The following is a 41,419-nucleotide window of genomic DNA, read 5'->3' on the forward strand; positions in this document are numbered from 1 at the left end:
CCGGACGGTAGCCGCACTCCGGCAGCCAGCAGCCCTGTGCCAGGGTCCCGAAATGGTGTTCGGAACAGGCCACGCCAAGCGCAATCTGGGCCTGGACAGCGGCATCCGTGCCGAGCAGGGGCAGATAGGCGTGGCTGGCGGCCGAGGTCAGCATTTCGACCCCAGCGGTCGTTTGCAGCTGGCGAAAACCGCCGATGATATCGGCCGCCAGCTCGTGCTGAAAAAATCGCCCGGTATGTTGGTAATAGCTCGCCCACAGGCCGGCCACGCGGGCCAACTCAGCCTCGTTACGGGCGGTGAACGTCCGCTGGTCGTCCCACGCGGCCCAGGTTTTGCGCTCCAGGTAGGACACAAAGCGCGGGGCGAAGCGCGGGTCGGCCAGCTGTTCCAGCAGAACCGGGGTCAGCCCCAGGGTGACCTGAGGCGCGATGTTCTGGGCAATCAGCCCGCGAAAGCCCTGCAGCAGGGGCAGATAGGACTCGGCTACGGCTTCAAACAACCATTCCTCTTCGAGTTGGTCGTGGCCGAGGACATAGGGAATATGGGAGTGCAGGACGATCGCAACCGCCCCGTAAGGTCCGGGCATTGGGTCCTATTCTTCAAGCATCTTGCGAACTTCTTCGGCGTCCTCTTCGGCGCTGGCCAGCGCGCCTTCCAGAAACACGCGCAGGGCAGTGTTGTCGCTCGCCGTGGCCAACCGGATGCACTCCTGATACTCCTCGACCGCCGCCTCTTCCAGGGCCAGACTCTCGCTCAGGATGACCTCGGACTTGGTCGAATGGGTGATCTCGGGCACCTCGGTGGTCGGGATGCCGCCCAGGGAGACAATCTTGTCGGCCAGCTTGAAGGCGTCCTGCATTTCCTTCTGGACCATGCCGCGCAACCAGCCGACCATTGCCGGCCGGCGCATGCCCTTGACCATATACGAGTTCTGCACGTACTGAAAAATCGTGCGGTATTCACTCTGCAAGGTCTTGTTCAGCTGTGCCAGCAATTGTTCGTCAGCCATCGCCGCCCTCCTTGTTGTGGCTGCCGTATGACAGCCGTCCCGCTCTCGGCCGAGCGCAAAAGAACACCCGCCCGCACTATAGGCCAAGAGCCCCGCTGCTGACAAGTTCTCATTATATCACCCAGATACGACTTGCACGACTTGACTGTTGACCGGAACTTGGGCTAGTAAAAGCACTCCGAATCTCGCCCCAGCCTGAGTGAACGGCCGATTGGGCAGCCTCTTTTTCTATGAATTTTTCTATGAACAAGGAGACGCGAGACATGGCAGCAGATGACCCGACAATGCGATATGCGAGCGAGGGCCTGGAAGAGGAAGAACATATCATTGAGGAGCGGACGGCGCCGGCCCGGCGCCCGCTGGATGAGGACGCGCTGCACGAACCGATCAGCACCCTGCCCTATGTCCCTCCTCTGAATGTCACGCCCCAGACGAGTGTGGCCGAGGCCGTCCGCCTCATGCAGGAACAGCGTGTCGGCTGCGTGCTGGTCCAAGAGGCCGAGCGCCTGGTGGGGATTTTTACGGAGCGCGACCTGCTCAACAAAGTGCTGGGCAATGACCAGGATTTGAGCCAGCTTCAAATCGAGACGGTCATGACCGCCGACCCGGAAGCCCTGCCGACCGATGCCCCGCTGGCCTTTGCCCTGAACCTCATGGGCGAGGGCGGCTTTCGGCGGCTGCCACTCGTCGACGAGGCGCACCGTCCGGTCGGCATGCTGTCGGTCAAGCACATCATTTCCTACCTGGCCGAATTCTTTCCCGAGGCCGTCCTCAACCTGCCCCCCCGGGCCGAGCTGCTGCACCCCGGTGAGGTTGACGGCGGCTGAGGCTGAGGCTGGGGCGGCCGTGCCCGACCGAGCGCCGCTCAGCCGATCCGGGCGCTCTGGCCACCGTCGACTGGCAGGATCACCCCGGTAATAAAGCGCGCCTCGTCCGAGGCCAGAAACAGCGAGGCGTGGGCAATATCCCAGCCCGTGCCCATTTTTCTGCCTAAGGGCACCTGGGCGTCGCGTTCCTGGCGCAGGGCGTCTTTGCCGATATTGCGCGCGGCCGAAATGCCCTCGATGGCCATCGGGGTATCCATCAAACCGGGCATGATGGCGTTGACCCGAATGCCGTACTTGGCATTGCCGAGCGCCATCTGATGGGTCATGGCGTTGATGCCGGCCTTGGAGGTCTTATAGGCCAACATGCCGACCGAGCACACCGCCGCGATCGAGGAGATGCTGATGATGCTGCCGCTGCCCTGCTGGCGCATCACCGGCAGGCTGTGCTTGCAGGGCAAGAAGACGCTCTTCATGTTGACCTCCATGATCCGGTCCCAGGTCTCCTCTTCCAGGTGGGTCGGCCCCGAGTCACGGTCGCCAATGCCGACATTGTTGTGCAGAATATCCAGCCGGCCAAAGTGTTGGACACACTGCTCGACCATGCGCCGACAGTCGTCCGAGTTGGTCGCATCAGCCCCAAAGGCCACGGCCTGGCCGCCGTCTTTGGCGATCATTTCGCAGGTGTCCTGGGCCGACTCCAGCCGTCGGTCAACCACCAGCACCCGCGCGCCCTCGCGGGCATACACGATTGCGGTCGCCCGGCCGTTGCCGATCGTCTCGCCCGGTGTCTGGCCTGCCCCAACAACAATCGCTGCCTTGCCTGTGAGTCGGTCTGCCATACGTCCTCCTTTACGCCAGGGCCATGCGCCCTGCGGTGTTTCACCGGACGCTAGCACCGTGCCCGGCCAGGGACAAGAAAGGCGATGCCGACCGAATTAGGTGAGCTTATCCTTATCGTCTTCACATTTCATGAAAGTTTCATAAAAAGCGGCTTGACTGAATGAACGTTCATGTCATATTTGTAGCCCTTGGCAAACCACAGGAAGGGACCACGGGCGATACCGTTGGGATGGCAGAGCCACCCGGATCGTACCCAGGAGGCACAATGAGGCACCGAGCTGTCCGGCTCGTCGCACTTTCCGTCTTGGCGGCTCTGCTCGCCGCAGACCGACCGGTCGCGGCTCAGGAAACCGCCCGGCGCAGCTGGAAAACCCTGGACGAACTGTCCGCCCAGGAACTCCAGGTCATTGACCGGGCGACCGCCACCCCGCGCCACCCCGAGGTGCCCTACCTGCCGGCCGAACCCTACCCGTTCACCCCGCCCTACACCGCGGAAGAGATGGGCTATCGGCTGATGGAGTACAACCCCCGTCCGCGCTGGTCGGGAGTCGTGGCTAACAGCTGGGCCTCAATCGGCGACACCGGCGTACTGCTGAATCCCGGCAAGTCGATTACCTTTGTCTATTATTCACCGAGCGATCGCGGGATCACCGGGGTGCAGGCCGAGTTTCGTCTCAAGCCCGGCGAGGAAGTCTACCGCTCGCTGAGTCAGGGCGTTGCCCCGCCTGCGGCCGAGGGCTCGCAGTGGATTGCCATCCATTATCGGACCGACAAGAGTTTTCACAAGAAAGAAGAACGTTTTCGCTACTCGTCGTCCATTCGACGCGTGCGCCATCAGGTGCCCCGACGGCGCCAGAGCCGTTTCCCCAACATGGCGCTGACCCCCGACGACTCCTACGGCCGCGACGCCTGGGAATTCCGCTGGCGGATTCTGGGTACCGACGTGGTGCATGAAACCATACGTTTTCCTCACACGCGGCCGACTATCACGCTGCGTGACCTCGACACCAACGAATTTCGCCAGTATCAGACCAAGGCGCTCAAGCCGCTGGGCGAATCCTATCCCCACTACCGGGCCGACGGCGGGGTCGAGGCCTACGTTGTCGAGGCTGTTGCCCGCGAAGACTGGCTACCCAACTATTATGTGCCGCGTCTGATTTTCTGGCTGGACAAACACACGTTTTTTCCCCTGCGGGTCGAGCAGTACGGTCCGGACGGGAAGCTGATCCATATTGAGGTCCGGATGGCCGAGCTGTTCAACCCGGCCCTGGGCGAACACGGCTACGGCACCCGTTTCATCGTCCATTGGCATATTCCGGGCGATATCATGTCCTACATGTGTAACGACAGCCATAAGGTGATCGATTGGGACGAACGGGAAGCCGCAATCTACTTCAACCCCGACTTCATGCGCCGCCAGTGGTATCTGGACACCTCCATCAAAAGCCAGGCCGAGGTGAGGTGCCGCACATCTGGCCGGGCCGGTTTCCCGACCAGCGGCCCATACACCTGTCGGCCGCCATGCAGGCCAAGCTGCACGCCCAGAATACGGCCAACCGGCTGGTTTTTCAGGGAGACAGCGCGCCTGTCCAGGTAGCGGCCGAGCAGACACCCGCCAGCCCAGACCAGACCGGCACCAACGAACACGACACGGCGGCCCGCTACGTCCAGAGTCCGGCCGACCGTCCCTGACCCGTTCCCTCCTGCGGGCGGGAGGCTCTGTGCCCTCCGGAGTCTCCCGCCCGCGCCCTCCAGACCGCCAGCCCTCCCCTGCCCTTGTCCCCCACCGCCGGGCGACCTATGCTCTGGCCTATCCTCTTCCGCCCAGAAAGGACTCAGCATGGAGTTCCGTTACCTTATCGTCGAGCAGGCAGACGGCATCGGTCGTATCACCCTCAACCGCCCCGAGCGGCTCAACGCCATCAACGTCCGCGTCGGTCTCGAACTCCTGGAAGCCTTTGAGGACTGCGAGCGGGACGCCGACGTGCGGGTCGTGATTCTGACCGGCGCGGGCCGGGCGTTCTGCGCCGGCGACGATCTCAAGGGTATGGCCGAGCCGGGTGAGCCCTACCGGGTGTACGACGATCCGGTCAAGCAGTACGTCCAGGGCGAGGGCCGCTGGCCCCTGGTCCTGGCCAAGATGCGAGCCCTGTCCAAGCCGGTCATCGGCATGATTAACGGCCACGCCCACGGCGCCGGCTTCAATCTGGCCCTGGGCTGCGATCTGCGGGTGATGGCCGATACGGCCACCCTGTGCATCCCGTTCGTCAAGCGCGGGATCGCCACCGGCACCAGCCTCCTCCAGCAGTTTGTGGGGATTGGCAAGGCCATGGAGTGGGCCTTACTGGCGCCTCAGCTGTCGGCCCAGGAGGCCGAGCGCTGGGGGCTGGTCAATCGGGTCGTTCCCCTCGACCAGCTCGAAGACGCGACCCTGGAGTGGGCACGCGAGTTTGCCCAGGGGCCGACCCTGACCTACGGCTATACCAAGTCGGCCATCCTGCACGGCTGGGAAACGACAACGCCGGACAAGGCCTACGAATATCAGGGCCAGGCCCTGTATTACGCCCGCCAGACCGAGGACTTTGAGGAAGGCCGACGGGCGTTTCTGGAAAAACGTTCGCCCCGCTTCACGGGCAAATAAGGCGCCTCACAAGTCCCCGACCCGGCGTGAGGTCACGGCCTCCCCGGTGCTGCCCCGGTTGACATGGCTGTTGCGCGCCTGCGCCTCCTGCTTAAGCGAAAAGCGCCGCCACATATCCGGGCCGATGGCGGTCAGCCCACCGTCGACGACCAGGGCTTCGCCGGTCACGAAGGCGGCGTCCTGGCTGGCCAAAAACAGGGCCGCGCCGGCGATGTCCGCCCCTTTGCCGTGTTCCGGCCAGGGTTGAAAGCCGTCCATCGCCTGGGCCGTCTGCTGGGGGTCGCCCTGGTCGGTCAGCCCGGTCAGAATCGCGCCCGGGCAGATGGCGTTGACCCGAATCCGGTCCGGCGCCAGCTGAACGGCGGACGATTTTGTCAGATTGATCACCGCCGCCTTGGCCGCCGAATAGACCAGCGGGCCGGACCCGCCGCTCAGCCCGGCGGTTGAGGCGGTATTGATAATCGCCCCGCCGTGGCCCTGTTTTTTCATGACCCGGGCGGCGTGCTTGATGCCCAGGAACACGCCCTTGGTGAGCACGTCAAACGTATAGTCCCACTCCTCGACCGCAATATCCCAGACCGGTCCGACCACCCCGCCCACCCCGGCATTATTGAAAATAATGTCGAGCCGGCCGAACTCCGACACCGCCAGCTCGACCATGGCCACAATATCGGCCTCTTTGGCCACATCGGTGCGGATAAACCGCGCCGTGTCGGTATGTCCGGCTCCGCGGGCCAGGCCGAGCGTTTTCTCGCCGTTGTCGGCGTTGTAATCGGCAATCACGACGCGCGCCCCTTCGTCAAGAAAACGCAGGACCGTCGCCTGGCCCATTCCGCTCGCCCCGCCGGTAATCACTGCCACTTTGCCTTCGAGTCTCATGGCGGCTGCCTCCTTGTGTGTTGCGTAGAAAGTCCGGCCACTGTAGCGCACTTTGGCTCGGCCGACACCACCGTCCGCCGTCCGCCACGTCTCTTGCATTTCCGTGGCCAGGGGTTGATAAGGCAGAAAGCTCTTGAGAGGATTTTTCTCTATGCAGTGTGGTATTTTTTATCAGCTCCCGTGCGCGCCCCAGCAGTCAATGCAGACCCGCTATCGCCAGACCCTGGAGCAGATCGTGTACGCCGATGCGCTCGGCTTTGACTCGGTCTGGCTGGCCGAGGCGCACTTCAACCCCAGCTTCTCGGTCATGCCCCGGCCGCTGACCGTGGCCGCCGCCTTGGCCGCGCAGACCACACGCATCCGGCTCGGCATTGGCGTCAGTCAGCTACCGCTCCACCACCCCCTGCACATTGCCGAAGAGGCCGCCACGGTTGATATGCTGAGCGATGGCCGCCTGGAGTTCGGGGCCGGCCGCGGGACCTGGAACCAGAATTTTGAGACCTTTGGCGTGCCCTGGGAGGAGCGCAGCCAGCGCCTTGAAGAAGCGTTGGATATCATTGAGCGGGCCTGGACCAGCCCGCGTTTCTCCTACCACGGCGACTACTACGACTTTGACGCGGTCGAGGTCGTGCCCAAACCTGTCCAGCAGCCCTGCCCTCCGATTCATATAGCCGCCAACAGCCCGAGCACGGCCGTCTTCACCGGCCGCCGTGGCTATCGGGTACTCATGGCCGCCCCCATCCATCCCTGGCCCGACGATTTTCTGGGCCACCTGAAGCTCTACCGTGATACCTGTCAGGAGGTTCACGGCTCGCCGACAGCTGGGGGAGTGTCGGCTCTGTTTTTCGTTTATCCCGGCAACGATAGGGCTGATGTACGCGCCCAGGTGGCCGAAAGCCTGGCCCACCATCCTATCGGCGCCGGTCTCGACTATGCGGTGGCCGAGGAACGCATGGCGATCTACGGTCACCCAGACGAGTGCATTGCCAAGATTCGGAGCATCCAGGACAAGATTCAGTGCGACCAGCTGCTGTGCGCCCTGAATCCGGGCGGCCTGATTCCGCACGACACCATGCTCGTCGCCCTGCGCCGCCTTGCCGAAGAAGTCCTGCCGGCCATCCGCGACCTGTAGGGGCGGGTTTAAAGCCCGTCCCTACCGCCTCTTGCGTCATCCCTCAGACGCGAGGATGAATCTCCAGGCTATCGACCTGTCTCAGCTGGGGAAAGATTTTTGCCCACAGGCTGACGATGCCAATCGTGCCCAGACCACCCAGCACAACCGCTGGCACCACCCCAAACCAGGCTGCGGTCACCCCGGACTCAAACTCTCCCAACTCGTTCGAGGCGCCGATAAAGACCGCCTCAACCGCGCTGACCCGCCCCCGCATGTCGTCGGGCGTGGCGACCAGGACCAAGACGCGCCGAATCACCACGCTGACCATGTCGGCCGCGCCCATCAGAAACAGCATCGGGAGCGACAGCCACAGCGTTTCAGACACGCCAAACACAATCGTGGCCGCCCCGAACACCCCGACAGTGACGAGCAAAATGCGGCCGGCGTGCTGCCGAATGGGGCGGCGGGCGACAATCATGGCGGTCAGCAGTGCCCCGGCGGCCGGCGCGCTGCGCAGGATGCCCAGGCCGGTCGGTCCCACAAACAGGATATCCCGGGCGTACACCGGCAGCAGCGCGGTGGCCCCGCCCAGCAGCACGGCAAACAGGTCGAGCGAGATTGCGCCCAGCACGATCGGCTGGGTGCGAATGAAGTGGATACCGGCCACAACCGTCGCCCAACTCGCGGCTTTTTTCTGGCTCACCACCCGCTGAATCCGAATCGACACCACCAGCAGCGAAGAGCCGAGCAGCAGCAGGCCGGACACCCCATACACGACCGCCGGCCCCAAGACGTAAAGCATGCCACCCACCGCCGGGCCGGCAATGGTAGCCGTCTGCCAGGCCGAAGAACTCCAGGCCGCAGCATTCACATAGTGGTGCTGGGGCACCAGGTTTGGCATCAGGGCGATGCCGGCCGGAAACACAAACGCCCGGGCAATCCCGAACAGCACCAGCACGCCGAAAATCAACACGACATTGGTATTGCCGCTCAGGATCAGGGCCAACAGCAGGACCGAGCAGACGGCCTCCAGCCCGGTACACAGACCCAGGATCGCGCGTCGGTCGTAGCGGTCAACCACATAGCCGGCGATCAGAGCCAAGCCCAGGCCGGGTAAAAACTGGGCCAGGCCGACAAAGCCCAGGTCCAGGGGCCGGTGGGTCATGTCATACACCTGCCAGCCAATTGCGACCGACTGCATCTGGGTGGCCAGGGTGGAGAGCAGCCGAGAGGCCCAATAGCGCCGAAAGGCGGGGTAGGAAAACGCGGATGTCGCAGAGTCAGCAGGTGTTTGTGCCAATTGAGAAAATGGTCTCCCGGGATGGTATTCGGTACAGGAAGAGCGGGTAGCTTAGCAGACAAACGGGAGGCCGTCACACCGCCGGCGTCCCTCACGGCAGCTGTACCTATCCATCTCCTTGCTGGAAGCGGTTGATTCTTACGCGAAGCCTGGCAAGGTCTGTAGCAGTCGGACTGCAAAGCTCTTGTTGCTTTGAGACGAAAGGCGATAAAAAATCGGTATGAACGGCACGGATGGCGAATACTTGCAGATCGTGCTTGATGCGATCCGAGTTTGTGCGCATTACAAGCCGAAATTCGGACAAGGAACGAAGGGCGGCGGGTTGACGCTGGAGCAGTTCCAAGAACTCTATCAGAGAGACGCGTTTTACGGCTGGTTCGGATTGGATAACCCGATGATGTACGCGGCACACAAGGCTGCTGGAGGCATGACGAGTGTGTACCGACAGATCGGAATCGGGTGCGAAAAGTTGTTTCGTAGAGTGGTGAAAGATTCTTTCGATCTGTCAGAAGAAGATGTGACTTGGTCGTATCAGGTAAGATTGGCAAGTGGGCGGAAGCGGACACTGTATCTGGACGGGCGGGTTCCGCTTGAGAAGATCAGCGATAAGGCCAAACGGGACCGTTTCCATAGGTGGATGAACGATTCTGCAAAGATGTTGGATATTGACCAGAAGGTGTTCGAGAGCTTGACAGGCACGATTTTTGAGATTCGGCAGGGTTACAAGAGCAAGGACTCGAAGCGGCAGAATGCCGATATCGCCAATGCTGCCGCGGCGTATACAAAAGGATATTTCCCATGCGCAGTCATCCTATCGGGACAGATCGACAACGACGTGCTTGTCCGTTATCGCGCCGAGAAATGGTCGGTTGTGACGGGAATCGTCGGCCCGCCGGACCCGTTGATATCAACCTATGACTTCATGCGGGATGTCGTTGGATATGACTTGGCAGCATTTTTTGAGCGGAATAGTGCCAGGCTTCGCGAGGAAATCGACACTGTTCTCGCAGTCCTTTTAGCCCCGGAGACGCCATGAGGGCAGTTGCCAGAGAAGAACTCCGCCAAAGAGCGGACTATACGCATAAGTTTAATGTAAAAACGGGGCGACATGGCTGGTTACGGCTGACCCCGGCGTATTCGGTGAAAATTGTTGAAGAGATCATGGACCGGAACAAAGAGCCGCTGCGCGTGCTAGACCCTTTTTGCGGAACGGCTACAACAGCGCTCAGCGCGGCATATCACGGGCATGAAGGCGTGACGACGGATATCAATCCGTTCTTAGTCTGGCTTGGCCAAGCGAAGACGGCGCAATACTCTGGCGCCGAGATAGCCGCGACGCAGCAGGCATGCGTACGAGTGGTTGAGTCGATGGAGCGGGAAGCGGTCGAGCCTGTGAAAGCGCCCCCTATTCATAACATTGAGAGGTGGTGGTCGCCGGAAGTTCTGGAGTTTCTATGTGCGTTAAGGGCCAGTATCGAAGCAGAGAGTGAGGACGCTTCGCCAGAAAGGGCGCTTCTGCTGGTAGCGTTTTGTAGAACATTGATTGGCCTTTCGAATGCGGCTTTCAATCACCAATCCATGTCTTTTAAGAATGATGGGCAATTGCATCTCCCGTTTGACATCAACATGAGTCACGGATTCAGCCGAGAGGTACAGTTCGTGTTGGAGGGTGCGAAGGAGAATCCGGAAGGGACGGGACATGTGGTTTTTGGCGATTCAAGGAACTTGGCGGGAGTGGTAGAAGGCCCCTTCGATCTGGTGATTACGTCTCCGCCATATGCAAACCGGATGTCGTACATCCGCGAGTTGCGGCCATACATGTACTGGCTCGGATTTCTGGATAGCGGCCGGGACGCCGGAGAGCTAGATTGGATGGCGATCGGCGGCACCTGGGGCGTAGCAACCAGCAGACTGCTTGATAGAGAACGTCCAGCTAAGCCGTTCGAACACCAGTTGCTTGATGAGGCATTGGATAGGATAGCACATCGCGACAATAAGAGCGGGGAAATATTGGCGCATTACGTAGCGAAGTATTTCGACGATATATGGGAGCACTTTAACTCTCTGATTTCCGTGCTGAGCAAGGGCAGCCAGGTTCACTACATTGTGGGGAACTCCGCGTTCTATAACGTACTCCTGTCGGTCGAGAAGCTCTACGCCTCTATGCTTGAGCGCTTGGGATTCGAAGGGGTTGAATGCCGCGCGATACGTAAGCGGAATTCCAAGAAAGAGTTGTTTGAGTTCGATGTTTCGGCACGATGGATGAGAGGATAAACAATGAATCGGTAAGGACTATTGTTTCGCGAGTGTTTCTCGCGCTATTTGCTCGAAGTACGACTTCTTGGACGGAAAGTCTGGATCAGAAATCCACTCTCCGACTTCCAGTTCTCGAATCAACTGCCGCTCTTCTTCGTCCAGTGGCTCTTCTTGAGGACGGATATTTTCGTGGGGCATGGCTCCTCCTCGCTCAGGGCATTCCATCAACTCTGCGGTACACGCGCAACAGGCGGCTATCGGTCCAGCTTGGACGTGAACCTGCCTTTTTTGGCGAGCGCATCAGCCGAAGGCTCTCACCGCTCGCCCGCCTTTCTGCTAGGCTTAGGCCAAGTCTGGAAAGGAGTACGCCAATGCCTGAGCCAACCGACAGCCCGAACACACGTCCCATTGATACCGGAACACAGCAGCTCTTGTGCCATATTGAAGGCGGCGTCGGGGTAGTGACCTTTAACCGCCCGGAAGCCCGTAACGCGCTGTCCGATATCCTGACCCCGGCCCTGCGCCGCATCATGCCTGAGCTGGCGGCCATGCCCGAGGTCGGCTGCATCCTGCTGACCGGTGCCGGCCAGGCATTCTGTGCCGGTGGCGATGTCAAAAGCATGAACGCCGGCCCACCAGTCGAACAGACCACCGAACAGAAAATCGCGACCCTGCGTCACAAACAGGCCACCCTGACGGCCATGATCTACGAGTTGGAAAAGCCCGTCATCGCCGCCCTGCCCGGCCCGGCCGCCGGCGCCGGCCTGTCGATCGCCCTGGCCTGCGATATTCGGATTGCCGCCGAGCGGGCGTTTATCACCACCGCCTTTCGGAATATCGGTCTGTCGGGCGACTACGGCGGCAGCTGGTTTCTGACCCAGCTGGTAGGCACCGCCAAAGCCCGAGAGCTGTACTACACCGCCGACCGGGTCAGCGCGCGCGAGTGCGAGCGGCTCGGCATCGTCAACCGGGTGGTGGCCGACGACGAGTTGCACGCCGAAGCCCTGGCCCTGGCCAAACGGATTGCCGCCGGACCGCCCATCGCCATCGGCTATATGAAAGAAAATCTGAACCGGGCGGTAAGCCAGGATCTGCGCACCTGTCTCGACATGGAGGCCGACCGCATCATCCGCGTCCAGCAGACCGAGGACTTTCGGGAGGCGGTCAGGGCTTTTGTTGACAAGCGGCCGCCCACTTTCCGGGGCCGTTAGCGCGTGGGAGAGACGCTCTCAATAAAGATTCTTGTTGGCGGGAATGTTCGGCAATTGCTCATGCATCACGCCTCAGCACCCCGCACCTCCGCACCCGTCGTCAGCTTCCCATAGGCAACACTGACGAGCAGGGACAGGAGGCCGAAGACAAAGACAATCGTGACCACCGCGGTGCCGGGAAAATTGGTCCCGGCGATGAGCAGAGCCAGCGCGACATTGCGAATCGCCGTGGACACGGCCAGCGACCGGCGCAGGGCAGCCGCCTCGCCTCGCATCATCACATTCCCGATCAGGAGACACACCAGAACGGACAGCAGGGCGGCCAGAGGCGGCACAACCCCCAGGCCAACAATCTGCCGGGCTTGCAGGGCAGCGATCAGGCTCAGAGTCAGCACAACACCGATCAGGGCGAGCTTGGGCAGGAACTGCAGCAGTTTCTCCGCCCACCCCGGCCTGACATGCTGGATGACCATACCGACACTCAGTGGGATCAGCTGAGCGGTCAGGAGGATCCGGATGACTCTCCAGGGGTCGATTTCCAAGCCGGCCTCGCTCGGCGGCAGGCACACGGCGAGGATGAGCGGCGTGAGCGGGACGCACAGGAAAGCCACAATGAGCATCAGCCCCACCGCGTAGGGCAGGTCGCCCTTGGCCAGTCCGACAAAGGGAGGGGCGGCCGAGGCGACCGGGACGGCGGCCATGACCAGCAGGCCGATGACGATGTCGGGGCCCAGCGGCAAGCCTTGCAGCGCGAGGACGAACACGACAGGAACGATGAGGAAATTCGCCACCAGGCCGCGTAACACGAGACGATACTGCCGGGCGACGGCGAACACCGCTGCAAAGGGGGTGCGCAAGCCGACACCCAGCAACAGGCACATGAGCGAAATCAACATCAGCGTATTGACAACGTCGACCATCGGCGAACCGACCTCCTCCTCTGAGAGCCGCACCTGGGGCGCGGCCGGCGCCCCCTCCTCATCACCGCCAGCAGTCGGCTCCCCGTACCGCTCCACACGGGCCGAACACCCGCCGGGCAGCGTGGGTGTGCCGTGGGCCGACTAGGAAAATTTCGGCACAAACTCAGCATAGCGGTCCAGCTGCGGCAGGACCTTGTCTGCGGTTTGCGGACGGGCGCCAAACACCACCCGCTCCACGCCCAGGTCTTCATACTGGCGCAGCAGCTCTTCCTTGCCCGGCGCGCTGAAGATGGTCACCGACAACTCGTGGGGATCGCGGCCGGCCTGCCGGGCGCGGTCGCGCAGGTCGCTGAGGCTGGCGGCCAAGTCCTTCATCACCAGACCGATCGGAATCCAGCCGTCGCAGTAGCGCACCACCCGGTTCATGCCGCTTGAGGTATGCGTGCCCAGAACAATCGGCGGATACGGCTTCTGGACCGGCTTGGGATGACACCAAATCGGGTCGAAGTTCACGAACTCGCCGTGATACTCGGCCTCTTCTTCGGTCCAGATGACTTTCATTGCCTCGATCTTCTCGCGCAGCACCTTCCAGCGTCGGTCAAACGGCGTGCCGTGGTTTTCCATCTCCTCCGCGTTCCAGCCGCCGCCGATACCCAGGATCAGCCGGCCCTGGGACAGCCGGTCAACCGAGGCGACCTGTTTGGCCAGCTTGATCGGGTCGTGCTCGATGACCAGGCAGATGCCGCTGCCGAGCTTGACGCGGGTGGTGACCGCAGCCGCCGCCATCAGCGCCACAAACAGATCATGGGCGTGCCAGTACTCCTTGGGCAGCTCGCCGCCGATCGGCCACGGGCTCTTACGGCTGGCCGGGATGTGGGTGTGTTCGGGGAACCAGACCGACTCAAAGCCGCGCTCCTCGACGGCGCGGGCAAAGTCGTCGGGCCGCATCGAATAGTCGGTAGAAAACATCATCATGCCGAGTTTCATGGCACACTCCGGGGCGGGCGCGGCAGCAGACGGCCAGGCAGGCCATTACGCAAGCTGCTAGGCGAACTTGGGGACTGAGGCGGCGTAGCGGTCGAGCAGCGGCAGGACCTTATCGGCGCCCTCGGACGGCGTGCCAAACACCACCCGCTCGACGCCCAGCTCCTGGAACTGACCGAGCTGGGCCTCATCATCGCTGGCCATGAACATGGTGATCGACAGCTCGTCCGGTGAGCGGCCGGCCTGTTCCGCCCGGCCGCGCAGATCGGCCGTCATTTCCTTGACATCCTTGAGCCCGCCGCCGACCGGGATCCAGCCGTCACAGTAATTGACCACCCGGTTGAGGCCGCTCGAAGTGTGGGTGCCCAGCAGGATCGGCGGATGGGGTTTCTGGACCGGCTTGGGATGACACCAGATCGGGTCGAAGTCCACAAACTCGCCGTGATACTCGGCGTTTTCCTCGGTCCAGATGACCTTCATCGCCTCAATCTTCTCGCGCAGTACTCTCCAGCGGCGGTTGAACGGCGTGCCGTGGTTTTCCATCTCTTCGGCGTTCCAGCCGCCGCCGATACCGAACAGCAGGCGTCCGTTCGACAGCATGTCAACCGAGGCGACCTCCTTGGCCAGCTTGATCGGATCGTGCTCGATGACCAGACAGATGCCGCTGCCGACCTTGATCGTCTTGGTCACCGCAGCCGCCGCCATGAGCGCCACGAACAGATCGTGGGTATGCCAGTAATCGCGCGGCAACTCGCCGCCCAAGGGCCAGGGGCTCTTGCGGCTGGCCGGAATGTGGGTGTGTTCGGGATACCACACCGACTCAAAGCCACGCTCTTCGCACTCCTTGGCGAACTGGTCCGGCGGTACGGCATAATCCGTGGCAAACATTGCAACTCCCATTTTCATAGCTGCCTCCTTGTGGGTCCTGATCTCACCGCCCTTCATGCCAAGTTGGGGCAGACAGGTCAAGCACAAGCCGGTCTCTCGGTCCGGTGGAACTTGCAGCCCCCGGCCAGACGGGGTATGCGAGGAGGACACCCAGGAGGCTGTCCATGCTCAGCATCTACTACCATCCGCTGTCAACCTTTGCCCGCCGGGTCCGTATTGTGCTGATTGAAAAGGGCCTGGAGACGAACGTCGAGCTGGTCGAAGTCGATATGACGGCCGGCGCCCACAAACAGCAGCCCTACGTGTTGCTCAACCCCTACGGCCGGGTGCCGAGCCTGCAAGAAGACGACGGTTTTGTCCTGTACGAGTCAAGCGCCATTCTGGAATACCTCGAAGCCCTCCACCCCACGCCGCCCCTCGTACCGGCCGACGCGCGTGGCCGCGCCCGCGTTGTCCAGCACATGAAACTGTGCGACCTCCAGCTCACCCGACAGACTGGGACGATCATCTTCCCCAAGCGTTTCCTGCCCCAGGAGCGCTGGAACACAGACGCCATGGCCCGGGCCAAACGGGAGATTGAGAGTCACCTGGACATTCTCGACACGCAGCTGCACGACACCGACTATGTGGTCGGCAACAGCTACAGCCTGGTCGAGGTGTGTTACACCCCGTTTGTCGAATTCCTGCCCCTGATGGAGATCACGCCGCCGCCCCACGTCGCGGCCTGGACCGCCCGGATACTCGCCCGGCCCAGCGCCCAGGCGACCAAACCGGCCCGCTAGGCCCCATCCCGCACGGAGCAGACGATGACAGACGCGAGCATGCTGCACGAACTCTTTGAGCGCGACCGGATTCGAGACATCGTCCACCGCTACTGCTGGGCGGTCGATAGAGGCACGCTGGAAGAAGTCATGGCCCTGTTCGATGACGAGTGTGACCTGTTGCTCATCCCGGGCAGCAGACGCGCCGGCCGTGAAGCCGTCGAGCGCTGGTACGGCCGCTATATGAGTCACCGGCTGGAGTGCCTGCGCCACCTGATCCACAACCAGGTCATTACGCTCGACAAGGACCGGGCGACGTCCAAGAGCTATTTTGATGCGGTCGGCGATCTGCGGGGCGAATCCATTGTGGTCGGCGGTTTTTATGAGGATACGCTGCGTAAGGTCGACGACCGGTGGAAGTTCAGCGAAAAAATTATCCGGGTCGATTTCATGGGCCCCCTGAGCCAGGGCTGGGGCGGCGAAAAGATCAAAACCAAACCGTGGTGGTACGACTGAGCCCAGGGTCGGCTTATCTCCCCGTCTCACTCGTCAGCAGCCGCTTGCCACGCCAACCACCGGCCGTGGGCGTGGCAGTCAGCCCGGTGTCGCCGGCCGATCCGGCCGTCCACAAAATCCGTCAGATACAGACGCCCCCAGCCCTCTCGTACCCCCTCCATGGTCAGCAAGGCGACCGGACGATCCTGTGAGCAGGCGCTGAGCAAATCTCGCAGCGCCTGACGCCCGTCGGCCGAGAACTGGTTCAGCACCATGGTCGCGTACACACACAGCTGGCTGGCCGGTGGCACTTCTTCGAGCAGGGCCGGCAGCCGCTCAAGCGCGTCGCCCTTGAGAACCGGAACCGGATGGGCTCGGGCCACCCGGGCCGCAGCCTCAAGCGTTTGGTGTCGCTCGATATGCTCGGGAAAAATCAGGGCGCGTATCCAGCGCATGGCGGCAACGTCGTTCACGTCAATCGGATTGAGGTCGATGCCCCGACGCCACGCCACCCGCATGGCCGGGGGCATGGCGGGCAGAGGAGTATCACCCCGGACCTGGGTCGTCAGGTGGACCGGCGAGCCGACATCTCCCCAGCTGTGGGACACGCCCGAGGGGAGAGCGTAGCGGTGATAATAGCGGTCCCAGTGCAGATTCAGGCCGGCGCTGGTGCCGATTTCAATCAGGGCCAGCGGCAGGTCGGCGGCACGCCGGGCCACCTCGGCGAACAGCGGCAGCAGACAGGTCGTCCGCCGCACGACATTGGTCTGGACCAAGCGTGTTTCAAGCACCGACCGGATGTGCTCCTGCCGGCTCCAGACAAAATCCTGGAACAGCGCGTAGGTCTCGGGGCCGGGCGTACGCGCCGGATTTTCGTCGGCCAGCACATCGGGGTAATAGGCGCGCAGCGGATGCTGCACCCCGCTCAGCAGCAGCTCGTGGACTGCGGCAAACAACAGGTTGGCCGAGAGTTGGGACGGCGGGCAGGAGGCGGCAAAGCGCAGCATGTCCGGGTCGTTCAGCACGCCGCGCGACAGAACCTGATACAGGGGCGAGCCGTTTTCCGGCGCCTGGTACTCGGCGAAGTTGTGGAAGTAGCGCCGCACCCGGTCGATATCACTGCGTGGAGGAGCCATATATTCCTCACTGGGCCAGAGCGGTGTTGGTCCCCGTACTCGGCATATGCGCCGTTTTGTCCCAAACCAGCGTCTGATACAAGAGTGCCATGAACACTACAGATCCCCAGACCTTTCTTGAGGCCGTTCGTGGTCTCGCCCCCCAGATTCAGGCCCGGATCGCCCAGATGGAGGCCGACCGCTGCCTGCCGGTCGAGCTTGCCCAGATCATGGCTGAACTCGGCATCTTTCGCCTGATGATTCCCAGGAGTCTGGGCGGGCTGGAAATGGACCTCCTGCCGGCCCTGCACGTGTTTGAAGAAATTTCCCAGATAGACGGCTCGACCGGCTGGTGCGCGATGATCGGCGCCACCGGCGGCACGACGAGTGCCTTTCTGAGCGAAGAGGTGGCACGGGAGATCTACGCCAGCGACCCCAAGGTCATCACCGCCGGCGCCATTGCCCCCTACGGCCAGGCCCAGCCCACGAACGGCGGCTACCGGGTGACCGGCCGCTGGCCGTTCAACAGCGGCTGCCAGCACAGCCAGTGGCTGATGGGCACTAGCGTGATTGTTGACAACGGCCAGCCGCGTAAGGCGCCAAACGGCTACCCGGAAACGCGGATGATGATTTTTCCGGCGGCCGAGGTCGAGATTCTCGACACCTGGTCGGTGTCTGGTCTGCGCGGCAGCGGCAGCCACGACATTGCGGTCCAGGACGTGTTCGTGCCCGATGAGCGGGCCGTGGCGTATGGGGTTGGCACCCGCCACCAATCCGGCCCGCTGTACACCTTTCCCATTTTTGGCCTGCTGGCCGTCAGCGTGGCCAGCGTGGCTACCGGGATGGCCCGCGGCGCCATCACAAACTTTGTCGAACTGGCAAAAACCAAGCATCTGACCGGCAGCAGCCGTCTGCTGAGCCAGCGCGCCGTGATCCAGACCCAGGTCGCCCAGGCCGAGGCAACCCTGCGGGCCGGCCGGGCATTCATGTTCCAGACGGTCCAGGACGTGTGGGACAGGGTGGTGGCCGGCCACAAGATCGGTCAGCGCGACAGAGCCCTGCTACGCCTGTCAGCCTGCCACGCCACCAGCGCCTCGGCCCAGGCTATCGACCTGATGTACCAGGCGGCCGGGACCGCAGCCATCTGGGACACCAGCCCGCTGCAGCGCCACTTCCGCGACGTGCACGTCCTCAGCCAGCACGCCGTTATTGCCCCACCGATTTCAGAGGTAGCGGGAAAAATCCTGCTGGGGGTCGAAACGACATTTCCGATGTTGTAAACAAGCGAGCATCAGCCGTTGGGCACGCCGTCCGAGCGTGCTAAGACGACAGGCAGGAGGATATCGGCATGGCACGAAAAGTTGAAAAAACAGACGCAGAGTGGAAAGAGATTTTGAATCCAGCCCAGTTTGCGGTGTGTCGGGGCAAAGGCACCGAACCGGCCTTCAGCGGCAAATACGCCCACTCCAAGGACCCCGGCGTCTACCAGTGTTCGTGCTGCGGGGCAGACCTGTTCGACTCTGAGACCAAGTACGAGTCGGGCACGGGCTGGCCGAGCTTCTGGCAGCCGCTCGAGGCCGAAAATGTGGAAACCGAGGAAGATCGGAGCTGGGGCATGGTCCGCACCGAAGTCACGTGCAGTTCCTGCGGCGCCCATCTGGGCCACGTCTTTGAAGACGGCCCGGAGCCGACCGGTCTGCGCTACTGCATGAATTCGGTGTCGCTGAATCTGGTGCCTAAGGACGGCAAAGACTAGCCCGGGCTGGGTCTACACCGGCAGGCCGGTTGTCTCGGCCACGCCGAGCATCAGATTCAAGTTCTGAATGGCTACGCCGCACGCCCCTTTGCCCAGATTATCCAGGGTTGCCACCAGCAGGATATGGCCCGAGGGATGCGGCAACACGTGGAGTTCCAGCCGGTTGGTGTCATTACACGCCTGGGGGTTGAGGCTGCGCTCCTCAAGGATTCCCCCCGGGGGTACGAGCCTGACGAAGGGTTCATGTTGGTAGCGCTGCTGAAAGACCTCCCACACCGCCTCACCCGTCGTGCCGGGCGGCAGGAGCGAGGCGTGGAGCGGCACCTCAACCCGCATACCACAGCGAAAGGGACCGACGGCCGGCACGAACTGCGGGTCGTGGTCCAGTCCGGCGTAACACACCATCTCGGGGATATGCTTGTGGCGGCTGGTCAGCGCATACGGGGCCTCGTAGGGCAGCCCGCCCAGCCCCAACTGCGGGTCCTCCCACTTGTCGATCAGCGCCCGGCCGCCGCCCGAATAGCCGGACAGGGCATGGATGGACAGCCCGGCCTGGGATGTCAGCACGCCGGCGTCAATCAGCGGCCGGACCAGTAGCACGAAGGCCGAGGCGTAACAGCCGGGGTTGGCGACCCGCTTGGCGGTCCGGATGGCGTCCCGCTGTTCCGGTTGCAGCTCGGGCAAGCCGTAGACCCAGCCGTCTGCCACCCGGTGCGCGGTGCTGGCGTCAATCAGACGGGTCGGGCTGTCTTTGACCCAGTCGGCCGCCTGTTGAGACGCCTCGTTGGGCAGACACAGCACCGCGATGTCCGCAGCCAGCAGACACTCCCGACGCGCAGCCTCGCTCTTGCGGCGGTCCTCGGCCGGGCTGATGATTTCGAGGTCGCAGCGGTTCGCCAGCCACTCCCTGATACGCAGGCCGGTCGTGCCGACATGCCCGTCAATGTAGACCTTTGGACGCATACCCCGGAGATCCTTTCGTCCGCTCAGGCTATCCCTGTCGTCACTGGGCGGCTAGGCCGCCGACCTGGCCTCCAGACTCTCGAACCAGGGCAGCACCACGGTTTCGTTGATGCTGTAGGGATAGGCGTGGCCCCAGTCCGGAATCTCGCGAAAGGTTATCGGATAGCCGAGCCCGCTGAGCAGTTGCTGGGTCTGGCGGGCAAAGTCGATGGGAAAGATCGGGTCCTTTTCGCCGTGGACGAGCAGGATGGGCAGGTCCAGACCCCGCCCCCGTCGCAGCAGTTGATCAGCCGCAGTGTGGAGCTGGGAGGAAATCGGCGCAATCCCGGCAAACAGCTGGGGAAAGCTCAGGCCCAGGATATGGGTGAAAATCCCCCCGTCGGAAAAGCCCGAGGCGTACACCCGGCTGCGGTCAACCGCGTAGGTCTGCCACACCTCGTCGAGCATCAGACGGACGGAGCGCAGATCGATGACCGGGTTGGGCGGTGTGCCCGGTGTGCGAATGGCCGACCAGGTCTCGCGAGACGATTTGGGCGACAGCAGCAAGTAGCCCTTGCTCTTGGCCAGGCGCAGCCAGGTCAGAATGTAATCGTCGTCCCGACTATAACCGCCGTGCAGACACACAATGAGCGGCCACGTTTTGTGCGGCGTGTAGTTCTCGGGCACGTATAGCGAGTAGGCATAGCGCTGCTCGGTCTGTTCTTTCCGGATCAGACCGACCGGCACGTCGAGGTCCGGGCTCCGGGTTTCCAGGCGGGTCAGCTCGGGCAGGACCTCGGGCAGCACCCAGTACTGCTGGAGCAACGGCAGGTCGGCCCGGATGCGATACAACACCTGTTTGCCCAGACACAGCAGAAAGCGACCCTTCAGAAAACGGATGGCAAAGTCGCGTCCGACGGCGCTTGCAAACGCTCCATAGGCGTCAGCGCAGTGCTCAATCGCCTTGCCAAAACTGGTGTGAAAATCGCTCAGCTGCTGGGGGGGAGCGAGGTCGGCCAACTCGATCTTGAGGTCGTGAAACAGCTCACCGACCGTGGCTTCCAGGGCATCCCGCTGCTCGGCCAGGCGCGACATATGCAGCTGTTCCTGATAGGTCTCCATCGTCCGCAAAAAGGGCAGCAGTTTTTCTTCAAGCTGGTGAATGCCGACGGTGTAGCGTTCCGTTGCAGCGTCCATGGCCCCTCCCCTTTGTGGCTCAGTCTGGTGGTCTCTGCCCGGCCAGACTGTCACAAGCACGACCGAAAAGGCAAGCCAACCGCCCGGACGGGCTCTGTCCAGGTGCGAGTATTCTTGCTACACACACGGGTATGCCCGAACACCACCAGCGCCGGCTGAGTTCCCTGGAAGCCTCCTTCCTGTACCGCGAGCAGCCCTGTCAGCCCATGCACATCGGCGGCTGCGGGGTCTACGAGGGCGAGGTCTCGCGCCAGACCCTGGTTCGTCTGCTCGAGGAGCGCCTCCATCTGCTGCCCCGCTACCGACAAAAAGTGGTGGCCGCTCCGTTCGGTATTGCCCACCCGAGCTGGCAGGACGACCCGCAGTTCGACCTGTCCCACCACATTGAGGAGCGAACGCTGCCCGAGCCCGGCGATGACCGGGTGTTATCCGTTGTTGGCGGCCGGATTTTCGCCGAACCCCTCGACCGGACCCATCCGCTGTGGAAGCTCAGCCTGATCCGCGGCCGCCGCGACGGCAACACCGCGATTCTGGCCAAGGTCCACTACGCCATGGTCGAAGGCGTGACCGGTACGGCGCTGACCACCGTCCTGCACGACCTGCGGCCCGACGCGCCCCCGCCCTCGCCCCCGTCCGGCGCCTGGACGGCCGAGCCCGGGCCGGACTTTTTGGGCCAGCTGCAAAACGCTCTGCGCGACGCCATCGCCACCACGGCCACGCTCACCGTCGATCAGGCCCAGCGTGTATGGTCTAGCTGGCAGGCTTCCTCAGACTCTCAGCCTCAATTCAGCACGGCTACCGAGGTACTGTCTCCCCTGCTGCGACCGGTTTCCCAGCTGCCGTTTAACGGCTGCCTGTCCGGCGCGCGCCAGTTTGCCTGGACCGAACTCGCCTTTCCCGAAATCCGGGCGATTCGGTCGGCCTTGGGGGGCAGCGTCAACGATGTCGTGCTGACGATTATCTCCGGCGGTCTGGGCAGCTATCTGCGGACCAAGGGATACGCGCTGGACAGCCTCGAACTCCGCCTCGCCTACCCAGTGACGTTGCGGCGTCATGCCGGCGGAAACGGTGCTGCGGATGAGACACAGGCGCCGCTTGTTTCGACTATGATCGTGCCGCTGTACCCGGGCATTGCCGACCCGGTCCGACGTTTTACGGCCGAGCACCGTGCCCTGGAAGCACTCAAGACCCAGCGCCAGGCCCAGACCCTGGCCGAGTTCCAGAGCCTGGGTCGCCTCCTACCGCCGGCCCTCCAGGCTCTCAGCCAGCAGCTCGGACTGCCCGTGGCCAATACGGTCTCGCTCAACGTTCCCGGCCCCCAGATTCCGCTCTATCTGGCCGGCCATAAGCGCCTCGCCCTCTACCCGATCGGTCCGCTCAACGCCAACATCGGCCTGTTCCACATCACCTCCAGCTACCACCACAGGCTGACCATCGGTGTCACCGTCGATCCCCAGCTGATGCCGGATGTGTGGCACTACACGGACTGCCTGCGTGGGGCGTTTCAGGAACTGCGCGACGCGGCCGACCGCAGTCCATCCGACAAGACGACCCGGCACGTCGCCTGAGCCCGGTCTGGACCGGTCGTCCGCTAGACCGTCGGCTCGGTCAAGCCCGTCACGTCATAGGCCATGATCATCAGATCGTGGGTCTGGCCATCCCGATCAATCACAAAATCGGACAGCAGGGCTTCGGGCTGAAAGCCCAAGTGCTCAAAGGTCGCAATTGCCCCTTTTTGCTCGGGCATCATCTGGGCCACGATGCGGCTCAGCCCCATGTCACGGGCCAGGACGAAGATCTCGCGGGCCAGTTGACGGCCCAGCCCCTGGCCGCGATAGGCGGGGCCGATCAAAATCCGGATTTCTCCCAGATGGCGCTGCCAGGTGACTTGATGGTGGTGCAGAATCGCATAGCCGGCAATCTGGCCGTCGGCCTCGGCGATGATGGTGGCGGTGGTATTCTCTTCGAGCTGGCGCACCCATTGTCTGACCACCTCGGGCTTGGTGATGTCCATCCGCAGGTGGAGCAGGTCGGAGGCTGGCAGACTGTTGGCAAAACTGACCAGTCGATTGGCGTCGAACGCACTCATCGGTCGCAGGGTGACGGCCAAGCCGTTGCGCAGGGTGATAAGCAGAGGAGAGGTGCGCTGTGTGTGTTCCATGCCGGGACTCCAGTCTCAGGTCTTGCTCCAGGTCGCGTCTTCTTATCCCAGTCTGCCATGGGCTGGCAAGAGCGGCGCCCGCAGCCGACCCGGGTCAATGCTTGCAAAATTTCCCATCCCTTGCTAGCAATGGCGAGCATGAACTGGCACTCCGCTCCGGCCTATCCCGACTATGTGTGGCAGCTGTCTCACCTTCTGCCCTCCCCCATATACCGGGCTCCTCCCCTCTCCCCCGGCACGGGTGAACCTATCCTGTTGATTCCGGGTTTCCTGGCCGGCGACTGGACGCTGCGGGTGATGGCCGGCTGGCTGAACCGTCTCGGCTATCAGTCCTACCTGTCGGGCATTGACTGGAATGTTGACTGTCCGAACCGGACCGGTGAACTCCTGGGCTGGCGGGTTGACCACATTCTTCAGGAAACCGGTCAGCCGCTGACCGTCATCGGACACAGTCTGGGCGGCATGCTGGCCCGTTTTCTGGGCGCGACCTATCCGACAAAAATCAGCAGCGTCATTGCCATCGGCTCACCGCTCAGCCCGCCCGTCAAGGTCAACCCCATCGTCCTGGTTGCCTCGCACGTCTTATACCCGATCAGACGGGTGCGCGGCCGCGTTCCCGCCGAGTGCGGAAGCCTGGAGTGTAGCTGCCAGTTTCAACAGACCGCGTTCGGCCCCTTTCCCCCGCGCGTCGGCTTCGCCTCCATCTTCTCCAAAGACGACGAAATCGTCGCCTGGCACTCCAGCGTTGACCCCGAGGGCCAAAACCTCGAGGTGCCGGGCAGACACCTGGGACTGATTGTGAATCGCTATGTCTATCAGGCCCTGCTCCAGGTCCTGTCAGGGGAGGAAGACGAATCCGTTGGCACCGAGGCATCGCTTGGCGCCAACGGACAGGCGGGAGAAGACGACAACGCGGACTGAGGGCGACGGCTTGGCCGTCCGTCCGCTCAACGGCTATACGGTTCCTTGTATACTTCGTCCGGCTCATCCATCGGCGTTTCAAACGACTTGGCAGCGTCGTTTCTTGCGATGACATCCTTGGTATAGATATTCACGTCCCACAGGGCCTCGCCGGCGCCGTCTCCATTCGTAAAGGTGAAGCGGACCCAGTAGTTGCCGGCGCGAAACTGATCGAAGACGTTGAAATACTGACTCAGGGTCTCGACAAAGCGGTCCTTCTGAGAAGGCATGCCGGCTGTCCATGGCCCCAACTCCCAGGGCTGGCCGGCTCGGGCACTGTCCCGCGAGCGTTTCTCGATATTCGAGATCACGCTGAACAGCCCCTCTGCGGTATGCGATTTGACCATCTGAATGGCCTGCTTTTCCTTAGCCCCCATCTCGGTCGGTTCACTGCATCCAGCGACCAGGGCCAGCCCAAGCACGGCCAGTAGCGGTGCCCTCAGCGCGTTCTTGATGTACTGCAATGTGGATTGCATCCCCTCGCCCTCCAAATGAGCAGAATTCGGCCGGAGCGAACTGCTTGCGGCGCTCACGCTATCCGATCCCGACCGTTGCTCGGGGATTGTACAACGAAAGAGGCCCTCGGTCCATCAGCATAGCCGGCTTCGGATCGGTCTCTGACCGGAAAAGACGGAAACACAGCGGACCGCGTCTTGCTTTTGTGTCACCTAGGTGACACATAGAGAGACGACAATTACCGAGCCAGCCCCGCATGTTCCAGACACCCAAGCGAGACGAGGCAGAATGACACGCCAACCCGTTCTGAATATCATGAGCCTACGTCGGATGAGGACGTTTGCCAGAGCTTCCGACCGCCAACTCAAGACCATTTTGTCCGAGATCACCCTGGAGCGCTTCGAGCGCCGGACCACCCTCTTCCGCCAGGGCGACCCGTCCGACTCCCTGTACGTCCTGGTCTCCGGGGTGATCAAGCTATCGCTGCGCACCCCAGAGGGCGAGGATATTCTGGTCAGCCTGATTTCGCCGGGCGAACTGTTCGGCATCACCTCTCTGCTGCCCGGCATGCAGCGGCCGTTTCGGAGTGAGGCGTTCAGTGACTGCTGGGTCGGCCGCCTGTCGGCCGATACTCTGGTCAGCACCCTGCTGGGTGTTCCGTTTGCCGACTTCAGCGCGCTGATGGACGGGACGGTCAGCCGCTGGTTCGGCCTCCTGCACCGTTACGCCCACTTTCAGGGTCTCGACCTCCAGCATCGTCTGGCCTTTGCCCTGCTGGAGCTGGCGCAAAAATTCGGGGCTCAGGACTCGCGGGGCACGCTCCTGATTCTCCAACTCACCCACGAGGATTTGGCCGATTTGGTCGGCGCCTCGCGTCAAAAGGTCACCGAACACATGCGAACCCTGGAGCGCAAGGCTCTGCTCCAGCGGGAGGGACGCCGACTCATTGTGTCAACCCAGGGCCTGCGCGAACTGGTCCAGATTGAGCACTAAAAAAGGGGCTGCACGCAGCCCCTGTGGATACGACACACGCCAAGATGCCAAAGGACTAGAGGCCGACCTTGTCTTCGGTCGACTTGTCCAGCTGCCACAGTTGGCGCGCCAGGCTTGTTGAGGAACCAACGAGCTGCTTGGCCAGCGAAAGCTGGGCCTCAACCATCGGTGCCATCGGGGTTTCCTTGGCCCAGGCGGTGGTTTTTTCGCTCATCTCCAGGGCTTGACTCGCCCATTTCTCGCTGTTGTCAATATACTGCGCGGCCATCTCTCGCATCGGCGCCAGCATCGGCAGATTGGGCAGGTTCAGTTCGCCACACATCTTGCTGAAAGGATTATTGGTCCACATATTCTCGGCCATGGTATTGTCCTCCTCTGATCGCGTTCACCTGTCCGGTGCTTGCTTGCTTTCCGATAGATGCTAGCTCAATCCGCTAACTTTTGCAAGCAAAACAGCCACCAAAAGCGTCACCTGGGTGACACATTAGACCGATTCTTCGCTTTCGTTGACCTTACGGAATGAGCGGTACATGTCGATCAGCATTTCCCGCTGCCGAGCCGACAGCTGGGGATCGTGCATGACCGCTTTGACCACATCGCTGTCTTCGGTTTCCTGGGGGTCCAGAATACCGGCCTGGGTATACAGGGTTTCGGCCGAAATTTTGAGTCCCTTGGCCAGAGACTGGAGGATCATGCTGCTCGGCATGCGCAGGCCGCGCTCAATCTGGCTCAAATAGGGGTTGGAAATGCCGCACAAATCGGCCAGCTGGCGGATGGACAGCTGGGACAGCTCGCGCTGACGGCGCAGAAACTCGCCCAGGCTCGCATACGGATCGGGTTTTTTTGCAGACATGCGCTCAGTGCTAGCGCACTTTGCTTGCGGATGCAAGCAGTCGTGGCCGCCGGCAGGTCACTCGAGCGGCATTCCGGCCGCCTTGGCCCGCTCCAACACGATGCGTTCGATGTCGGCAATCGGACCGTCAATCATCCGCCCCTGGAAGGCCACCGCCCCCTTGCCCTCGGCCACCGCCTGCTCGAAAGCCGCAACTAGGTCTCGGGCATAGGCGACCTCTTCGGCGGTCGGGGTATAAACCGCATTCACCGGCTCGACCTGGCTGGGATGGATACACGCCTTACCCTCATAGCCGAGCTGTTTGCCCTGACGGGTTTCGGCCTCCAAGCCCTCCGCATCGCGAATATCCAGATACACATTATCGATCGGCACGATGCCGGCCGCTTTGGCCGCGGTCACCACCTGGCAGCGGGCGTGCAGGACAATCCCGTCGATCGACGGGGCGGCCGCAATGCCCATCGCCAGCGAAAAATCCCCATGCCCGAAGGCCATGCCGGCCAATCGCGGGCTGGCCTGGGCCAGGCTGAAGGCGTTGCCAATCGCCTGTGGCTGTTCGATCAGCGGCAGCAGCACGACCGAGCCCGGCTCGCGCCCGGCCCGTTCCTCGGCCAGAGAGACCAGCTTATCGACAAACCGGATACCCTCGACCGTATTGGTCTTGGGCACGACCAGCCCGTCCGCCCCGGCCTCGACCATGGCCAGCACGTCATCCAGAAAGTACGGCGTATCGAGGTCGTTGATGCGCACCGTCCGCTCGAAGCGCGCAAAGCCGCTATCGCTCAACACGTCTGTGAGCGTCTCACGGGCAACGGCTTTGCGTTCCGGGGCGACGGCGTCTTCGAGGTCGAAGATCAGGCTATCGGCCTGGGAACTCTGGGCTTTGACAAAAAACCGCTCGCTACTGGCCGGGACAAACAACAGACTACGGCGGAGACGTGACATGGAACACCTCTTCCCCTAGACGGAGCGCTCAAATCACTCCCGACTCTTTCAGCTCGGCCAGACGCTCGGGCGTCAGGCCCAATTTGCCACAGTAGATCTCTTCGTTGTGGGTTCCCATGTGGGTCGGACCGGTCCAGCGGATCGCGCCCGGCGTCCGGCTCAGGGTCGGCACCACATTTTGCATTTTGAGCGGGCCCAGCTCCGGGTCTGTGACCGTGGTCACCGTTTCCCGGGCCTGGAAGTGGGGATCGGCCAGGATAGCCTCAATATCGTACACCGCCACGGCCGCGCAGTCGTACTGGTCAAACTGTCTGAGCGCCGCTTCAAGCGTCTGCTGGGCAATCCAGCCGCCCACAATCGCATCGACCTGGTCAATATTTTCGATCCGCGCCCGGTTATCCTTGAAACGTGGATCGTGGATCAGGTCGGGCTGGCCTATGGCGGCAAACACCCGTCCGGCCAGGGCGTGGGCGTTGGCCGACAGGGCCAGCCACTTGCCGTCTTCGGTCTTATAGATATTGCGCGGCGCGCCAATGGACGGCACGCGGTTGCCGGTCCGCTGCTGGATGATGCCCAGCTGGTCATAGCTCAGCGCCTGATCTCCGGTCAGGGTGAAAATCGGTTCCATCACGCTCAGATCAATCATCTGGCCGGTGCCGCTGTGATGATCGCGTTCATACAGGGCAAACATCACCGACCAGGTCCCGAACTGGCCGGCCACGGCATCCGCCAGCCCAAAGCCCGGCAGGGTCGGCGGCCCGTCCGGCTGGCCGGTGATATGGGCAAAACCGCTCATCGCCTCGGCCAGGGTCCCGAAGCCGGGTTTGTCCTTATACGGGCCGGTCTGGCCAAAGCCCGACACCCGGACCACTATCAGCCGGGGGTTCAGGGCGTGCAAGACCTCCCAGCCCAGCCCCCAGCGTTCGAGCGTGCCGGGCCGGAAATTTTCGGTCAGCACGTCGGCATCGGCGACCAGCTGTTTGAGGATGTCCTGGCCCTCGGGTTTGCCCAGGTCCAGGGTCACGCACTTTTTATTGCGGTTGGTGATCTTCCACCACAGCGGAATCCCATCCTTGGCCGCCCCCAGCGAGCGCAGGCTGTCGCCCAGCCGGGGGTGCTCAACCTTGATGACCTCGGCGCCGAAATCGCCCATGTTCTGGGAAATCGTCGGCGAGGCAAACAGGACGGAAATATCAACAACCTTGAGTCCTTCGAGCGGGAGTCGTGGCATGACTGGCCATTCCTTCTGTGGCGATCGGGTGCGGGGCTGGCAGGCGTCACTCCCGCTCTAACCACACATCCGGCGCGGTCTCAACCCCGCGTCGGGCAAAGATGGCGCTGATCTCCGCCATATCCACCTCTGAAATCTCCCAGCCCAGGGCGCCGGTATTGTCCTCGACCTCGGCCTTGTTGCGGCAGCCGACCAGGGCGGTGCTGACCACCGGGTTGGACGTTGTCCAGCGCAGGGCAAACTGCGGCAGGCTTTTGCCATAGCCGGCGGCCATGCCTTTGAGTTCTTCAACCGCAGCGATATTGCGGGGGAAGTAGTCGGGCCCGAACAGGGTCTGGAACAGATTGATGCCACCCATCCGGCCCTGGCGGGAACGCCAGTCGTCCGACTCAAAGTTCATATCCGCGCTGAAGGTCCCGGTCAGCAGCCCGTAGGCCAGGGAGCCGTAGGCCATGACCCCGATCTGCTGCTCATGACAGTAGGGAAAGATCTCTTTGTGCATGCGCTGGTCAAACATATTCCAGCAGTACTGGGCCACATCGACCCGGCGGGTCTGCATGCAGGTCTCGATCTGCTGGCGCCGGAAGTTGGAGATGCCGACAAAGCGGACCTTGCCCTGCTGGACCACATCGTCGAGCGCGCGCATGGTCTCCTCAAACGGGGTGTTCACGTCCGGCCAGTGGACCAAATAGACGTCAACGTAGTCGGTGTCGAGGTTGGTCAGGCTTTTTTCGATAGAATCCATCACCCGCTGGTGGCTGCTGTCGCGGAAGTTCGGCGCCTCCTGATAGCCGACCCCGAATTTGGTGACTACGATGGCGTCTTTGCGCCGTGTGCCGAGCGCCTTGGCCAGCGATTTTTCCGAGGCGCCAAAGCCGTAGGCTTCGGCCGTGTCAAAGCAATTGATGCCGAGGTCGAGGCCGCGCTGGACCGCTTCGATGAACTGACTCTCCTCGATACTGCCGTAGCCGCCGCCAATCTCCCAGCACCCGATGCCAATGGCCGAGACCTGTAGACCCGTGTTTCCAAACGCCCGATATTCCATACATTTCTCCTTGTTACGGCTGCCTCAGCGGGCAATAAACCCGCCGTCGATAACCAGCTCTGTTCCGGTCACGAACGACGCCTCGGGTGAGGCCAGATACAGCACGCCATAGGCGATTTCATCCGCCTCGGCGATGCGCTTCATCGGGTGAGCATCGACCGCACGCTGTTTCCACTTTTCGCCGAACGGATTCAGGATCTCGGTATCCACCCCGCCCGGATGCACCGAGTTGACCCGAATATTTTCTTCGGCGTACTGCACCGCCGCAGTCTTGGTCAGCAGGCGCACCCCGCCCTTGCTGGCGTGGTAGGCCGGCAGGCCGCCGCCGCCAACCATGCCGGCGATGGACGAGATATTGATGATTGAGCCGTGGCCGGCCGTGCGCATGGCCGGCACGACATACTTCATGCCCAGGAAGACCCCGGTCAGATTAACCGCCAGCGTCCGGTGCCAGGCGTCCAGGGGGGTCTGTTCAATACCCCGGTCCTCACGCAGCCCGATCCCGGCATTGTTGACCAGGATCGTCACCCGGCCAAAGGTGTTGACGCCGGTTTCGACAACCCGTTTCCATTCGTCCTCTTGGGAGACGTCATGCTTGAGGAACAGGGCGGCCGGTCCGATCTCTCCGGCGACCTGCTGGCCCAACTCGTCCAGGATATCGGTCAGGACCACTTTCGCTCCTTCTTGGGCGAACAGACGCGCCTCAGCCTCACCCTGCCCGCGGGCCGCTCCGGTGATAATCGCCACCTCACCCTCAAGTCGTCCGGCCATGGGGAATGCCTCCTTTATCTCTCAGTGTCTTTCGATCTGTCAGCAGTTCTCCCCAGGCTATATCTGGCCGGACGCAGCCGGACAAGGGTTGCGGCAGACAGGCCGCTCACTCTCTACGGCCTGTCCACAAATAGCTGGGTGAGGTAGATGAACCCGCCCTCCCCGCGTGCGCTACCAACGCCGGTCAGGTCGAATTCACCCTCAATCGTCTTCCGATGGTTCTCGCTGCCCAGCCAGCCGTTGAGAGCGCGCCGGGGGGCGCGGTGGACCGGAGCATTGTTGAAGGCGATGTTTTCCGCAAATGTCTTGAGTCGGATGATATCCTGCGCGGCTCGCATGCGGATCGGCGCACCGGCATGGCTGAAGCTGCTCCGCCCGGTCGCCATGGCCCGGCTGTGCTGACGCGCAATCGCCGCCAGCGCTTCACTGTACTCCAGCGCTGGAAGCCCAATCGAAACCCGATAGTCGTTGACCAAGTCGTACGTACGCCGCTCAATATCTTGCCCGGCCAGGATACCCGGACGGTCCGGGACGCCGGCGCTCGGACTGTCTGCCTGCCCGGGAGGCAACTCGGCGCGATGAGGTTGGTCTCCTGACCGCTCCCCAGTGACGAGGCGCCTGGCCGGCTCCCAGCGGCCGAGCGCAGCAATGCCCACGGCACCGAGGCTCACGATGGTCAGCAGCACAACCACACCTTCGACGTTCCAGCCTTGCCGACGAGAAGAGGTGACGGGACCGGAAGATCTTGGCAAGCGCGCCCTGCAAGATGCACAGAAGCGGGCTTGGTCTGTGTTGTGTCGGCCGCATGACTGACAACGCTTCATCCTCCTCCTCCTGTTGCTCCGCTTTTCGGCTAGAGTTCGTGGTCTGGACGCTCACAGGTATCAGCGCGCATCGAAATCTCCCGATTCAACATATTGCAGGTATACCTCATGGCGAGAACAGAGACCACGACCGCGAGTAGACACCTACAGGACAGCGGATCCTCAGTGAAAGCCGTAGCACGCTTCCCCCTCTGAGCCTATATATAGCGATACGCTTGATTATTAGTAAAGCATTTCGCTATATATACACGGAAGAACGGGGCTGCCATGTACCGGCTGACGATCAGGCACCACGCCATCAAAGCCCTGCAAAGAATGCCGGCCCGGGAGGCGCGCCGCGTGCGGGGTGCATTGGACAAACTGGCCCAAGACCCGGACCGGCGCGATATTGATGTAGCACGCTTACAGGGCCGCCCAGGCTTTCGGCTGCGGGCTGGCGGCTGGCGCGTCATCTTCGAGCGAATTGAAAGGACGCGTGAGATCAATGTGCTCCGCATCGGCCCGCGTGGCGATGTCTACAAGTCCTAGGAGAATGATATGACAAAACCGCAGATCATCCGCGACGCGAGCGGCAAGCCGGCCTTCGCCGTCCTGCCGTGGCGGGAATACGAACGCTTGACAACAGCCAGCGCCGAGGCGGGACTACGTGATGAAGCGCTGTACGACCGCGCCAAGACCGAGGACGAGGAGTCCTTTCCCATCGCTGTGGCGGACCGTTTGTTGGCGGGCGAGAACGCCGTGCGGGTCTACCGCAGCCATCGTGGTATGACCCAGCAGCAGCTGGCTGCAGCCGCCGGTATCAACGCCCTGTATCTTTCACAGATCGAACGGGGCCGTCGCACCGGTTCGGCTCGGACCCTGGCCGCTCTGGCTACGGCTTTGCGTATCGACGTGGACGCTTTGCTCTGAAAGCTTCGCCTACGCCCCAGGCTCTCCCCGCTCAAAAACCGACACCAGGGGGGTGTCGAGCAATGTCCGGCACGACTGGCCCAGCCGCTGTTCCAACACGCCGGCCGAGCCGCGACTGAAAACAAAGCCGCTCGGGACCAACACCCGCAGCAGCTCGTGCAGCGCCCGCTCAAAGGTGTCGGCGCTCATCGGAATCTCCCGATTAAACATATTGGCGGTGTACACCACCCGTATCGACCGGTCGGTCAGGGCGCTGAGATCGCTGACCGTGGCGTGGTGTAAGCGAATCTTGTCCGCCAGCCGGGCGTCTTCTCTCAGGTGCAGAAACCGGGCAGCCTCGATTACCTGGGCGCCAATCCACTCATAGCCATGCACCCGGTCCAACCCAAAAACCGTCAGTACATCGTAGGGTTCGAGCGCATTCGCGCCAAAGCCCAGACACAGCCCATGGGCTGGCCGGTTCGCCCGCAGCCTGTCCAGCACATCCACCTGCGTCATGGCCTTGACCAGTCCAATGGCCTGTTGCAGCGCGGGCGCCACATGGCCACCAATACTGTCGCGCAGGCCCGGATAGTCCAGGATTATCGCGTAGGCAGGGTCATCCCGCCACGGCGCTTGCGCGTCAGGATACACCTCCCCCTCAATAAACGCCCGCCAGGCCTGATCTTCAGCCGCCATAGGTCTCGCTCGGCTCTTGCAATCTCGCAGTAATTAGGCCATGTCCTGCCATACGACAGGAGGCAACACAATGGGTGTCATGGACAGACTGCGCCTGGACGGCAAGACGATCATCATGACCGGGGCCGGCCGCGGCCTGGGCCGGGCCATGGCCCTTGACCTGGCCGAGGCTGGGGCCGATTTGGTGGCGGCCGCGCGGACCACAGCCCAGATTGAGGAAACGGCCGAGATGATCCGGGCCACAGGCCGACGCTGTCTGGCCGTGCCGGTGAATATCACCGATTCCAGCGCGGTGCAGGCCATGGTTGAGGCCAGCCTGGCCGAGTTCGGCCGGATTGACGTGCTGGTCAACAACGCCGGCGGGGCGAGCCGGGGCTGGAACAAGCCGCTCGAAGACATCACCGACGAGGAGTGGCGCAAAGGCATTGACACCAATCTGACCGGGGCGGTCTTCTGCTGTCGGGCGGTGCTGCCCCACATGCTCAAACACGGCGGCGGCAAAATCATCAACATCACCTCCGGCCTCGGGGTGCGGGCCAGCCGCTACAACTTCATGTACTCTGCGGCCAAGGCCGGGCTTAACAACTTCACCCGCTGTATGGCCATGAACTACGCCGATAAAAATATCCAGACCAACCTCATCATGCCGGGCATTTTTCCGCACGACGATCCGGCACTGGTCAGATTCTGGCAGGGCGGCAAATTCATCCCGGTCGGCCGGGTGGGCAAAGACGACGAGTTGGGCCACCTGTGCGTATTCCTGGCCTCAGACGCGTCCAACTACATGAACGGCGAAATGCTGTGTACCGAGGGCGGGGGCTTGGCCGGCGGACAGGTCCCGACCGGCTTTGCCCCGCTGGTGGCGCTCGAAGGAGAGCCGCAATGAGCGCCTTCTCCCTGACCGGCAAGTCGGCCCTGATCGTCGGCGCCTCCACCCCGATCGGCAGTGCTCTGGCCCTGGCCCTGGCCGAGGCCGGGGCCAATACAGCCCTGTCTACCGTGCTGCCCTCGCCCCGCGAGGTGGCCGCCATCCAGGTCTGCGGGAGTACGATTCGCGCTATGGGCCGAGACGGCTTTGCCCAGACGATTGACATCACCAGCGAACGCGATGTACAGGCCCTGGTCGAGCGCACGGTGTCCGAACTGGGCGGCCTCGACATCCTGATCAACGCCCCGGACCTGGCCTTTGCCAAGCCCGTCCAGGACAGTTCGCTGGCCGAGTGGAACCGGGTGCTGGCCGTAAACCTGAGCGGCGTGTACCTGAGCTGTCGGGCGGCCGCCGGCCCAATGCTGTCCCAGCAGCGCGGCCGGATCATCAACCTCGTTTCCGTACTCGGCCAACGCGGCATGGCCAACGGCAGCGCCTACTGTGCGGCCCAGGCCGGCGTGCTCAACCTGACCCGGGCCCTGTCCCAGGAATGGGCCCGCCAGGGCATCACGGTCAACGCCATCGGGGCCGGCTGGACCGAGGGCATGGCCATGATTCAGGACGACGCGACCAAGAAACAGCTCAGCCGCTACATTCCCCACAAACGGCTGGCCCAGCCCCAGGAGGTTGCCGACGCGGTGCTGAGCTTTTCCTCGGACCGTTCCGGTTTTATTACCGGCCAGGTGCTGTGGCTGGAGGGCGGGGTGTTGAGCCGCCTGTAAAAGAGCCAAAACCGTATTGTCCTTGGCCGGTGTTCAGGTTAAAGGAACACCATGGCACAGGCTCTCAAACACAACGGATTGAGCGACGACTGGATCTGGCAGACGGTGCGGGAAGAGGCGGCGCGGGAAGAGGAACGTGAGCTGGTTCTGGCCAGCTTTCTGCACTCGATCATCCTCAACCACTCCTCGCTGGAGGAAGCGCTGAGCTTTCATCTGGCCGGCAAGCTGACCAACCTGAACCTGCCGTCCATGTCGCTACGCGACATCATTATCGAGGCGATGCTGTCGGATGCCACCATCGGCGCGGCGGTTCGAGCCGATATACGTGGCGCGCGGGAGCGCGACCCGGCCTGCTCGTCCTACCTCGTCCCCCTGCTGTACTACAAGGGCCTGCACGCCCTGGAAGCCTACCGGGTTGCCCACTGGCTGTGGACCCAGGACCGCAAAACCCTGGCCTTTTGTTTTCAGAACCGTATCTCCGAGGTCTTCGGGGTCGATATCCACCCGGCGGCTCGTATCGGCTCGGGTGTGTTTATCGACCACGCCACGAGTCTGGTTATTGGCGAGACCGCGGTGGTGGAAGATGACGTGTCCATGCTCCAGGAGGTGACCCTGGGCGGCACCGGCAAGGAGAGCGGCGACCGCCACCCCAAGATTCGGACCGGGGTGCTGATCAGCGCCGGAGCCAAAATCCTGGGCAATGTCGAAGTCGGGGCCGACGCCAAGGTCGGGGCTGGCAGCGTGGTCCTGACCGATGTGCCGGCCGGCTGCACGGTGGCCGGTGTGCCGGCCAAAGTCGTGGGGCGGTGCGCCAAAACCACCAGTCACCCGGCCCTGGAGATGGACCATCAGCTGCCGACCGGCATCCCCGACTACGAGCCGCTCGAAGAGCACTAAAGCCGAACGGGCATCAGTAGCGGGCGATCACCTGCTGGGCAAAATCACGAAACACGTTGCGGCTCTCGGCCATTGACGGCAGCAGGACAACCGTATTCAGCCCGGCTTTCTCGGCCTGGCGGATTTGCTCTACCACCTCGTCCGGTTTGCCGACCAGGCAGGTGCCGCGAATCGCTTCCGGGGTGATGAAACGGCGCTCTTCCGGCACATAAAACGTGCAGTGGCCGTTGTGGATCTGGAGGTAGCGCTTGTCTTTGGGCGTCTGCATATGTTCGACGTGGGCACAGTACTCCTCCCAGAAGCCCCGATACGCTTCCGGCACGACCTCCTCCTGGCCGGTCTGCTGATAAATCTCGTATACAAAATGAATAATCGCCGTCACATACGAGCCACACTCTTCAATGACCCGGTCGGAGCGCAAGTCCTCGCCCGGCTTGAGCACTACCGCACAGGTAAAGGTGGCCGTCGGCAGGGGCTCGGGCAGCGTCCGGCCGGCCTTTTCCGCACCAAGCCGGACTATGGCCAGATGCTCCTGTAGCACCTCGGGCCGGTCGTTAAACACCGACACGAGGCCGTCGCCATACTCCCCGGCCGTCCTCAGCGCCCGTGGGCCGTTGGCCGCAACGTAGATTGGAATCGGATCGTGAATATTGATGAAATGCTGGTCCAGGTGCAGGAACCTGATGGTGCGCGCCCGGCCATCGAGGGTATATTCGACCTCTTTGCCGTGCAGCAGCTCGCGCACCACGCCGAGATATTCGCGGAAGGCGGCAATCTTCATCGGCTCCATACCCATCACCCGCATGGCGGTATGGCCGGTGCCGATGCCTAAAAAGACCCGTCCCGGAGCGAGCTGGTTAATCGACGCAATCGAATGGGCGGTGACCGGAGCAATCCGGGTACCGGGAATCGCCACGCCCGTTCCCAACCGCATCCGCGAGGTGTTGTGGGCGGCCAGGGCCAAGGTGGCATAACAGTCGGACCAGATCATCTGCGAGTCGGGCACCCAACCCATGTCAAAACCCAGCTCTTCTGCGTATGTGATCAGCTGCCAATCGTCGATCTTGGTCGAAACCGAAACGCCAAATTCCATGTCTCTTCCTCCTGTGGTCAGCCCGTAGTGCGAACGATAGTGGCAGATGCGGGGCGCGATGCAAGCCGGGCAGTTGAATCCCGCCCCCACAAGCCTCTATGATGCAGCCATTACGCTTGCTAAAGAGTGATGCCGGAATTTTTCCCCAAGGAGGGTGCGTCTTGGATACCGTGTCTGTGACCAACGAGCAGATCGCCCAGCGAATCACCGCATTGTGCCACCATCTCCAGGAAGCCCAGGTCGACGCTTACCTGGTCCCGTCCTCGGATTCCCACCTCAACGAGTATGTATCTGCCTACCAACAACGTCGGGCCGCCATCAGCAATTTCAGCGGCTCGGCCGGAGACGCCCTGATCAGCCCCCACGGCAGCCATGTGTTCGTAGACTCACGCTACTACCTGCAGGCCGAACAGGAGGTCGATCCGGCCCTGTTCCAGATTCACAAACTGGGCATGGAGGGCGAGAAAACCCTCACCGAGTGGCTATGCGAAATGGAAAAAGAGCGTGGCAGCCTGCGGGTCGGCTACGATCCGTTTGTGGTGGCCATGGACATGCACGCCGCCTACGGCCAGGCGCTCAAATCCGAGGATTCGGCCCTGGTGCCGATTTCCGGCAATCTGGTTGACGCGGTCTGGCAGGATCGCCCGCCGGCTCCGTCCCACCCCATCTATCTGTTGTCAGAGGACGACACCGGCCAGTCGGTGGCCGATAAGCTGGCCGCAGTGCGGGAAAAAATGGCCGAGGAAGAGGTCGCGGCCCTGGTCTTGACCAAACTCGACGAGATCGCCTGGCTGACCAATCTGCGCGGCAGCGATGTGTCCTACAATCCCGTCTTTGAGTCCTACTGCGTGATCGAGTCTGAGCGGGCGACCTGTTTTACCCGCCTCACCCCCACCCCCGAAATTCAGGCCGGCCTAGCCCCAGCCCTGAGCTTTGCCCCGTATGCCGCCTACACCGAGACCCTGCGACGCATTGGCAGCCAGGCAAACGAAAAAATCTGGCTCGACCCAAGCGGCACGACCATGGGCACCCGCCTGCTGCTGCCCGAAGCCCAGCCCGTGTACGAGGCGCGCAACCCGGTCGTGCTGATGAAGGCGCTCAAGAATAAGGTTGAGCTGGCGCGCAGCCGCGAAGCCCACGAACGCGCGGCCGCAGCCAAGATTCGCAGCCTGGCGCGCATGGAACAGATGCGGGCGGGCGGCCAGACGCTCAGCGAAAAAGCCTACGCCCAGCTTTTGCGCGACGAGTACGCCCGCGAAGACGGCTTTCGCGACCTGAGCTTTGCTACCATTTCGGCGGTCGGTGCTAACGGGGCGATTGTCCACTATGGCGGCGCCAACGACGAGGTCGCCCTGCGGGACGGCGAGCTGTTGCTGGTCGACTCCGGCACCCAGATGGGCGCCGGCACGACCGATGACACGCGGACGATTTGCATTGGCACGCCGACCGAGCGTCAGCGCCAGCTGTATACCCTGGTCCTGCGCTGTCACATCCAGCTGGCCCGCCAAAAGTTTCCCGAAGGCACGGGCGGGGTCGCGCTCGACGCCCTGACCCGTGGCCAGATGTGGAACGCCGGCCTCGACTACGGCCACGGCACCGGGCACGGGGTCGGCGCCCTGCTCAACGTCCACGAAGGCCCCCAGCGGGTCGCCACCCGTGGCAGCGACGAACCCCTGCAGCCGGGCATGATTATCTCCAACGAGCCCGGCTATTACGAGGCTGGCTGGGGCGGTATCCGGCTCGAGAACCTGTATGTCGTCACGACCGACGACACGCTGCCGGACCATCCCAGCGGCAAGAAGTGGCTCCAGCTGAAAACACTGACCCTGATTCCATTTGACCACCGTCTGATTGACTGGGACCAGCTCAGCCAGACCGACCGGGCTTGGCTGGCCGACTACCACAGGCAGGTGTTCGACACCATCGCTCCCCGGCTCAACGGCGACGACCGGGCCTGGCTCCAGGCCGCGTGTGAGCCCTTCGACTGGAATGCGTCAGGGCGGCAGGCCGTTTGATCATCCGCGTCGCAAACGGCAGGAAGGGAAACCCGGCCAGCCTTGCTTGAACCGGCTCCCCGGATACCACCCGATCACCCGAACTCGGACCCGTCGGTAACAGCCGGGCGGCGCTCGAGCCGCAGACGGGCGTACAACCGCAGCCCTCAGAAGGCGTCAAGCCCCCACCGCAACCGGTTCTTCCCAGCCGTCGGTCGCCTCTCTCCGCGCCTCTGCTCGGATCAAAGTCCGTACAGAGGCAGTATCAGGTCTCTCGCCGACCACAGCGACCATTTCCTCGTGTGGGGCTGCCCTCCGGAGTCGTAGGCCGGTTTTTTGTAGATATCCCCGTAATCTTACGAAAATACTCATAATTTTTTGACATATCCCCGTATTTTTAGGAGGGTAATGCTGGGCTCGATAGCATATAGGGGAAAGCAAAATGCGTTTATGGATGAAATGAGGAAGCGGCGTCATGAGCGACCAAGACGCGTTCGAACGCATCCTGGCATCGTTATACGACGCCATGCTTGATGAGGCCCTGTGGCCGGCCACCTCGGCCATGCTTGATGAGGCCTGCGGCATGCAAGGCAATGCCCTGTTGGTCGCCGAAGGCCCCAAGGACGATGTCCGGGCTCTTTTCCTCGGGCTCTACTACCGGGGGGAGCGCCGCGCAGACTGGGAACGCGAGTACCTCGACATCTATCATCCCATAGACGAGAGCGTGCCGCGCTTCCGGCAACTGCCCGACAGCCACCTGGTTCACACCCATGACCTGTACACCGCCGAGGAGTTGAAAACCTCGCCCGCCTACCAAGAGGGGCTACGTCGGTTCAGCGGCCAGGATGGCTTAAGGGCACGCCTGGACGGGCCGGACAGCTGCCACTACGCCTGGGTCACCGCGGACCCCGTTACCCCGGGCGCCTGGGAAGCCCCGCAGGTCGCGCTGCTCAGAGGTCTGCTGCCCCATCTTCGGCAGTTTGTCCGCGTCCGTCAGGCGTTAGTCCACACCAAGGCGCTGGGCGCGTCCGTGACCGGCCTGCTCGACAACACGCGGGTCGGCGTCATCCACCTGAACCGACACGGGCGGATCGTCGTCGCCAATGACCGCGCCCGCGACATCCTGCGCCGCGGCGATGGGCTGTCGGACCGAGACGGGGTGCTGCGCGCCCGCGCACCGGCTGACCAGGCCCAGCTTGAGCGGCTGGTGGCGGACGCGCTGCCGGCCGCCGGCGCCGTCAGTGGGTCGATGCTGCTTCGCCGCACGTCGGTGTTGCCGCGGTTCGTGGTCCACGTCAAACCCGTAGGTCTGCGCCAGCCGGACTTCGGAGCCCAACGCACTGCCGTGCTGGTGTTGCTTGTCGAGCCGGGCAATCGTCCCCGGATTGACCCCAACCTGGTCGCCACGACCCTGGGGCTGACGCCGGCTGAGAGCCGGATCGCGGTCTGGTTGACCGAAGGCCGCACGGTGCGCGAGATTGCCGCCACTACGGGACGGCGGGAAAGTTCCATCCATTGGCACCTGCGGCAGATTTACACCAAGCAGGCCATCTCGCGGCAGGTGGACCTGGTACGGCTGGTGCTGTCGGTCGCCAAGTTCGCCTGATCATACGCGGAGCCCCTTCCCATCAGGGCGCGGCCGGTCCAGCCAGTGGGTTAAGCGATTTCGACCAACTCGATATCGAAGGTCAAATTTTTGCCGGCCAGCTCGTGGTTGGCGTCAAGCGTGACTTTTGTTTCGGACAGGGCGGTGACCTTCACCACTAGCGCCTGCCCTCCTTTTTGGCGCATCTGGAGACGTTGGCCGACTTTGACCTCGAGTTTGTCCGAGAGCTGGCTGCGGTCGAGTTCAGCCACCATTTCCGGGCGACGTGGACCGTAGGCTTCCGCGGCCGGAATGTCCACCTTGACCGACTCGCCGGGACGCATCCCGGCGACCGCTTTTTCAAAACCGGGAATCAGCTGTCCTTTGCCAATCGTGAACTCAAGCATGGCCTTGCCCGCAGAGGAATCAAAGATCCTGCCGTCATCGAGTTTCCCGGTGTAATGAACGCGTACCGTATCGCCCTGTTTTGCGTGTGCCATACTCTCCCCCTCAGAGGGCATGAAAAGGCTCCTGGAAGCGTGAGCAGGATTCCGGGAGCCCCATCTTTTGTGAACCAAGCCGACTGTGCTCAGCGAATGTGGGCCTCAGCTTACGAGGTTCCCGGTCTGAATACAAGCCGAACCTCCGGGCGGCCGCTCAGCAGGCTCGTCATCGTCCCAGTCAGCCAACAACACGCGCCGCTCTCAGGTCCCGAATCTCGTCCGTACTGTAGCCCAACTGGCGAAGAATCTCGTCGGTGTGCTGGCCTAGGTCGGGCGGCGGACTGTGCACCGCAGCTGGGGTGTCTGAGAAACCCCACACCGGCCCAATCGTCTCAAACGGCTCGGCGTTCGGACGCCTGATCTGGCGCACGACGTCCAGCTCCTCGACCTGGGGATGCTGAAACACGGTGGTGTAGGTGGTGAACGGCACCGCGTCGCCCTGAAACTCGTGGATCAGCCGGACGATCTCGGCGTTGCTGCGCTGGGCAAAGGCGCGCTCCCAGATCGGCTTGACCTCGGCCACATAGCGACCCACCCCGGTCGCTTCGCGCCCAAAGTCGTCAAAGCGGGGGTCAGCCAGGCAGTCCTCCATGCCGAGCGAAATCAGGAGTCGGTCCCAGTCTTCGCTGCTGCCCCGCCGCAGGCTGAAAAAGACGTGACCGTCTTGGGTCTTATAGCCCTCATCGGGCGGCTTGGTGTAGTTGTTGAGGTGGAAGCCGTACCAGTCGTCCGGGGCGGT

Annotated in this window: 46 protein-coding genes; 21 read left to right on the top strand and 25 right to left on the bottom strand. The window is 62.6% G+C overall.

Annotated features, from left to right (window positions below; all coding sequences use genetic code 11):
* The coding region (locus tag J4F42_05890) for a hypothetical protein (protein MCE2485024.1) at positions 1-586 on the bottom strand (586 nt) is incomplete at its 3' end.
* 6 nt (positions 587-592) lie between these two features.
* On the bottom strand, positions 593-1,009 hold the full coding sequence (locus tag J4F42_05895) for a ferritin-like domain-containing protein (GenBank protein ID MCE2485025.1): 417 nt from the start codon (positions 1,007-1,009) through the stop codon (positions 593-595).
* Between the two features lie 263 nt (positions 1,010-1,272).
* Between J4F42_05895 and J4F42_05900 the strand changes: the two genes are divergently transcribed.
* Complete coding sequence (locus tag J4F42_05900; GenBank protein ID MCE2485026.1) at positions 1,273-1,836, top strand: CBS domain-containing protein; 564 nt, start codon at positions 1,273-1,275, stop codon at positions 1,834-1,836.
* 38 nt (positions 1,837-1,874) lie between these two features.
* Here J4F42_05900 and J4F42_05905 read toward each other — a convergent pair whose 3' ends face one another.
* On the bottom strand, positions 1,875-2,675 hold the full coding sequence (locus J4F42_05905) for an SDR family oxidoreductase (GenBank protein ID MCE2485027.1): 801 nt from the start codon (positions 2,673-2,675) through the stop codon (positions 1,875-1,877).
* Between the two features lie 266 nt (positions 2,676-2,941).
* Here J4F42_05905 and J4F42_05910 point away from each other — a divergent pair, with 266 nt between their 5' ends.
* Entirely contained in the window at positions 2,942-4,273 is a 1,332-nt protein-coding gene (locus J4F42_05910) for a hypothetical protein (protein ID MCE2485028.1), read from the top strand.
* A gap of 243 nt (positions 4,274-4,516) precedes the next feature.
* Positions 4,517-5,317, top strand: coding sequence for an enoyl-CoA hydratase/isomerase family protein (locus tag J4F42_05915; GenBank protein ID MCE2485029.1), 801 nt, complete (start codon positions 4,517-4,519; stop codon positions 5,315-5,317).
* 6 nt (positions 5,318-5,323) lie between these two features.
* On the opposite strand, the gene J4F42_05920 is transcribed toward J4F42_05915, so the two are convergent.
* On the bottom strand, positions 5,324-6,196 hold the full coding sequence (locus J4F42_05920) for an SDR family oxidoreductase (protein MCE2485030.1): 873 nt from the start codon (positions 6,194-6,196) through the stop codon (positions 5,324-5,326).
* Between the two features lie 151 nt (positions 6,197-6,347).
* Here J4F42_05920 and J4F42_05925 point away from each other — a divergent pair, with 151 nt between their 5' ends.
* The gene (locus tag J4F42_05925) at positions 6,348-7,328 is read left to right on the top strand and encodes an LLM class flavin-dependent oxidoreductase (GenBank protein ID MCE2485031.1); all 981 of its coding nucleotides are present in this window, start codon (positions 6,348-6,350) and stop codon (positions 7,326-7,328) included.
* 43 nt (positions 7,329-7,371) lie between these two features.
* On the opposite strand, the gene J4F42_05930 is transcribed toward J4F42_05925, so the two are convergent.
* Positions 7,372-8,610: an MFS transporter gene (locus tag J4F42_05930; protein MCE2485032.1), complete on the bottom strand. Its 1,239-nt coding sequence runs from the start codon at positions 8,608-8,610 to the stop codon at positions 7,372-7,374.
* Positions 8,611-8,830: 220 nt separating this feature from the next.
* On the opposite strand from J4F42_05930, the gene J4F42_05935 reads away from it, so the two are divergent.
* Positions 8,831-9,646, top strand: a complete 816-nt coding sequence (locus tag J4F42_05935) for a hypothetical protein (protein ID MCE2485033.1) — start codon at positions 8,831-8,833, stop codon at positions 9,644-9,646.
* Positions 9,643-10,884, top strand: a complete 1,242-nt coding sequence (locus tag J4F42_05940) for a hypothetical protein (GenBank protein ID MCE2485034.1) — start codon at positions 9,643-9,645, stop codon at positions 10,882-10,884. Before J4F42_05935 ends, J4F42_05940 begins: the two co-directional genes overlap by 4 nt.
* Positions 10,885-10,902: 18 nt before the next feature.
* On the opposite strand, the gene J4F42_05945 is transcribed toward J4F42_05940, so the two are convergent.
* Positions 10,903-11,064, bottom strand: coding sequence for a hypothetical protein (locus J4F42_05945; GenBank protein MCE2485035.1), 162 nt, complete (start codon positions 11,062-11,064; stop codon positions 10,903-10,905).
* A 173-nt stretch (positions 11,065-11,237) separates the two neighbouring features.
* Here J4F42_05945 and J4F42_05950 point away from each other — a divergent pair, with 173 nt between their 5' ends.
* A complete protein-coding gene (locus J4F42_05950) occupies positions 11,238-12,077 on the top strand; it encodes an enoyl-CoA hydratase (GenBank protein ID MCE2485036.1) in 840 nt (279 codons plus the stop codon).
* A 65-nt stretch (positions 12,078-12,142) separates the two neighbouring features.
* Here J4F42_05950 and J4F42_05955 read toward each other — a convergent pair whose 3' ends face one another.
* The 3 genes from J4F42_05955 to J4F42_05965 form a co-directional block, all read right to left on the bottom strand.
* Positions 12,143-12,997: a hypothetical protein gene (locus tag J4F42_05955; GenBank protein ID MCE2485037.1), complete on the bottom strand. Its 855-nt coding sequence runs from the start codon at positions 12,995-12,997 to the stop codon at positions 12,143-12,145.
* A gap of 141 nt (positions 12,998-13,138) precedes the next feature.
* Complete coding sequence (locus J4F42_05960) at positions 13,139-13,984, bottom strand: LLM class F420-dependent oxidoreductase (protein ID MCE2485038.1); 846 nt, start codon at positions 13,982-13,984, stop codon at positions 13,139-13,141.
* A 57-nt stretch (positions 13,985-14,041) separates the two neighbouring features.
* Positions 14,042-14,887 carry an LLM class F420-dependent oxidoreductase gene (locus J4F42_05965; protein MCE2485039.1) on the bottom strand — a complete coding sequence of 282 codons (846 nt, stop codon included), beginning with the start codon at positions 14,885-14,887 and terminating at the stop codon, positions 14,042-14,044.
* Positions 14,888-15,033: 146 nt separating this feature from the next.
* Here J4F42_05965 and J4F42_05970 point away from each other — a divergent pair, with 146 nt between their 5' ends.
* Positions 15,034-15,651, top strand: a complete 618-nt coding sequence (locus J4F42_05970) for a glutathione S-transferase family protein (GenBank protein ID MCE2485040.1) — start codon at positions 15,034-15,036, stop codon at positions 15,649-15,651.
* A gap of 24 nt (positions 15,652-15,675) precedes the next feature.
* On the top strand, positions 15,676-16,146 hold the full coding sequence (locus J4F42_05975) for a nuclear transport factor 2 family protein (protein ID MCE2485041.1): 471 nt from the start codon (positions 15,676-15,678) through the stop codon (positions 16,144-16,146).
* Positions 16,147-16,172: 26 nt separating this feature from the next.
* Here the strand turns inward: J4F42_05975 and J4F42_05980 are convergent, their stop codons facing one another.
* The gene (locus tag J4F42_05980; GenBank protein MCE2485042.1) at positions 16,173-17,261 is read right to left on the bottom strand and encodes a DUF2332 domain-containing protein; all 1,089 of its coding nucleotides are present in this window, start codon (positions 17,259-17,261) and stop codon (positions 16,173-16,175) included.
* An 89-nt stretch (positions 17,262-17,350) separates the two neighbouring features.
* Between J4F42_05980 and J4F42_05985 the strand changes: the two genes are divergently transcribed.
* Positions 17,351-18,520, top strand: a complete 1,170-nt coding sequence (locus J4F42_05985) for an acyl-CoA dehydrogenase family protein (protein ID MCE2485043.1) — start codon at positions 17,351-17,353, stop codon at positions 18,518-18,520.
* A gap of 68 nt (positions 18,521-18,588) precedes the next feature.
* On the top strand, positions 18,589-18,996 hold the full coding sequence (msrB, locus tag J4F42_05990; GenBank protein ID MCE2485044.1) for a peptide-methionine (R)-S-oxide reductase MsrB: 408 nt from the start codon (positions 18,589-18,591) through the stop codon (positions 18,994-18,996).
* Between the two features lie 12 nt (positions 18,997-19,008).
* On the opposite strand, the gene argC is transcribed toward msrB, so the two are convergent.
* The gene (gene argC, locus J4F42_05995; GenBank protein ID MCE2485045.1) at positions 19,009-19,959 is read right to left on the bottom strand and encodes an N-acetyl-gamma-glutamyl-phosphate reductase; all 951 of its coding nucleotides are present in this window, start codon (positions 19,957-19,959) and stop codon (positions 19,009-19,011) included.
* A 51-nt stretch (positions 19,960-20,010) separates the two neighbouring features.
* Positions 20,011-21,135: a hypothetical protein gene (locus tag J4F42_06000; GenBank protein ID MCE2485046.1), complete on the bottom strand. Its 1,125-nt coding sequence runs from the start codon at positions 21,133-21,135 to the stop codon at positions 20,011-20,013.
* A gap of 131 nt (positions 21,136-21,266) precedes the next feature.
* On the opposite strand from J4F42_06000, the gene J4F42_06005 reads away from it, so the two are divergent.
* The gene (locus tag J4F42_06005) at positions 21,267-22,703 is read left to right on the top strand and encodes a wax ester/triacylglycerol synthase family O-acyltransferase (GenBank protein MCE2485047.1); all 1,437 of its coding nucleotides are present in this window, start codon (positions 21,267-21,269) and stop codon (positions 22,701-22,703) included.
* A gap of 23 nt (positions 22,704-22,726) precedes the next feature.
* On the opposite strand, the gene J4F42_06010 is transcribed toward J4F42_06005, so the two are convergent.
* Positions 22,727-23,296 carry a GNAT family N-acetyltransferase gene (locus tag J4F42_06010; GenBank protein MCE2485048.1) on the bottom strand — a complete coding sequence of 190 codons (570 nt, stop codon included), beginning with the start codon at positions 23,294-23,296 and terminating at the stop codon, positions 22,727-22,729.
* Positions 23,297-23,434: 138 nt separating this feature from the next.
* Here J4F42_06010 and J4F42_06015 point away from each other — a divergent pair, with 138 nt between their 5' ends.
* Positions 23,435-24,217 carry an alpha/beta fold hydrolase gene (locus J4F42_06015; GenBank protein ID MCE2485049.1) on the top strand — a complete coding sequence of 261 codons (783 nt, stop codon included), beginning with the start codon at positions 23,435-23,437 and terminating at the stop codon, positions 24,215-24,217.
* Positions 24,218-24,243: 26 nt separating this feature from the next.
* On the opposite strand, the gene J4F42_06020 is transcribed toward J4F42_06015, so the two are convergent.
* Positions 24,244-24,732, bottom strand: coding sequence for a hypothetical protein (locus J4F42_06020; protein MCE2485050.1), 489 nt, complete (start codon positions 24,730-24,732; stop codon positions 24,244-24,246).
* A gap of 268 nt (positions 24,733-25,000) precedes the next feature.
* On the opposite strand from J4F42_06020, the gene J4F42_06025 reads away from it, so the two are divergent.
* On the top strand, positions 25,001-25,705 hold the full coding sequence (locus J4F42_06025; protein ID MCE2485051.1) for a Crp/Fnr family transcriptional regulator: 705 nt from the start codon (positions 25,001-25,003) through the stop codon (positions 25,703-25,705).
* A 55-nt stretch (positions 25,706-25,760) separates the two neighbouring features.
* On the opposite strand, the gene J4F42_06030 is transcribed toward J4F42_06025, so the two are convergent.
* The 7 genes from J4F42_06030 to J4F42_06060 all read right to left on the bottom strand — a co-directional run bounded on the left by J4F42_06030 (position 25,761) and on the right by J4F42_06060 (position 31,233).
* Positions 25,761-26,066, bottom strand: a complete 306-nt coding sequence (locus J4F42_06030) for a hypothetical protein (protein ID MCE2485052.1) — start codon at positions 26,064-26,066, stop codon at positions 25,761-25,763.
* Between the two features lie 123 nt (positions 26,067-26,189).
* A complete protein-coding gene (locus J4F42_06035) occupies positions 26,190-26,558 on the bottom strand; it encodes a helix-turn-helix transcriptional regulator (protein MCE2485053.1) in 369 nt (122 codons plus the stop codon).
* 57 nt (positions 26,559-26,615) lie between these two features.
* Positions 26,616-27,500: a CoA ester lyase gene (locus J4F42_06040; GenBank protein MCE2485054.1), complete on the bottom strand. Its 885-nt coding sequence runs from the start codon at positions 27,498-27,500 to the stop codon at positions 26,616-26,618.
* 28 nt (positions 27,501-27,528) lie between these two features.
* Positions 27,529-28,731 (bottom strand): CoA transferase, encoded by a 1,203-nt coding sequence (locus J4F42_06045; GenBank protein ID MCE2485055.1) that lies wholly within the window; start codon positions 28,729-28,731, stop codon positions 27,529-27,531.
* A 46-nt stretch (positions 28,732-28,777) separates the two neighbouring features.
* Complete coding sequence (locus tag J4F42_06050; protein ID MCE2485056.1) at positions 28,778-29,776, bottom strand: aldo/keto reductase; 999 nt, start codon at positions 29,774-29,776, stop codon at positions 28,778-28,780.
* A gap of 24 nt (positions 29,777-29,800) precedes the next feature.
* Positions 29,801-30,547, bottom strand: coding sequence for a glucose 1-dehydrogenase (locus J4F42_06055; GenBank protein ID MCE2485057.1), 747 nt, complete (start codon positions 30,545-30,547; stop codon positions 29,801-29,803).
* Between the two features lie 113 nt (positions 30,548-30,660).
* On the bottom strand, positions 30,661-31,233 hold the full coding sequence (locus J4F42_06060) for a CAP domain-containing protein (GenBank protein ID MCE2485058.1): 573 nt from the start codon (positions 31,231-31,233) through the stop codon (positions 30,661-30,663).
* A 405-nt stretch (positions 31,234-31,638) separates the two neighbouring features.
* Here J4F42_06060 and J4F42_06065 point away from each other — a divergent pair, with 405 nt between their 5' ends.
* Positions 31,639-31,899 (top strand): type II toxin-antitoxin system RelE/ParE family toxin, encoded by a 261-nt coding sequence (locus J4F42_06065; protein MCE2485059.1) that lies wholly within the window; start codon positions 31,639-31,641, stop codon positions 31,897-31,899.
* A gap of 9 nt (positions 31,900-31,908) precedes the next feature.
* Positions 31,909-32,280, top strand: a complete 372-nt coding sequence (locus tag J4F42_06070; protein ID MCE2485060.1) for a helix-turn-helix domain-containing protein — start codon at positions 31,909-31,911, stop codon at positions 32,278-32,280.
* Between the two features lie 9 nt (positions 32,281-32,289).
* Here the strand turns inward: J4F42_06070 and J4F42_06075 are convergent, their stop codons facing one another.
* Positions 32,290-32,958 carry a hypothetical protein gene (locus J4F42_06075; GenBank protein ID MCE2485061.1) on the bottom strand — a complete coding sequence of 223 codons (669 nt, stop codon included), beginning with the start codon at positions 32,956-32,958 and terminating at the stop codon, positions 32,290-32,292.
* A 70-nt stretch (positions 32,959-33,028) separates the two neighbouring features.
* Between J4F42_06075 and J4F42_06080 the strand changes: the two genes are divergently transcribed.
* The 3 genes from J4F42_06080 to cysE are packed head-to-tail and all read left to right on the top strand — an operon-like array spanning position 33,029 to position 35,505.
* On the top strand, positions 33,029-33,844 hold the full coding sequence (locus J4F42_06080; GenBank protein ID MCE2485062.1) for an SDR family oxidoreductase: 816 nt from the start codon (positions 33,029-33,031) through the stop codon (positions 33,842-33,844).
* Positions 33,841-34,608, top strand: a complete 768-nt coding sequence (locus J4F42_06085) for an SDR family oxidoreductase (GenBank protein ID MCE2485063.1) — start codon at positions 33,841-33,843, stop codon at positions 34,606-34,608. Before J4F42_06080 ends, J4F42_06085 begins: the two co-directional genes overlap by 4 nt.
* Positions 34,609-34,659: 51 nt before the next feature.
* Entirely contained in the window at positions 34,660-35,505 is an 846-nt protein-coding gene (gene cysE / locus J4F42_06090; GenBank protein ID MCE2485064.1) for a serine O-acetyltransferase, read from the top strand.
* Between the two features lie 13 nt (positions 35,506-35,518).
* Here cysE and J4F42_06095 read toward each other — a convergent pair whose 3' ends face one another.
* Positions 35,519-36,598 (bottom strand): LLM class flavin-dependent oxidoreductase, encoded by a 1,080-nt coding sequence (locus tag J4F42_06095; protein ID MCE2485065.1) that lies wholly within the window; start codon positions 36,596-36,598, stop codon positions 35,519-35,521.
* Between the two features lie 161 nt (positions 36,599-36,759).
* On the opposite strand from J4F42_06095, the gene J4F42_06100 reads away from it, so the two are divergent.
* Positions 36,760-38,613 (top strand): M24 family metallopeptidase, encoded by a 1,854-nt coding sequence (locus tag J4F42_06100; GenBank protein MCE2485066.1) that lies wholly within the window; start codon positions 36,760-36,762, stop codon positions 38,611-38,613.
* Positions 38,614-39,067: 454 nt separating this feature from the next.
* Positions 39,068-40,198, top strand: coding sequence for a helix-turn-helix transcriptional regulator (locus tag J4F42_06105; GenBank protein ID MCE2485067.1), 1,131 nt, complete (start codon positions 39,068-39,070; stop codon positions 40,196-40,198).
* A gap of 50 nt (positions 40,199-40,248) precedes the next feature.
* Here J4F42_06105 and J4F42_06110 read toward each other — a convergent pair whose 3' ends face one another.
* Positions 40,249-40,677: a peptidylprolyl isomerase gene (locus J4F42_06110; GenBank protein ID MCE2485068.1), complete on the bottom strand. Its 429-nt coding sequence runs from the start codon at positions 40,675-40,677 to the stop codon at positions 40,249-40,251.
* 181 nt (positions 40,678-40,858) lie between these two features.
* A partial coding sequence (locus tag J4F42_06115) for a CoA transferase (GenBank protein MCE2485069.1) occupies positions 40,859-41,419 on the bottom strand: 561 nt, incomplete at its 5' end.

This window comes from Desulfurellaceae bacterium (genome assembly GCA_021296095.1).
Classification (GTDB): domain Bacteria; phylum Desulfobacterota; class Binatia; order Bin18; family Bin18; genus JAAXHF01.

Bases quoted from the DNA above. Each gene is read 5' to 3' on its own strand.
- J4F42_06005 (MCE2485047.1), top strand. From the start codon at position 21,267: ATGCCCGAACACCACCAGCGCCGGCTGAGTTCCCTGGAAGCCTCCTTC.
- argC (MCE2485045.1), bottom strand. From the start codon at position 19,959: ATGCGTCCAAAGGTCTACATTGACGGGCATGTCGGCACGACCGGCCTG.
- J4F42_06040 (MCE2485054.1), bottom strand. From the start codon at position 27,500: ATGTCACGTCTCCGCCGTAGTCTGTTGTTTGTCCCGGCCAGTAGCGAG.
- J4F42_05895 (MCE2485025.1), bottom strand. From the start codon at position 1,009: ATGGCTGACGAACAATTGCTGGCACAGCTGAACAAGACCTTGCAGAGT.
- J4F42_06110 (MCE2485068.1), bottom strand. From the start codon at position 40,677: ATGGCACACGCAAAACAGGGCGATACGGTACGCGTTCATTACACCGGG.
- J4F42_05970 (MCE2485040.1), top strand. From the start codon at position 15,034: ATGCTCAGCATCTACTACCATCCGCTGTCAACCTTTGCCCGCCGGGTC.
- J4F42_06035 (MCE2485053.1), bottom strand. From the start codon at position 26,558: ATGTCTGCAAAAAAACCCGATCCGTATGCGAGCCTGGGCGAGTTTCTG.
- J4F42_05950 (MCE2485036.1), top strand. From the start codon at position 11,238: ATGCCTGAGCCAACCGACAGCCCGAACACACGTCCCATTGATACCGGA.
- J4F42_05945 (MCE2485035.1), bottom strand. From the start codon at position 11,064: ATGCCCCACGAAAATATCCGTCCTCAAGAAGAGCCACTGGACGAAGAA.
- J4F42_05910 (MCE2485028.1), top strand. From the start codon at position 2,942: ATGAGGCACCGAGCTGTCCGGCTCGTCGCACTTTCCGTCTTGGCGGCT.
- J4F42_06075 (MCE2485061.1), bottom strand. From the start codon at position 32,958: ATGGCGGCTGAAGATCAGGCCTGGCGGGCGTTTATTGAGGGGGAGGTG.
- J4F42_06085 (MCE2485063.1), top strand. From the start codon at position 33,841: ATGAGCGCCTTCTCCCTGACCGGCAAGTCGGCCCTGATCGTCGGCGCC.
- J4F42_05920 (MCE2485030.1), bottom strand. From the start codon at position 6,196: ATGAGACTCGAAGGCAAAGTGGCAGTGATTACCGGCGGGGCGAGCGGA.
- cysE (MCE2485064.1), top strand. From the start codon at position 34,660: ATGGCACAGGCTCTCAAACACAACGGATTGAGCGACGACTGGATCTGG.
- J4F42_06080 (MCE2485062.1), top strand. From the start codon at position 33,029: ATGGGTGTCATGGACAGACTGCGCCTGGACGGCAAGACGATCATCATG.
- J4F42_05935 (MCE2485033.1), top strand. From the start codon at position 8,831: ATGAACGGCACGGATGGCGAATACTTGCAGATCGTGCTTGATGCGATC.
- J4F42_05965 (MCE2485039.1), bottom strand. From the start codon at position 14,887: ATGAAAATGGGAGTTGCAATGTTTGCCACGGATTATGCCGTACCGCCG.
- J4F42_05925 (MCE2485031.1), top strand. From the start codon at position 6,348: ATGCAGTGTGGTATTTTTTATCAGCTCCCGTGCGCGCCCCAGCAGTCA.
- J4F42_05905 (MCE2485027.1), bottom strand. From the start codon at position 2,675: ATGGCAGACCGACTCACAGGCAAGGCAGCGATTGTTGTTGGGGCAGGC.
- J4F42_05980 (MCE2485042.1), bottom strand. From the start codon at position 17,261: ATGGCTCCTCCACGCAGTGATATCGACCGGGTGCGGCGCTACTTCCAC.
- J4F42_06055 (MCE2485057.1), bottom strand. From the start codon at position 30,547: ATGGCCGGACGACTTGAGGGTGAGGTGGCGATTATCACCGGAGCGGCC.
- J4F42_06070 (MCE2485060.1), top strand. From the start codon at position 31,909: ATGACAAAACCGCAGATCATCCGCGACGCGAGCGGCAAGCCGGCCTTC.
- J4F42_06020 (MCE2485050.1), bottom strand. From the start codon at position 24,732: ATGCAATCCACATTGCAGTACATCAAGAACGCGCTGAGGGCACCGCTA.
- J4F42_05955 (MCE2485037.1), bottom strand. From the start codon at position 12,997: ATGGTCGACGTTGTCAATACGCTGATGTTGATTTCGCTCATGTGCCTG.
- J4F42_06105 (MCE2485067.1), top strand. From the start codon at position 39,068: ATGAGCGACCAAGACGCGTTCGAACGCATCCTGGCATCGTTATACGAC.
- J4F42_05960 (MCE2485038.1), bottom strand. From the start codon at position 13,984: ATGAAACTCGGCATGATGATGTTTTCTACCGACTATTCGATGCGGCCC.
- J4F42_06015 (MCE2485049.1), top strand. From the start codon at position 23,435: ATGAACTGGCACTCCGCTCCGGCCTATCCCGACTATGTGTGGCAGCTG.
- J4F42_06095 (MCE2485065.1), bottom strand. From the start codon at position 36,598: ATGGAATTTGGCGTTTCGGTTTCGACCAAGATCGACGATTGGCAGCTG.
- J4F42_05915 (MCE2485029.1), top strand. From the start codon at position 4,517: ATGGAGTTCCGTTACCTTATCGTCGAGCAGGCAGACGGCATCGGTCGT.
- J4F42_06045 (MCE2485055.1), bottom strand. From the start codon at position 28,731: ATGCCACGACTCCCGCTCGAAGGACTCAAGGTTGTTGATATTTCCGTC.
- J4F42_06000 (MCE2485046.1), bottom strand. From the start codon at position 21,135: ATGGACGCTGCAACGGAACGCTACACCGTCGGCATTCACCAGCTTGAA.
- J4F42_05900 (MCE2485026.1), top strand. From the start codon at position 1,273: ATGGCAGCAGATGACCCGACAATGCGATATGCGAGCGAGGGCCTGGAA.
- J4F42_06030 (MCE2485052.1), bottom strand. From the start codon at position 26,066: ATGGCCGAGAATATGTGGACCAATAATCCTTTCAGCAAGATGTGTGGC.
- J4F42_05940 (MCE2485034.1), top strand. From the start codon at position 9,643: ATGAGGGCAGTTGCCAGAGAAGAACTCCGCCAAAGAGCGGACTATACG.
- J4F42_06025 (MCE2485051.1), top strand. From the start codon at position 25,001: ATGACACGCCAACCCGTTCTGAATATCATGAGCCTACGTCGGATGAGG.
- J4F42_06010 (MCE2485048.1), bottom strand. From the start codon at position 23,296: ATGGAACACACACAGCGCACCTCTCCTCTGCTTATCACCCTGCGCAAC.
- J4F42_06065 (MCE2485059.1), top strand. From the start codon at position 31,639: ATGTACCGGCTGACGATCAGGCACCACGCCATCAAAGCCCTGCAAAGA.
- J4F42_05985 (MCE2485043.1), top strand. From the start codon at position 17,351: ATGAACACTACAGATCCCCAGACCTTTCTTGAGGCCGTTCGTGGTCTC.
- J4F42_05975 (MCE2485041.1), top strand. From the start codon at position 15,676: ATGACAGACGCGAGCATGCTGCACGAACTCTTTGAGCGCGACCGGATT.
- msrB (MCE2485044.1), top strand. From the start codon at position 18,589: ATGGCACGAAAAGTTGAAAAAACAGACGCAGAGTGGAAAGAGATTTTG.
- J4F42_06050 (MCE2485056.1), bottom strand. From the start codon at position 29,776: ATGGAATATCGGGCGTTTGGAAACACGGGTCTACAGGTCTCGGCCATT.